General features: G+C 47.6%; 57 protein-coding genes and 2 tRNA genes. 4 read left to right on the forward strand and 55 right to left on the reverse strand.

Translation table 11 applies throughout. The features are described from left to right. Positions 1-370: 370 nt before the first annotated feature. From lysS to spoIIE, 19 genes are all read right to left on the reverse strand, one after another. Positions 371-1,828, reverse strand: a complete 1,458-nt coding sequence (gene lysS, locus ABU165_RS23435; protein ID WP_318061048.1) for a lysine--tRNA ligase — start codon at positions 1,826-1,828, stop codon at positions 371-373. A 235-nt stretch (positions 1,829-2,063) separates the two neighbouring features. Then, positions 2,064-3,056, reverse strand: a complete 993-nt coding sequence (dusB, locus tag ABU165_RS23440) for a tRNA dihydrouridine synthase DusB (protein ID WP_022543213.1) — start codon at positions 3,054-3,056, stop codon at positions 2,064-2,066. 30 nt (positions 3,057-3,086) lie between these two features. After that, positions 3,087-3,302: a helix-turn-helix domain-containing protein gene (locus ABU165_RS23445; protein ID WP_009796137.1), complete on the reverse strand. Its 216-nt coding sequence runs from the start codon at positions 3,300-3,302 to the stop codon at positions 3,087-3,089. Further along, positions 3,254-3,781: a 2-amino-4-hydroxy-6-hydroxymethyldihydropteridine diphosphokinase gene (gene folK, locus ABU165_RS23450; protein WP_318061039.1), complete on the reverse strand. Its 528-nt coding sequence runs from the start codon at positions 3,779-3,781 to the stop codon at positions 3,254-3,256. Before folK ends, ABU165_RS23445 begins: the two co-directional genes overlap by 49 nt. Before the next feature lie 2 nt (positions 3,782-3,783). Next, positions 3,784-4,143: a dihydroneopterin aldolase gene (gene folB / locus ABU165_RS23455; protein WP_009796139.1), complete on the reverse strand. Its 360-nt coding sequence runs from the start codon at positions 4,141-4,143 to the stop codon at positions 3,784-3,786. Further along, positions 4,136-4,972 (reverse strand): dihydropteroate synthase, encoded by an 837-nt coding sequence (gene folP, locus ABU165_RS23460; RefSeq protein ID WP_094769618.1) that lies wholly within the window; start codon positions 4,970-4,972, stop codon positions 4,136-4,138. The genes folB and folP overlap by 8 nt, the downstream gene beginning before the upstream one ends. After that, positions 4,969-5,844 (reverse strand): aminodeoxychorismate lyase, encoded by an 876-nt coding sequence (gene pabC, locus ABU165_RS23465; RefSeq protein ID WP_224952366.1) that lies wholly within the window; start codon positions 5,842-5,844, stop codon positions 4,969-4,971. Before pabC ends, folP begins: the two co-directional genes overlap by 4 nt. Positions 5,845-5,846: 2 nt before the next feature. Then, complete coding sequence (pabA, locus tag ABU165_RS23470; RefSeq protein WP_009796142.1) at positions 5,847-6,437, reverse strand: aminodeoxychorismate/anthranilate synthase component II; 591 nt, start codon at positions 6,435-6,437, stop codon at positions 5,847-5,849. Further along, positions 6,434-7,849 carry an anthranilate synthase component I family protein gene (locus tag ABU165_RS23475; RefSeq protein WP_318061040.1) on the reverse strand — a complete coding sequence of 472 codons (1,416 nt, stop codon included), beginning with the start codon at positions 7,847-7,849 and terminating at the stop codon, positions 6,434-6,436. Before ABU165_RS23475 ends, pabA begins: the two co-directional genes overlap by 4 nt. 126 nt (positions 7,850-7,975) lie before the next feature. Continuing rightward, the gene (gene cysK, locus ABU165_RS23480; RefSeq protein WP_022543210.1) at positions 7,976-8,899 is read right to left on the reverse strand and encodes a cysteine synthase A; all 924 of its coding nucleotides are present in this window, start codon (positions 8,897-8,899) and stop codon (positions 7,976-7,978) included. A 221-nt stretch (positions 8,900-9,120) separates the two neighbouring features. Next, the gene (locus tag ABU165_RS23485; RefSeq protein WP_009796145.1) at positions 9,121-10,011 is read right to left on the reverse strand and encodes a peptidyl-prolyl cis-trans isomerase; all 891 of its coding nucleotides are present in this window, start codon (positions 10,009-10,011) and stop codon (positions 9,121-9,123) included. Positions 10,012-10,035: 24 nt separating this feature from the next. After that, positions 10,036-10,914: an Hsp33 family molecular chaperone HslO gene (gene hslO / locus ABU165_RS23490; protein ID WP_009796146.1), complete on the reverse strand. Its 879-nt coding sequence runs from the start codon at positions 10,912-10,914 to the stop codon at positions 10,036-10,038. Positions 10,915-10,941: 27 nt separating this feature from the next. Continuing rightward, complete coding sequence (locus ABU165_RS23495; RefSeq protein WP_165352714.1) at positions 10,942-11,721, reverse strand: type III pantothenate kinase; 780 nt, start codon at positions 11,719-11,721, stop codon at positions 10,942-10,944. A gap of 247 nt (positions 11,722-11,968) precedes the next feature. Beyond that, complete coding sequence (ftsH, locus tag ABU165_RS23500; RefSeq protein ID WP_009796149.1) at positions 11,969-13,957, reverse strand: ATP-dependent zinc metalloprotease FtsH; 1,989 nt, start codon at positions 13,955-13,957, stop codon at positions 11,969-11,971. 143 nt (positions 13,958-14,100) lie between these two features. After that, the gene (gene hpt / locus ABU165_RS23505; protein ID WP_009796150.1) at positions 14,101-14,646 is read right to left on the reverse strand and encodes a hypoxanthine phosphoribosyltransferase; all 546 of its coding nucleotides are present in this window, start codon (positions 14,644-14,646) and stop codon (positions 14,101-14,103) included. Between the two features lie 22 nt (positions 14,647-14,668). Then, positions 14,669-16,057: a tRNA lysidine(34) synthetase TilS gene (gene tilS, locus ABU165_RS23510; protein ID WP_318061041.1), complete on the reverse strand. Its 1,389-nt coding sequence runs from the start codon at positions 16,055-16,057 to the stop codon at positions 14,669-14,671. 211 nt (positions 16,058-16,268) lie between these two features. Continuing rightward, entirely contained in the window at positions 16,269-17,261 is a 993-nt protein-coding gene (locus ABU165_RS23515) for a serine/threonine protein kinase (protein ID WP_009796153.1), read from the reverse strand. Beyond that, positions 17,230-17,967, reverse strand: a complete 738-nt coding sequence (locus tag ABU165_RS23520; protein ID WP_009796154.1) for a vWA domain-containing protein — start codon at positions 17,965-17,967, stop codon at positions 17,230-17,232. The genes ABU165_RS23515 and ABU165_RS23520 overlap by 32 nt, the downstream gene beginning before the upstream one ends. A gap of 89 nt (positions 17,968-18,056) precedes the next feature. Further along, positions 18,057-20,534: a stage II sporulation protein E gene (spoIIE, locus tag ABU165_RS23525; RefSeq protein WP_009796155.1), complete on the reverse strand. Its 2,478-nt coding sequence runs from the start codon at positions 20,532-20,534 to the stop codon at positions 18,057-18,059. Positions 20,535-20,866: 332 nt separating this feature from the next. On the opposite strand from spoIIE, the gene ABU165_RS23530 reads away from it, so the two are divergent. Then, a tRNA-Met gene (locus ABU165_RS23530) sits at positions 20,867-20,940 on the forward strand. 16 nt (positions 20,941-20,956) lie between these two features. Then, a tRNA-Glu gene (locus tag ABU165_RS23535) sits at positions 20,957-21,028 on the forward strand. A gap of 370 nt (positions 21,029-21,398) precedes the next feature. On the opposite strand, the gene ABU165_RS23540 is transcribed toward ABU165_RS23535, so the two are convergent. From ABU165_RS23540 to metG, 26 genes are all read right to left on the reverse strand, one after another. Continuing rightward, a complete protein-coding gene (locus tag ABU165_RS23540) occupies positions 21,399-21,869 on the reverse strand; it encodes a S1 domain-containing RNA-binding protein (RefSeq protein ID WP_009796156.1) in 471 nt (156 codons plus the stop codon). Between the two features lie 86 nt (positions 21,870-21,955). After that, positions 21,956-22,363 (reverse strand): FtsB family cell division protein, encoded by a 408-nt coding sequence (locus ABU165_RS23545; RefSeq protein ID WP_009796157.1) that lies wholly within the window; start codon positions 22,361-22,363, stop codon positions 21,956-21,958. A gap of 23 nt (positions 22,364-22,386) precedes the next feature. Then, on the reverse strand, positions 22,387-23,013 hold the full coding sequence (yabQ, locus tag ABU165_RS23550; RefSeq protein ID WP_009796158.1) for a spore cortex biosynthesis protein YabQ: 627 nt from the start codon (positions 23,011-23,013) through the stop codon (positions 22,387-22,389). Further along, entirely contained in the window at positions 23,010-23,312 is a 303-nt protein-coding gene (yabP, locus tag ABU165_RS23555) for a sporulation protein YabP (protein ID WP_022543208.1), read from the reverse strand. The genes yabQ and yabP overlap by 4 nt, the downstream gene beginning before the upstream one ends. Positions 23,313-23,440: 128 nt before the next feature. Beyond that, on the reverse strand, positions 23,441-23,710 hold the full coding sequence (locus ABU165_RS23560; RefSeq protein ID WP_009796160.1) for an RNA-binding S4 domain-containing protein: 270 nt from the start codon (positions 23,708-23,710) through the stop codon (positions 23,441-23,443). Between the two features lie 14 nt (positions 23,711-23,724). Then, positions 23,725-25,185, reverse strand: a complete 1,461-nt coding sequence (yabN, locus tag ABU165_RS23565; RefSeq protein ID WP_318061042.1) for a bifunctional methyltransferase/pyrophosphohydrolase YabN — start codon at positions 25,183-25,185, stop codon at positions 23,725-23,727. Between the two features lie 6 nt (positions 25,186-25,191). After that, positions 25,192-26,793 (reverse strand): putative polysaccharide biosynthesis protein, encoded by a 1,602-nt coding sequence (locus ABU165_RS23570; RefSeq protein WP_318061043.1) that lies wholly within the window; start codon positions 26,791-26,793, stop codon positions 25,192-25,194. A gap of 201 nt (positions 26,794-26,994) precedes the next feature. Beyond that, complete coding sequence (spoVT, locus tag ABU165_RS23575; protein ID WP_009796163.1) at positions 26,995-27,531, reverse strand: stage V sporulation protein T; 537 nt, start codon at positions 27,529-27,531, stop codon at positions 26,995-26,997. A 265-nt stretch (positions 27,532-27,796) separates the two neighbouring features. Continuing rightward, positions 27,797-31,336, reverse strand: a complete 3,540-nt coding sequence (mfd, locus tag ABU165_RS23580; protein ID WP_318061044.1) for a transcription-repair coupling factor — start codon at positions 31,334-31,336, stop codon at positions 27,797-27,799. An 81-nt stretch (positions 31,337-31,417) separates the two neighbouring features. Next, positions 31,418-31,648 carry an anti-sigma-F factor Fin gene (fin, locus tag ABU165_RS23585; protein WP_022543206.1) on the reverse strand — a complete coding sequence of 77 codons (231 nt, stop codon included), beginning with the start codon at positions 31,646-31,648 and terminating at the stop codon, positions 31,418-31,420. Between the two features lie 132 nt (positions 31,649-31,780). Continuing rightward, positions 31,781-32,344 (reverse strand): aminoacyl-tRNA hydrolase, encoded by a 564-nt coding sequence (gene pth, locus ABU165_RS23590; RefSeq protein ID WP_009796166.1) that lies wholly within the window; start codon positions 32,342-32,344, stop codon positions 31,781-31,783. A 66-nt stretch (positions 32,345-32,410) separates the two neighbouring features. After that, the gene (locus tag ABU165_RS23595; protein ID WP_009796167.1) at positions 32,411-33,046 is read right to left on the reverse strand and encodes a 50S ribosomal protein L25/general stress protein Ctc; all 636 of its coding nucleotides are present in this window, start codon (positions 33,044-33,046) and stop codon (positions 32,411-32,413) included. Between the two features lie 183 nt (positions 33,047-33,229). Next, on the reverse strand, positions 33,230-34,186 hold the full coding sequence (locus ABU165_RS23600; protein ID WP_009796168.1) for a ribose-phosphate diphosphokinase: 957 nt from the start codon (positions 34,184-34,186) through the stop codon (positions 33,230-33,232). A 28-nt stretch (positions 34,187-34,214) separates the two neighbouring features. Beyond that, positions 34,215-35,588, reverse strand: a complete 1,374-nt coding sequence (glmU, locus tag ABU165_RS23605; protein ID WP_318061045.1) for a bifunctional UDP-N-acetylglucosamine diphosphorylase/glucosamine-1-phosphate N-acetyltransferase GlmU — start codon at positions 35,586-35,588, stop codon at positions 34,215-34,217. Between the two features lie 242 nt (positions 35,589-35,830). Beyond that, a complete protein-coding gene (gene spoVG, locus ABU165_RS23610; protein WP_009336662.1) occupies positions 35,831-36,121 on the reverse strand; it encodes a septation regulator SpoVG in 291 nt (96 codons plus the stop codon). Between the two features lie 227 nt (positions 36,122-36,348). After that, complete coding sequence (ridA, locus tag ABU165_RS23615; RefSeq protein WP_009796173.1) at positions 36,349-36,723, reverse strand: 2-iminobutanoate/2-iminopropanoate deaminase; 375 nt, start codon at positions 36,721-36,723, stop codon at positions 36,349-36,351. A gap of 14 nt (positions 36,724-36,737) precedes the next feature. Further along, the gene (gene purR, locus ABU165_RS23620; RefSeq protein WP_035403610.1) at positions 36,738-37,565 is read right to left on the reverse strand and encodes a pur operon repressor; all 828 of its coding nucleotides are present in this window, start codon (positions 37,563-37,565) and stop codon (positions 36,738-36,740) included. 58 nt (positions 37,566-37,623) lie between these two features. Next, positions 37,624-38,493 carry a 4-(cytidine 5'-diphospho)-2-C-methyl-D-erythritol kinase gene (gene ispE / locus ABU165_RS23625; RefSeq protein ID WP_009796175.1) on the reverse strand — a complete coding sequence of 290 codons (870 nt, stop codon included), beginning with the start codon at positions 38,491-38,493 and terminating at the stop codon, positions 37,624-37,626. Positions 38,494-38,749: 256 nt separating this feature from the next. Then, on the reverse strand, positions 38,750-38,920 hold the full coding sequence (locus tag ABU165_RS23630; RefSeq protein ID WP_009796176.1) for a small, acid-soluble spore protein, alpha/beta type: 171 nt from the start codon (positions 38,918-38,920) through the stop codon (positions 38,750-38,752). 158 nt (positions 38,921-39,078) lie between these two features. Continuing rightward, a complete protein-coding gene (veg, locus tag ABU165_RS23635; RefSeq protein WP_009796178.1) occupies positions 39,079-39,342 on the reverse strand; it encodes a biofilm formation stimulator Veg in 264 nt (87 codons plus the stop codon). Between the two features lie 313 nt (positions 39,343-39,655). After that, positions 39,656-40,516 carry a sporulation peptidase YabG gene (gene yabG / locus ABU165_RS23640; RefSeq protein WP_263625873.1) on the reverse strand — a complete coding sequence of 287 codons (861 nt, stop codon included), beginning with the start codon at positions 40,514-40,516 and terminating at the stop codon, positions 39,656-39,658. A gap of 171 nt (positions 40,517-40,687) precedes the next feature. After that, positions 40,688-41,569, reverse strand: coding sequence for a 16S rRNA (adenine(1518)-N(6)/adenine(1519)-N(6))-dimethyltransferase RsmA (rsmA, locus tag ABU165_RS23645; RefSeq protein ID WP_009796182.1), 882 nt, complete (start codon positions 41,567-41,569; stop codon positions 40,688-40,690). After that, entirely contained in the window at positions 41,562-42,122 is a 561-nt protein-coding gene (gene rnmV, locus ABU165_RS23650) for a ribonuclease M5 (RefSeq protein ID WP_009796183.1), read from the reverse strand. Before rnmV ends, rsmA begins: the two co-directional genes overlap by 8 nt. A gap of 207 nt (positions 42,123-42,329) precedes the next feature. Then, positions 42,330-43,523, reverse strand: coding sequence for a G5 and 3D domain-containing protein (locus ABU165_RS23655; RefSeq protein WP_022543204.1), 1,194 nt, complete (start codon positions 43,521-43,523; stop codon positions 42,330-42,332). A 268-nt stretch (positions 43,524-43,791) separates the two neighbouring features. Then, positions 43,792-44,562 (reverse strand): TatD family hydrolase, encoded by a 771-nt coding sequence (locus ABU165_RS23660; protein WP_009796186.1) that lies wholly within the window; start codon positions 44,560-44,562, stop codon positions 43,792-43,794. A 151-nt stretch (positions 44,563-44,713) separates the two neighbouring features. Continuing rightward, complete coding sequence (metG, locus tag ABU165_RS23665) at positions 44,714-46,675, reverse strand: methionine--tRNA ligase (protein WP_009796187.1); 1,962 nt, start codon at positions 46,673-46,675, stop codon at positions 44,714-44,716. A gap of 1,306 nt (positions 46,676-47,981) precedes the next feature. Between metG and ABU165_RS23670 the strand changes: the two genes are divergently transcribed. Continuing rightward, on the forward strand, positions 47,982-48,266 hold the full coding sequence (locus ABU165_RS23670; RefSeq protein WP_009791698.1) for a transition state genes transcriptional regulator AbrB: 285 nt from the start codon (positions 47,982-47,984) through the stop codon (positions 48,264-48,266). A gap of 91 nt (positions 48,267-48,357) precedes the next feature. Here the strand turns inward: ABU165_RS23670 and rsmI are convergent, their stop codons facing one another. The 10 genes from rsmI to ABU165_RS23720 all read right to left on the reverse strand — a co-directional run bounded on the left by rsmI (position 48,358) and on the right by ABU165_RS23720 (position 55,572). Beyond that, entirely contained in the window at positions 48,358-49,236 is an 879-nt protein-coding gene (gene rsmI / locus ABU165_RS23675; protein WP_318061046.1) for a 16S rRNA (cytidine(1402)-2'-O)-methyltransferase, read from the reverse strand. After that, positions 49,214-49,501, reverse strand: coding sequence for a GIY-YIG nuclease family protein (locus tag ABU165_RS23680; protein WP_009791696.1), 288 nt, complete (start codon positions 49,499-49,501; stop codon positions 49,214-49,216). The genes rsmI and ABU165_RS23680 overlap by 23 nt, the downstream gene beginning before the upstream one ends. Beyond that, entirely contained in the window at positions 49,491-50,231 is a 741-nt protein-coding gene (locus ABU165_RS23685; RefSeq protein WP_101553025.1) for a tRNA1(Val) (adenine(37)-N6)-methyltransferase, read from the reverse strand. The genes ABU165_RS23680 and ABU165_RS23685 overlap by 11 nt, the downstream gene beginning before the upstream one ends. A gap of 58 nt (positions 50,232-50,289) precedes the next feature. Beyond that, positions 50,290-50,658: a DNA replication initiation control protein YabA gene (gene yabA / locus ABU165_RS23690; RefSeq protein WP_009791694.1), complete on the reverse strand. Its 369-nt coding sequence runs from the start codon at positions 50,656-50,658 to the stop codon at positions 50,290-50,292. 13 nt (positions 50,659-50,671) lie between these two features. Next, positions 50,672-51,499 carry a PSP1 domain-containing protein gene (locus tag ABU165_RS23695; RefSeq protein WP_009791693.1) on the reverse strand — a complete coding sequence of 276 codons (828 nt, stop codon included), beginning with the start codon at positions 51,497-51,499 and terminating at the stop codon, positions 50,672-50,674. Beyond that, positions 51,492-52,499, reverse strand: coding sequence for a DNA polymerase III subunit delta' (gene holB, locus ABU165_RS23700; protein ID WP_094769603.1), 1,008 nt, complete (start codon positions 52,497-52,499; stop codon positions 51,492-51,494). The genes ABU165_RS23695 and holB overlap by 8 nt, the downstream gene beginning before the upstream one ends. Before the next feature lie 13 nt (positions 52,500-52,512). Next, entirely contained in the window at positions 52,513-52,953 is a 441-nt protein-coding gene (locus ABU165_RS23705; RefSeq protein ID WP_009791691.1) for a YaaR family protein, read from the reverse strand. A 25-nt stretch (positions 52,954-52,978) separates the two neighbouring features. Further along, complete coding sequence (locus ABU165_RS23710) at positions 52,979-53,308, reverse strand: cyclic-di-AMP receptor (protein ID WP_009791690.1); 330 nt, start codon at positions 53,306-53,308, stop codon at positions 52,979-52,981. A 175-nt stretch (positions 53,309-53,483) separates the two neighbouring features. Then, positions 53,484-54,119 carry a dTMP kinase gene (tmk, locus tag ABU165_RS23715; protein ID WP_022543202.1) on the reverse strand — a complete coding sequence of 212 codons (636 nt, stop codon included), beginning with the start codon at positions 54,117-54,119 and terminating at the stop codon, positions 53,484-53,486. After that, positions 54,112-55,572 carry an aminotransferase class I/II-fold pyridoxal phosphate-dependent enzyme gene (locus tag ABU165_RS23720; RefSeq protein WP_318061047.1) on the reverse strand — a complete coding sequence of 487 codons (1,461 nt, stop codon included), beginning with the start codon at positions 55,570-55,572 and terminating at the stop codon, positions 54,112-54,114. Before ABU165_RS23720 ends, tmk begins: the two co-directional genes overlap by 8 nt. Before the next feature lie 228 nt (positions 55,573-55,800). Here ABU165_RS23720 and ABU165_RS23725 point away from each other — a divergent pair, with 228 nt between their 5' ends. Then, entirely contained in the window at positions 55,801-56,004 is a 204-nt protein-coding gene (locus ABU165_RS23725; RefSeq protein ID WP_022543201.1) for a sigma factor G inhibitor Gin, read from the forward strand. Positions 56,005-57,046 lie beyond the last annotated feature (1,042 nt).

Here is a 57,046-nt window from a genome sequence, read left to right on the forward strand (position 1 = left end):
TTTTTGTTGTCGCTCATTAGGCGACTTAACTATCTTATCACAACCAAGTTAGTGAGTCAATAGTTTTTTTATTTCTTTTTTTTGGCTTGCTTGCTGTCTTGCAGCAACAGATATTAATATACCACCTATATAAGAGGTGCGCAATACATTTTTATTAAAAATATACACCATTATTAAAGAAAAACTATTCTTATTTTTCCGCTTTTGCTTAGCGTGGACACTTGCAGGCCAAGAGCTAATCTTTCTCTCTTAATTGTCCGCTCCCGCTCTTAAAAACCCCATTTCCTTCTATAATAAAAAAGCTGGAGGCAGGCCCGGTTGATCGGGTCTGCCTCCAGCAGGCAAAAAAGCTGCGGCCTTATTTTTTCTATTAACGGTGGCGCATCAGCGGGAACAGCAGTACATCCCTGATGGAAGGGGAATTTGTCAGGAGCATGACAAGGCGGTCAATCCCGATTCCCAGTCCTCCTGTCGGCGGCATACCGTATTCAAGGGCTTCAATAAAGTCATCATCCATCATATGCGCCTCATCATTTCCTTGCTCGCGCTCTTTCAGCTGTGCTTCAAAGCGTTCACGCTGGTCGATAGGATCATTCAGCTCCGTGAAGGCATTAGCGTGCTCACGGGCAACAATGAATAATTCAAAGCGGTCAGTGAATCTCGGATCCTCTTCGTTCTTTTTCGCAAGAGGGGAGATCTCAACAGGATGCCCGTAGATGAATGTAGGCTGAATCAGCTTTTCTTCTACTTTCTGTTCAAAGAATTCATTGACGATATGGCCATATTCCATTGTTTCTTTGATTTCTACATTATGTTCCTTTGCAAGGGCCTGGGCCTCTTCCTTGCTCATCTGTTTCCAGAAGTCTACACCAGTATGCTCCTTAATTGCATCAACCATATGAAGTCTTGTCCATTCCGGCTTTAAATTCACTTCATAGTCACCGTATTGGACAGTCGTAGTTCCAAGGACTTCTTCAGCTATATGCGCAACCAGGTTTTCGGTCAGGCTCATGATATCGCGGTAATCTGCATAAGCTTCATAAAGCTCGATCATTGTAAACTCTGGGTTATGCCTTGTAGAAACACCTTCATTACGGAATACGCGGCCGATTTCATACACTTTCTCCAGCCCGCCCACAATCAGGCGCTTTAAGTGCAGCTCGATTGCGATACGCATATACAGTTCCATATCAAGAGCATTGTGATGGGTAATGAACGGGCGTGCAGATGCTCCTCCTGCGATTGAGTGCATCATTGGCGTTTCCACTTCAAGATAGCCGTGGCTGTCCAGATAGCGGCGCATCGATTGAATGATGCGGCTTCTTGTAATGAACGTCTTTTTGCTTTCCTGGCTCATGATCAGATCCAGGTAGCGCTGGCGGTATCTTTGCTCAACATCCTTTAAGCCGTGGAATTTCTCAGGCAGCGGACGCAGTGACTTGGTCAGAAGCTCGAATGCCTCCACCTTGATGGAAAGTTCGCCAACCTTTGTCTTGAACAGTGTGCCTGTTACGCCGACAAGGTCGCCAAGATCAGCACTGTTAAAGATTTCATAGCTTTCTTCCCCTATAGCGTCCTGTCTTACATAGATCTGGATCTGGCCCTTAAGGTCCTGGATGTGTGCAAAGCCCGCTTTTCCTTTTCCTCGCTTTGTCATGATCCGGCCGGCAAGAGTGACAGAAATATTCTGTTCTTCGATTGCTTCTTTCTCCTGTTCGCCATACTCATCAATCAAATCCTGGGTCTGATGGGAACGCTCAAATCTCTTACCGAATGGATCCATTCCTTTTTCCCGCAGGCTATTCATTTTTTCCCTGCGGACTCTCATTAAGTCATTTAACTCTTCACGGCTTTCGCTCACGGAAAATCATCTCCAATACTGATCTTTTTATGTAAACCCTCATTCAGGAACATCAGGTTTGTTTTGTATACTTCTATTATTTTACACAATTGACGTGAAACAGACATCATAAATGCAGAAATAGCGAAAAACTGCCAGCAAACCACTGGCAGTTTCTAATTATAACAAAAGTGTTTCAGATAGAGAAGAAAATGATAGCATGTTAGCCTGCCTGGATTTCCTTGGCTTCCGCATCAAGAGCAAGCGCATTAAGGAGAGTTACAAGCTCTTCTCTTGTATTGCATTCATTGACTGCATTGCGGGCCTTGCCATTCCCTCTTATTCCCTTTAGATACCAGGCCGCATGCTTTCTCATTTCGCGCACAGCGATATACTCGCTCTTCAGGGCAATCAGGCGGTCAAGGTGAAGGATGCATACATCTATTTTTTCACGCACAGATGGTTCATCCATCAGCTGCCCCGTTTCGAGGTACTTAACGGTACGGTAGATCATCCACGGATTCCCGAGTGCAGCGCGTCCAATCATAACGCCGTCCACCCCTGTTTCTTCCAGCATTCTTTTCGCGTCCTGCGGAGTCTGGACATCGCCGTTTCCAATCAGCGGTATGGAGATATTCTGCTTCACTTCTTTAATAATATCCCAGTTTGCCTGGCCTTCATACATTTGTACACGCGTCCGTCCATGAAGGGCAACTGCCTTTCCTCCGGCACGTTCGACAGCCTGGGCATTGCGCACAGCATATATATGGTCATCGTCCCAGCCCATCCGCATCTTAACGGTTACAGGCTTTGAAACAGCCGCTGTTACAGCCGAAACCATTTCATAAATTTTATCGGGATCCAGCAGCCACTTGGCGCCGGCATCACATTTGGTGATCTTCGGAACCGGACATCCCATATTGATATCAATGATATCAGCGTTTGTATTTTCATCTACAAACTTGGCGGCTTCAACCAGTGTATCTTTTTCTCCGCCAAAAATCTGCAGGCTTAAAGGCTTTTCCCGCTCATCTATATACAGCATGTTCATCGTCTTTTCATTTTTCATGACGATTCCTTTATCGCTGATCATTTCGGCACAGACGAGGCCTGCCCCGAATTCTTTAACGGTCAGACGGAAGGCTGAGTTGCAGATTCCGGCCATCGGCGCCAGGACAACAGGATTCTTCATCTCAATGTTGCCAATCTTAAGCATGTCGGTACCTCCTGTTTCTTTCAATCTCTATTAGTCAATCTCCTGTGTCGGAGTTAATTCTTCAATGCTGATTTTCAATACATGCGCTACCTGGACGATGAAATCATCAGCGGGCATACGATTGCCCCTTTCAATTTCGCCAAGTACAGAGACTGAGACACCCAGCTCCTTCGCAAAGCTTTCCTGTGTAAAACCTTTTAATTTTCGAAAAGCCCGAATACGTCTTCCCCATTTTTCTGCTTCCATATTCGCACTCCTTCTCTATCAGGTATTTCCTCCAGCAATGCTTCAAGAGGCGTGTCCATTACCGGAACATCCGTTCTCTCCCCTATTTCAGCAAGAGGCACAATGACAAATGCCCGTTCCTTCATTCGGGGATGAGGAATGATAAGGTCCTCTGTTATCATATTTTCATGATTATACAGCAGAATGTCAAGGTCTATAGTGCGCGGACCCCACCGGATATCCCTTTTTCTGCCAATCTTCTGCTCGATGGACATGCATGCTTCCAGCAATTCATGCGGCGATCTGTCTGTATCTGCAGCTATGACCATATTTAAGAATTCCCCCTGGTCCTCGTAGCCGACCGGATCTGTTTCATAAATGGAAGAATAACTTGCCAAATCTATTCCAGGATGCTCTGAAAGCATTCGGATGGCTTCCTTGAGATTCGCCGCTCTGTCCCCCATATTGGAGCCCAATGCGATAAATACCCTATTTTCCACGCTTATCGTCCCCTTGTAATTTCAACTGCTACAGAATCATAGTGGCCAGGGATCGGCGGATCCGGCTTGATGACTCTGACGGTTACTGAGCTGATTGCAGGGAACCGCCCCAGCATCTCAGCAGATATTTTTTCAGCCAGCGCTTCTACGAGTTTGAACGGCTTTCCTTCAACAACCTCTTTGCAGACCTGATAGATCTCTCCATAATTGATGGAATCCTCGAGATTGTCGCTTTTACCCGCTTTCTCTAAATCCGTCTCTACAATTACATCAACAGCAAAACGCTGTCCTAGCTTTGTTTCTTCGGGAAAAACACCATGATAGCCATAGAATTTCATATTATTTAAATATATTTTATCCATGCAGCTCCCCCTTCCCCATCAGGGCATCCATCATTTTCGCCAGACGGCTCATCTCCTTTACATCATGGATCCTGATGATCTGGCAGCCTTTTTGGATGCCATAGCAGACGGTTGCCCCTGTTCCTTCCACCCTTTCCTCCACAGGGAGATCAAGGATGGTGCCGATAAAAGATTTCCTTGAGGTACCCAGAAGCACCGGATAACCGAGACTGGTGATTGTGTCAAGATTCCTCATCATCTCAAGATTGTAAGGCAGGTTTTTCGCAAACCCGATTCCCGGGTCAAGAATGATATTTTCCTCTTTAACCCCCGCATTCCTGGCAATATGGATGCTTTCATACAGATCATTGAGCACATCTCGGACAAATACGGAATAATCCCTGTTTTCCCGGTTGTGCATCAGGATGATGGGTACCTCAAGCCTTGATGCCGTTTCTGCCATCTTAGGGTCCTTCTTCGCCCCCCACACATCGTTGATGATGTGGGCGCCCGCGCTGATGGCTTCTTCTGCCACAGCCGCTTTATAGGTATCGATCGAGATTGGCAGAGGCACTTCCTTCGCAACCGCCCTGATCACCGGAATCACCCGCTCAAGCTCTTCTTCTGCAGAAACCTCGTCAAAGCCCGGCCTTGTCGATTCCCCGCCCACGTCAATGATATCAGCTCCGTTAGCAGCCATCTCCAGCGCATGCTTCACCGCCTTGTCAGCATCAAAGTATTTTCCTCCGTCAGAAAAAGAGTCGGGGGTCGCGTTCAGGATCCCCATCACTAATGTTTTTTTTCCATAGTCCAGCTCATATGGCCCGCAATTTATGATTTGTCTGTTCATCTCTGTCCCTCCATTAGAAGTCCTTCTCGTCCCCATAGATGACTGCTGTATTTCCTGTACTCTTTGTGCAGCATTCCGGCAAGAAGGCCGGCGCCCCCTGGAAAAGAAACACCGGCAAAGCTTGCGGCAGGTGCAATCTCCTGAATGGAGTTGGTAACAAACACTTCGTCTGCACGCATCATTTCCTCTGCCTGATAAAAGCCTTCCTGCACCTGCAGGCCATTTTTTTCGGCAAGCAGCAGCACAAATTGCCTGGTGATGCCGTTCAGGATGCCCGTTTCCAAGGATGGGGTATATAAAATATTCCCTTTCGTCCAGAAAAGATTAGAGACAACCCCTTCAGCCAGAAACCCTTCTTTTGTCAGAAAGATCCCTTCCTGTCCAGGTGTATTCCCAAGCTCTCTTTTAGCAAGGATGTTGTTCATATAGTGGTGGGACTTCAGCCGTTCATCCCCCTCTGGCGTATTGCGCCTCATTTTGAGGAGGACCAGCTGTTTTTCCGCCATTTCCCCCGCTGGCGGCAGCGGCCGTGCAAAAAGGATCGTCTGGGGGCTGCTGTAAACATCAGGGGGGAGGCCAAGCTCTTCAATGCCTGCAGATACATTCAGCCTTACATTGGCATTTGTGCAGCCATTCCGTTCCAGCACCATGCTGATTTTCCCCGCTAGTTCCTCTCTTGAAAAAGCAGCTTCGATATTGAGAGTGCTGAGCCCCCGGTTAAGCCTGTCCAGATGATCATCCAGCAGAAACGGATGGCCATCATATACCCTGAATGTTTCGAAAAGCCCCATTCCGTAGAGAAAGCCATGGTCAAAAGGCGAAATCACCGCTTCTTCAGCTGAAACAAGCCGGTCGTTTATTAAAATATGCATACTTAAGCCCCAACCATCTTAGCATTTTTATAATGGGCGATGAAGTTGCTTAATAGTACTTTCCCCGACTGTGTCATGATGGATTCTGGATGGAACTGGACACCTTCTGCACTCAAGGTTTTATGGCGGATGGCCATGATTTCGCCTTCCTCTGTCCATGCAGAAATTTCAAAGCAGTCTGGCAGGGTTTCTTTTTTCACAATCAAAGAGTGATATCTGGTTGCCGGGAAAGGGTTCGGCAAACCGGCAAAAATGGTTTTGCCGTCATGGTAGATTTCCGAGGTTTTCCCATGCATCAGCCTTTCTGCCTGCACAACATCCCCGCCGAATGACTGGGCAAGAGACTGGTGACCAAGGCAGACGCCAAAAATGGGGATCTTTCCTGCAAAATGGGAGATCGCTTCCAGGCTGATTCCTGCTTCATTCGGGCTGCAGGGTCCTGGGGAGATCATCAGAAAAGAAGGGCTGGCTGCTGCAATGTCCTCCAGTGCCGCCTCATCATTTCTTTTTACAACCAGCTCTTCTCCCAGTTCCCCCAAATATTGAACGAGATTATAGGTAAATGAATCAAAGTTATCAATCATATAGATCATATCAGATGCTCCCCGCCATTCTCGGCCAGCTCCTTCGCCTTCCAGAGGGCCATCGCTTTTTTGAGTGATTCTTTATATTCATGCTTCGGATTGGAGTCGATGACAATGCCGGCTCCTGCCTGCACATGGGCCTTGCCGTCTTTTACGAGCATTGTGCGGATGACGATATTCAGCTCCATATCCCCGTTGAAGCCGATCCATCCGATTGATCCTGTATACAAGCCCCTTCTGACAGGCTCCAGCTCTTCAATGATCTCCATCGTCCTGATCTTCGGCGCCCCGGTAATCGTCCCGCCGGGAAAAACAGCATCTATGACATCATAGGGAGATTTGCCTTGTGCGAGAACTCCCCTGACATTGGAAACAATATGCATCACATGGGAGTACTTTTCAATCACCATGAATTCATTCACTTCCACTGATCCGTATTCGGCAACACGGCCGAGGTCATTCCGCTCCAGGTCTACAAGCATGACATGCTCTGCCCGCTCCTTCTCATTCTGGATCAATTCCTCGGCAAGCCTCAGGTCCTCCGCTTCATCGGCCCCTCTCGATCTAGTGCCCGCTATCGGCCGCGTGCTGATCTCCTGCCCGTTCTTCTTGACCAGCAGCTCAGGCGAACCGCTGACAATCTGGTAATCAGGTGTATGGATAAAAGCCATATATGGCGACGGATTGAGCTGGCGGAGCTGGTCGTACACATCAATCGCTTCGACACCGATCGGTCTTGTCTGCCTAACCGACAGATTAACCTGGAATACATCCCCCTTGGAGATGTAATCCTGAATCCTGCTTACCGCTTCCTTGAATTCTTCTTCTTTCATTGATACTTCAAGATCTTCGCCAGCCTGTGTTTTTTCCGGGATATAAAGGGCAGGAACAGTGCCTGTCCAGCGGCTCACCCAGTCATCCGCCCTTTTTTCAATACGGCCGGCATCAACTGAGGAATCATATAAAAACAGAAGCCAGAGTTCCTCCTCTTCATGATCAAAGACAAACCATTCCCTGAACAGAAAAAAATGGACATCAGGAAGCTCTAGGTCGTCTTTTGACCAGACTGGGAGCTTTTCAACATATCTTGCATAATCATAGCTAATATATCCAATTGCCCCTCCCTGGAAGTCCGGCAGCTCTTCCAGCCTGTCAGCTTCATAGCGGCCCATATATTCCTTCAGGCAATGAAGCGGATTACCTTCCAGCAGCTCTGTACCTGCTTGGGTTACAGCCTTAAGCTGCACGCCCCGGCCAGTCAAGATCACTTCCGGGTCAAAGGCTGCCATGCTGTACCTTCCGCCACGTCCGCTCTCCAGGAGGACATGATTCTCTTTGCCTGCAGATAAATGACGGTAATGCTGATAAAACTCTGTATATGTATAAGCAGTTCTCCTGCTGTAGATTGACAGCTTCTCCAAACTGAACACTCCCATCCCAATAACTACTTTTCATCATACATGATTTGGAGCCGCCAGGACAGGTCCTCTGCTCTCTGTAAAAGCAGAAAAAAACAGCAGCCGGGCGGCTGCTGCTCTTTGTATCTTCTATTCTTCGAACTGGTACAGCGGTGTGCTCAAATAGCGCTCCCCGTTGCTCGGGATGATAGCAAGGACTTTCTTGCCTTTTCCGAGCTCTTTGGCAACTTTGAGGGCCGCATAGATGGCTGCACCTGATGAGATTCCACCCAGGATTCCCTCTTCTTTTGCCGCACGGCGGGCATATTCAAAGGCATCATCATTCGTTACCTTGATTACCCCGTCATATACTTCAGTATCAAGGATATCCGGTACAAACCCGGCGCCTATGCCCTGGATTTTGTGAGGGCCCGGCTTCCCGCCGGAGAGGACCGGTGAATCTGCGGGCTCTACCGCATAAATCTTAACTGAGCCAAACTTCTCCTTAAGCACCTCTCCGGCACCTGTGATCGTTCCGCCAGTGCCGATTCCTGAGATGAAAGCGTCGACCTGATCCATCTGTTCAGCAATTTCCTTTCCTGTTGTCCTTCTGTGGACCTCTGGATTGGCTTCGTTCTTGAATTGCTGAGGCATGAAATAGCCATGCTCCTTCGCCAGCTCTTCAGCCTTGCGGATCGCTCCTCCCATTCCCTCAGGCCCTGGAGTGAGCACAAGCTCCGCTCCATAAGCGCGAAGAAGATTGCGGCGCTCCATACTCATCGTTTCCGGCATGACGAGGATGGCCTTATAGCCTTTCGCTGCTGCGACCATCGCCAGTCCGATCCCAGTGTTCCCTGAAGTCGGTTCGATGATTGTATCACCGGCTTTCAGATTCCCATCCTGTTCAGCAGCTTCAATCATGGCAAGCGCAATCCGGTCCTTGACGCTGCTGCCTGGATTCATATATTCCAGCTTCAAGTAAACATCAGCACTATTGTCATCTGTCAGCCGGTTCAATTTGACGATCGGGGTCTGCCCGACCAATTCTGTAATCGAGTTTGCTACACGCACCATTTACATCCGCTCCCTAATCCGAGTATTTTTATTGGTTTTATAAAAAACTTAACAGCGCAACAGAGAATTGTCAATCAATATGCAGTCAAATCGACCCTATTTTTTAGAATTTTCTTTTAATAAAGGAGCCTTGGAATTCACTATGTAGTATTATATACCCTCATGCCTGCCTTTATGTTGCGGATAAACAAAAACGGACAGGCTGCCTGTCCGTTTTCATCCTATTGCTTTTCTTCCTGTTTATCATAGAAAGAGTCGACCTTGATTTCATTCCAGAAAGGTTTGGCCGAAGCTGGGGTGTCCATCTGCTCGAGAGCGACCTGCCGGCGGATTTGGTTTTTCACATCCTTGAAAGCATAATTGCGTCCATCCAGATGCTCATGCAGCAGGATTACTGCATACCCGTCCTCTACTTCAACCGGTTCACTCCATTCCCCTTCTTTCAGCTTTGCCGCTTCATCAATGAAATCCTGTGAAAAGCGCTCATCCTCTTCGCTGATGAAGCCAGTTTCCCCGCCCTGGTTTGCGGTGAATTCATCAATCGACCTCTCCATGGCCAGTACCGGGAAGCTGGAGCCATTTTCAAGCTCTTTTATGGTCTGTTCAGCTTCCTTTTTTGTTTTAACGACAATTTGGGAAATATGATAGGAATCCGGAACCTGAAAAAGACTCTTATTTTGATCATAATAGTCCTTCATTTCCTCTTCAGTCACCACAACATCCCTTGTCAGCAGTTCCTCCAGGAGCAGGCTGTATTTAATCTGCTCCTTCCACTTGCTTTCATCAAGCTGCTGCAGCCGGTTGCCCTGGTACATGGTTTTGACCAGCGTGAGCTCCCTTTCGACCGCATCCTTTGATACCTCAACATCGTATTTCTCCGCCATGGCTCCGATCACTTTCTGGTCAATCAGATCATTCAGCACTTCCTTGCCATAGCGCTGCTCCATTTCGTTCAGCCATTCTTCTCTCGTAATTTTATCTTTTCCGACCTCGGCCACTGTTTCCCCGCTGCCGGCAAACAGCACAGCTGGCCTGATAGTCAATAATAAGATAAAAATGATGTTCAAAACGAACAGGCTGGCAATAATCAGCCAAAGATGCTTTTTTTTCACAGTTTCCTCCCCCAGAAAACAGCTTTATACCGCTTCGCTTTTTAGTGCCTCAAGCTCTTCTTTTGAGTAATGGTATTTTTCGTTGCAGAAATGGCATTGGGCTTCTGCTTCGCCGTCTGTATCGATCATATCCTGGATCTCATCCCTGCCCAGGCTGATGATGCTCGTTGCAAACCGCTCCTTGGAGCATGTGCATTCAAAGGATACTGGCATTTTTTCCAGAATCTTGACATTTCCCTCTCCAAGAATCTCATTCAAGAGCTCTTCCGGTGTAAGGCCTTTTTCAATCAGCTTGGACACAGGAGGAATTTCCTTCAGCCTGTTCTCAATTCTTGTAATTGTCTCTTCATCTGTTCCTGGAAGGAGCTGAAGAATGAACCCTCCAGAGGCAAGAATCGTATTGTCCGGATTTACAAGAACACCGACTCCGACAGAGGAAGGAAGCTGCTCAGACATAGCAAAATAATAAGTGAAATCCTCTCCAAGCTCACCTGAAACGATTGGCACCTGTCCTGTGAAATGCTCTCTCATCCCGATGTCCTTGACGACAGTCAGCATGCCATCAGTACCGACTGCCCTGCGGACATCCAGCTTCCCTTGCTCATTCAAGTCGAAATGGGTCTGCGGATGTGTCACATAGCCGCGGACCTCTCCCTTAGAATTGCTGTCAACCAGGATTGGGCCAAGCGGGCCGCCGCCTTCAATTTTGATGGTCAGCTTTTCCTCGCCTTTCAGCATCGCCCCCATCATCACACCTGCAGTCATTGCCCTGCCAAGAGCAGCAGAAGCCGTCGGCCACGTGTAATGCCTTCTTTGCGCCTCTCCCACCGTATCTGTGCTGCGGGCAGCGTACGCACGCACCTGTCCATTAAAGGCAAGCGCCTTAATCAAATAATCTTCCATCTTGTACTCCTTTCAAAGCTGTATTTCCTATTTCTTTATACTTTCCCTATTTCGTTTATAAATTAACTGTAATCCTTTCAATGTTAAAAACGGGTCGACAATGTCGATCATATTTGATTCCTGGGCAATCAGATTGGCAAGTCCACCGGTGGCAATGACCAATGGATTTTCATCACTCTGGTCCTTCATCCTCTTCACGATGCCCTCTACCTGTCCAACATATCCGTACACAATGCCTGATTGCATGGCGGCTACCGTATTCTTGCCGACAATATGTTCAGGACGGGCAATTTCTATCCTCGGAAGCTTAGCGGCCTTTGAATATAATGCCTCAGTCGAAATGTTGACGCCTGGTGCAATTGCTCCGCCCATATACTGCTTATCAGCATTAATATAGCAGTAAGTTGTCGCAGTCCCAAAATCGACGATGATAAGCGGTCCGCCATACTCATGGATGGCTGCAACTGCATTGACGATCCTGTCAGCGCCCACCTCGCGCGGATTTTCATACTTGATATTAAGACCGGTCTTAATGCCGGGGCCAACGACAAGGGGCTTATGATGAAAGTACTTCTGGCACATTCTTTCAAGCGCAAACATGATCGGCGGCACAACCGAAGAAATAATGATGCCATCTATGTTAGAAAATGAGAGATTCACATGCTCAAAAAGAGATTTCACGATCATCCCATATTCATCTTCTGTTTTATTCCGGTTCGTCTCTATTCTCCAATGGTGCTTCAGCTCTTCGCCATCATATACACCAAGCACAATATTTGTATTTCCCACGTCAAATACAAAGATCAACATTCTCACCACTTTTATAATTTTTCTAACACAAACACACTGCCAACATCATATCACAACTCCTGCCGAATCGTAATAGAAAAAGACCTGCACCCTGTCCTTGCCCGCCAGGAGATCCTGCATGCCTGAAAACAGACGCTGCTGCTGAGCCTGTGCCCATTTAAAGATACCCTTATTGTTTCCCAAAAAGCAAAAAGCTGACTCAGGCGGCCAGATTGTGGCTTTCCTGAGTCAGCTTCTTTGTCGATTATAGGTCGCGCTTTTCGTCAGCGCTGCCGGTTGGGCCGGCATCATCCTTAGGTGCAACCGGATCATTTGAATCTGCCGGATGGATTTCCTTCACAGCATCTTCATCTTTCTTGATGTTGATATTGACCTTCACATCATCTGTGCTTGCGTCGATCACTTTGCGGTCAGGCAGCTTGCCATTGTCCACAAGGCTCTTGATCTGTTCAGCATCAAGAGTTTCAACTTCCAGAAGTGTGTTGGCAATCAAGTCAAGCTTATCGCGGTTTTCTGTAAGGACTTTTCTTGCTTTTTCATAACACTCTTTAATGATGCGCTGGATTTCCAGGTCGATTTCGTAGGCAATCGCATCAGAGTAGTTCTGCTCGTTGTTGAAGTCCCTGCCAAGGAACACTTGGCCCTGGGACTGTCCGAACTGAAGCGGTCCGAGCTTATCGCTCATACCGAATTCAGTCACCATTCTCCTGGCAATGCCGGTTGCGCGCTGGAAGTCATTGTGCGCGCCTGTGCTGACTTCGCCAAAGACAATCTCTTCGGCAACACGTCCGCCCAGGAGGCCGACAATCTTATCCAAAAGCTCCGGCTTCGTCATGAAGTATCGGTCTTCCTTCGGCAGCATGACGGCATATCCGCCAGCCTGGCCGCGTGGAACGATGGTTACCTTATGGACCATTTCAGCCTCATCCAGCATGACACCGATCACAGTATGCCCGGCTTCATGGAATGCCACGATATTTCTTTCTTTCTTGGAAATGACGCGGCTTTTCTTGGCAGGTCCGGCTATAACTCTGTCCGTCGCCTCATCAATATCGGTCATATCGACTTTTTTCTTATTCTGGCGTGCCGCGACAAGGGCAGCCTCATTCAATAAGTTTTCAAGGTCGGCACCTGAGAAGCCTGGCGTCCTTGCTGCAATAGCCTTCAGATTTACAGACTCATCAAGCGGCTTATTGCGGGCATGTACCTTCAGTACTGCTTCACGTCCATTAACGTCCGGACGGTCAACAGTGATCTGGCGGTCAAATCGTCCCGGACGCAGAAGGGCCGGGTCAAGAATATCCGGACGGTTCGTTGCGGCTACGATGATGATTCCTTCGTTAGCCCCGAATCCATCCATTTCAACAAGCAATTGGTTCAGCGTCTGTTCGCGCTCATCATGGCCTCCGCCAAGTCCGGCGCCACGCTGGCGTCCCACTGCATCAATCTCATCAATGAATATAATACACGGTGCATTTTTCTTGGCGTTCTCAAACAGGTCACGCACACGGGATGCACCGACACCAACAAACATTTCAACGAAATCGGAACCGCTGATCGAGAAGAACGGTACGCCTGCTTCACCGGCAACAGCACGCGCCAGCAGGGTTTTACCGGTACCCGGAGGTCCGACCAGAAGCACCCCTTTAGGAATTCGGGCCCCAAGATCCGCGAATTTGCGTGGATCCTTCAGGAACTCGACGACTTCTACAAGTTCTTGCTTTTCTTCATCCGCACCAGCAACATCCTTGAAGCGGACTTTCTTTTTTTCTTCACTATAAAGCTTGGCTTTGCTCTTGCCGAAGTTCATGACCCGGCTGCCGCCGCCCTGTGCTTGATTAAGCAGGAAGAAGAACAGGATGAAAATGATGATGAACGGAATGATGCTAGTGAAGAATGTTACCCAGCCGCTCGTTTCCTTGGCAGGCTGTACATCCACCTTCGCATTGGCTGCCGCCTCATCTATGCGGTCCAGCAGATTGTCGCTGTTCCATACATATGTGATAAAGAATTTATCTTCATCATAGCCTTCAAGCTTGCCCCGCACCTCAAATACCCCGCGCTCAGGCTGCATTGAAAGCTCTGTTACCTCGCCGCTGTCCAGGTAACCGACGAATTCGTCATAAGATATATGGTCTGTCGGCTCATTGTTGCCGTTAAAGAAGCTGACAACGCCTATAATGACTAAAAAGATTAATAAATAAAAGATGGTATTCCGGAAGATCCGATTCATCCCTTACCTCCTCCCACGGTAAACAAACTATATTGTATAGTATCATAGTAAATCATGCCAATTCAAGAAATTACACTTTTGAAAACCGGGCTGGTCCATGCTTTTAGCAAGGCTTGTCATAAACCTCTCACATATAGGATTGCTTAATCATTGTTTGTGTATACTTCAGGCTTCAAAACCCCTATATATGGAAGGTTGCGGTATCTTTCCGCATAGTCAAGGCCATAGCCAACCACGAATTCATCCGGAACGATGAACCCTACATAATCGGCTTTGATATCTGCCTTTCTGCCGGTCGGTTTATCCAGAAGAGTGACAATCTTGATGCTTTTTGCTTTCCTGTAGCGGAACAGTTCAACCAGATAGCTTAGTGTCAGGCCGCTGTCGATGATGTCTTCAATGATCAGGATGTCCCTGCCTTCCACTGAAGTATCCAGGTCTTTCAGGATTTTGACTTCTCCGGAAGAGACTGTTGAATTGCCGTAGCTGGAAACGTCCATAAAGTCCATCTCAAGATACGTATCAATGCGCTTCAAAAGGTCTCCCATGAAAGGCATTGCCCCTTTCAGGACGCCGATTGCCAAAGGATAGCGGTCCATATATTCCTCAGTCAGCTGCTGGGCAAGCTCTTTAGTCTTTGCCTGGAGTTCCTCTTCGGAAATTAGTACTTTTTCGATATCGTTTTTCATGAATAGTGTGCCCCCTAGAAGATCAATGCTTTATATATGTTAAAAAAATATTCCTGGTGTCAGAACCTGCAGGCAGCATATAAGCAGATTTGCTCAATCCGGGAATCCAGAGGATTTCCCCGCTGCTGTCAGTCACGATGGGCCAGCTGTCCCGTTCATGCAAAGGGATTTTCCTGTCGATAAAAATAGATTTCACTTTTTTCGTCCCGTTCATTCCTTTTATCGTCATTCTGTCCCCGGCTTCGCGGGTGCGGACAATAAGCGGAAAACGCACATTATCCCTGCTGACTTCAAAGCAATTCAGATCTGCCGTTCCTCTATGATCTCCGCTCTCTCCTGCCAGTAGGGCACCGGCGCTCGGAAGCTCGATTTTTCCGGGCTGATTTATCTTAAAACGATAGGCTTGCACCTCAGAGTGGCTGTACCTGAAATGGCAAAAGCCGTATGATCGCACAATTTTTAAGCCGTTTGGGAAATCAAGTGAACCGGAAGGATGAGGATTGTTCAATATTGAAAATATCTTCTCAATATGTAAGGCGGATAATGATGCAGGCCTCTCTTGATAGAGATAGTTTAATATTAGTTGAATACCTCTCCTTTGTAAAGGCATTGGCATTAGCATGAAGCGTTCTGCATCAATCGTGATTTCGGCATCTTCCTTCTTCTTCATTACTGTATTCATTTCCCGGGCCGTTAATTCCTGAAGGAGCTGTTCATCGCCGCGCAGCTCTTCGCTGAAGCGCTGAAAATGAACATGGGCCTGCGGGTTTTCCGACTTCAGGAATGGTAGGACGTTTCTCCTGAAACGGTTTCGGCTGTAAACATCCTTTTCATTGCTCGGATCTCTTCGGGGGTCCAGCTCATTGCTTAAACAATACTCTTCAATCTCTCCCCGCTCAAGGCACAGGAAAGGACGGATGATCTCCCCGCCGCCAAACGGACGGGAGAAAGGGATCCCTGATCTTGCTTCCCCTGTGCTGCCTCTTGTCAGCCGCATCAGGATGGTTTCCATCTGATCATCCCCATGATGGCCGAGTGCCAGGTATGATGCCCCTGATGCCTTCATGGCCTCTTCAAAAAAGCGGTACCGGCATTCGCGCGCCGCCGTCTGGGAGCTTTTACCGGATTCCTTCATATATGCCGATACATCCTCCCTCCTCATCTCAAACGGAATGTTCCGCTCTTCACAAAAGGATTGGACAAACCGGGCTTCCTGATAGGATTCCTCACCCCTGAACATATGGTCAAAATGAATCGCCGCGGGTTCAGCTCCCCACACCTTGCGTTTTTTCCACAGCAGGTGGAGAAGTGCAAGGGAATCGGGGCCTCCGGACACGCCTACAAGCACCTTTTTGCCTTCAAGCCGCACACCATGATGCCGAAGGAAAGCTTCGGCTTTTGCATCAAGCATAATAAATTCTTCCTTACCTGAAAAATCTATAGTCCCTTATACCCCTGGTGATGGGTGAATAACCTTATTGAAGGAAACTACTATATTAAGAATAGCATCTTTGCCTGCAATCTCCAAAGCATAACCCTGATGGAATGCATATCGCATCCAGGGGGCTTCTGCCTGCTCCATTATGTACGTATGCACAAGCGAAAAGTTTCATCATTTTTCTTTAGACCAGCTGTCCATAAATATAAACGAAATAAAGGACTGAAATAACAAAGACAATGAGCACCGTTTCCAGGAATCCGCCTTTCTTCTTCTGATCCTTGGCTCCCTGCCTGGTCCGTGAGGGGGCTGGCCGAGGACCGGCAGCCTGGTTCCTGGCTGCACTCCGCCTGGCCGTGCGGCTTTCAGGCTGCCCCGCTGCAGGCAATGCAAGAAGCTCTTTCCTCATTTCAGCAGCGGATGCATACCTTCCCTCCAGTGCCTTCATGAGCATAAGCTCATATTTCATCAGCTCTTTGTTCTGTCTGATCATATCCCTGAGCTGGCCGATGCCACCTGCAGTCTTATTGAACCGCTTAGGATAATATAGATTAATCAGCACCATTGCAGCAGCGAATAAGTCATACTGCGGATCGGCCTTCCTTGTACCAAGCCCCCAATATCCGCGGTCGTAAAACTCAGTAAATTCCTTGATTGCCCTCCCTTTGATGGTTGTACCGCCCACATCGATGCAGCGTATCCTCGGAGGAGGGGAAGTCACTATCAGGTTTTCCGGCTTAAGATCGCCAAACACCCATCCGCTCTGATGAAGCTTTTCCAGATCGCTGAGCAGCTGGGAAAGAAGCACTTCTGTCCAGGAAGGACCTTTTTGCCGGATGAAGCCGAGCAGATCAGGTCCGTGTATGTATTCCATTGCATAAAAGGAAATCCGGGCATCCTTCCTCTCCCAGTCATCGACATCAAGCAAAGAAGGCCCGAGGGCAGAACCCTGGACCTTGGCAAAGGATTTGAGCACATTTACTTCAGAGGTAACGGACATTCCATTATCACTCATCTTTAAGGCAACCTGCTGATTCCGGCACTGGGCAAGATAGACGATCCCATTCGCCCCCCAGCCAAGCTCCCTTATAATCGTATACCGGTTGCGATGCCATTTCCCTTCGATAATCGTCCCAGGGCTTACTTTACATAGACTCTTCAATGTATTGTTCATCATCACGGGAAAGCAGGCTCCTTAGTGAACGTTTTTTCTTGAAATAGCTTAAAGCTTCACGGATTGCCGGCCCGGTAGGGGTGATGCCTCCTGTTGACAGCTTTGAAAAAATGCTTGTCAGTGATTCGAGCCTTGGCGTCCAATCCAGCAGTTTTTCGACATCATTCTTTTTCCCGGGAAATACAAAAACTGCAAAACGGTTATCGCCAGAACGGGCATTCAAGCTCAAAGACAAATCGAGAAGGGCTTCCTTGACCGTCGGGAGTTTATGCTTCATGCTCGCACTTGTATCGACGAGGACCAGCACCTCAAGCTCGACTGTTTCCCCGAGCTCATCTACAACCTCCATGACCTCTCCCCTTTTTTCCGGCGGAAGGTCTTCAACCGTCTGGGAGCCGCCCAATATTTGCTGAAGCTCCTTATTCACCACACCCTGGAGTGTTTGCGTCATTGCCTTTCTCGTTACCATCTGGACCGTCTGGGATAACGCCTGCGAGTATACGACCTGGCTTACCCCGCCCCCGGAGAGGGCAATCCCGTCAATTTCATTCATGCCCCGTTCGTCAATGACATCCTTCTCCATTACTCCGATGACATTTACCGTAATGCCCTGTTCTTTCGCCAAAGCTGACATGGCCACAGGATCTTCGCCCTGATTGGAGCAGCCGTCTGTAATAAGCAGAATCTGTTTCAGTGTTCCGGTCTTCATATAATCTCCCCTCCTGTTCCTTATTGGTACCATTTTCGACGGAACAGGACGGAAATATACATGTTCGGAGGAAGAGAGGGACAAAATAATCAGTTGGCTTTTTGGCGCAGCTTCTGGACCGGGATGGAAGCCCATTTTGGCGTATTATGCTTTATTTTGGATACTACCACAGTCATATCATCCTCGATCAGGCCTGAACGAGACCTGATGACCTCCTCCATGATCAGGTCGGCTATTTCCTGAGGATCCTCTGTTTTCAGCTCATGGATCTTCCGCTTCATCCACAGGTCATAGTTTTCCACATGCTTTGGACCTTCAAAAACACCATCGCTCATCATGATCAGGAGATCGCCTGCCTTCAGCTGCTCACTGACCACATCCACCTCGAATTCCTGCAATATCCCCATCGGCAGATTGCTTGCCTGAACCTTGAGGACCTTGCCGCCTCTCTTAATGAAGCTTGGTGTCGATCCAATCTTCAGGAACTTGGCTGCTGCATTTTGCAGATCGACCATGGCCAGATCAAGAGTGGAAAAGATTTCGTCCGTCGTCCTCAATGACAGTACAGAGTTGACCGACTTAATCGCCACCTTCTCCTCTATCCCTGATTGAAGAATCTTTTGAAGCAGCTGGAGGGTTTCCTTGCTCTCAATATGGGCCCTTTCGCCGTTCCCCATCCCGTCGCTGATGGCAATGGCATATTTACCTCCTCCAAGCTCGATGGTCGAATAGCTGTCGCCGGAAATCAGTCCGCCATCCTTTGCTGCATGGGCCACCCCGGTTTCAACCGCATAGGCTTTAGCCGATCGGAAAGTCACGTAGCAGCTGCCGCTTCCAAATGTGGAACACTCCTCTGAATTGACAAGAATGGTTTCTCCCAATATATCTGACAGCATCGGGGCTATCAGTTTTTCACACTCGCCGTGCCCCCTGCAGTAGGGGATCGTCATATCAATGTCGACATTCCCCTGCTCCAGGCTGTAAATCTCCACCTGTTCGATCTGGATGCCAAACCCCTGGAGTGCGTCGAGGATGGACTCTTCCTGCTTATGATGATTTTCCCTCTCCCGCTGGATTTCTTTCGCAAAATCGCCCATTACCTCTGACACGCCCAGCAGCTGGTCTGCCACAAGCCTTCTGCTCTCCTGAACCTGCTTTTTGAGCTTCAGATTTGCCTGATAAAACGTCAGCTCCTGATGCATCGTTTCCAATACCTTTTTAGAGCGGGTGCAATGTTTTTCCCACTCCCTTGTCAGCCTTCCGGAAACGGTCCCCTGCTGGGCATCCATTTCATGCATAATTTCCTTCATATATTCATAGGTTGTATCAAAGTTCCTTGCCCAGCAATGGTCTTTCTTGAAACAGGTCTGGCATGTTTTCTCCGTGACATTGCTCAGGAAATAATCCATCTCCCTTTCCTCCCCATCCCAATCAATGGGATTATCATGGGAAGAGAAACTTTTGGACAAAGCCTGGAATACAGTCGAGAATTGGGCAACGCGCTGGGCTGTAACGTCCCGCATCTTCCGCATATACTGCTGCTGCTCAGCCGCATACTCTGGGGTCCCCGGTATATGCCTGGCAAGCTTCCCTGTCAGCGCCTGCGGGGTCAGGAAAAATAAGACCGTTGCTGCACCAGTCTCCAGAACTGTTTTCAGCAAGGTACCCGTTCCTTCCCCATACATCCCGATTAATAAGGTGGCAATCAGCAGTCCGCACGCCACGCCAAGCTTTCTCCCTTCCTTCAGCAGGCCGCCCAGGAGGCCGGAGAAAGCAAGAAGGCTCATATGATAGAAACTAGAAACATTCGCCAGGCTGAAAATCAATCCGGTCACCACCCCGACTGTTGACCCGACCGTTGCGCCTGCAACAAATGCAAATAATAGAACCAGATATCTGGATAATATATGTTCAACAGACAGGTCATACACCGACCAGCCGATCGTTCCGGTCATGACTGAGGCTAGCATGATGATCAGGCAGACTATTTCCTCAGTTTTCAAAGACTGCCTTCTTTTTGATATGCTGAGCAATGGCAGGCTCTGCAGGAAAATCAGAGTAAGGATAAAGCCGAGGCTTGCTTCCACGCCGGCCATCATCGCATCATAAAGCGACAGCTGTCCTGAAACAATATAAGCTTCTGCAATCTTCCCGATCGCCAATACGAAAAATGTATAGACCGGCAGGGCCCTTACTTCATTTTTCAGCCACTTTTTAGAAACCCGGAAGGCGAAGAGGAATATAAAGCAGATTCCAAACACTGATGCTGCATTCATCATAGATAAAGTGAATGCACCGGCAGTAAGCCCAATCAGGGCCAGCGGTGCCTTATCCCTCTTGATCAGATAGACCGCTGCAAAGAACGGCAGGCTGAAGGGCGTCAATTTCGCCAGGATGAGCGCCCTTCCCAGGAGAAATCCGATCAATAGAAGGATATAGCCCTTTTTGATAAAAAAGGCCTCCATCTTCATCTGGAACTTGTGAAGGCCTTTTGCCAATTCGAGCTTCGATCCGTTGAAATCAACTTCCCCAGCAGGATCCATTACCGTCTGTTCCGCCTTTTCCATTTATTCCACTCCCCGTATTTGTATCGTTGCTGATTATTATAAAATTGGTTATACATAAAAGTTTGTCAAAAGAGGAGACAAGCCCATGTTTTTCTTTCGACGGCTTTCCTCCTAATAACAAAAAAGCAAACAATATAATGGAAGATAATCCCTAAAATATAATTTATGTTTTGAATATTCACTCAAAAAGAGGTTGATAATGCCTTGAAAGCGCGATTTGCCCGTCAAAAAAAATTGGCGAACCGAAAAAAAGGAGAACCGACATTTTTCTTTTAAAATATTATTGACACCACGGTCAATCCTTTGTATTATATTCCTTGTGCTTATATTATGGCGGTGTAGCTCAGCTGGCTAGAGCGTACGGTTCATACCCGTGAGGTCGGGGGTTCGATCCCCTCCGCCGCTATCCTTATCTTTAATACGGCCCCTTGGTCAAGCGGTTAAGACACCGCCCTTTCACGGCGGTAACACGGGTTCGAATCCCGTAGGGGTCATACATGAAATGCGGAGGGTGCTTGCCCAGCCCCGACAAGCTTAAGACGCCTCAGAAATGAAGGCGTCTTTTGCCTTCAATTCTGAGGTGGCTTAAGACTCGAGGGGCTAGCACCCGCAGCTGGACAATGAAATGCGGAAGCGGCTTGCTCAGAGCCGACAAGCTTAAGACGCCTCAGAAATGAAGGCGTCTTTTTAGTTCTATTTTTGAGACCTAGATTAAGACTCGATGGTTGTCTGATTCTTCCCATACATCCAAAAACACCTGCTCAATTGGGAGCAGGTGTTTTTTCGTTCTGTTAAAGCGCAAAAAAAAGACAAGCCCCTCGGCCTGTCATGGTCATGCAATATATAGAAAAAATCAGCAGCAAGTTATCCTCGTTTAGCGCCTCTTCCTCCGCGTTTGGATTCAGTATTGCGTTTTAGCGAGGCCAATCGATCTTCACTGTCTTTCAGGAACTTGGCCATTTTAGACTCAAAGTTCTCTCTTGGCGGACGGCTGTCATTGGATCTTCCGTGGCGCGGACGCTGGGATCCGGAATATCCGCCCCGTGAATCGCGGCGTTCAGGCCTGTCAGTTCTTTCTGGTCTGGCAGGTCTCTCTGGCCTGTCTATTGCTTTCTTGATGGATAAGCCGATCTTTCCATCCTTCTCCACATTAATGACTTTAACCTCTACCTGGTCACCGACCTTCAGGTGATCATTAATATCCTTAACATAGTTATCTGCGACCTCACTAATGTGGACAAGACCGGTTGAACCTTCCGGCAGTTCTACGAACGCGCCGAAGTTTGTAATGCCGGTAACCTTTCCTTGTAACTTGCTGCCTACTTCGATTGACATAAAAAGATTTTGCCTCCTTAAAGATTAAAAGAATTAAACTTACTTTATATTATACAGAATTTCAAAAAAGAGTGTCAATAAGACTGCTACTCGGATGTTTTTTCCTTTTCCTTCTTTCCGTCCTTGTCCTCAGGCAGATTAAAGATGATTTCATCCTTTTCGGAAAGGAAATAGTTCTTCCTCGCAAGCTTGGCTATATATTCATCATCATTCAGTTTGACGATTTCTTCTTCCAGGAGGACCTCATTCTTTTTAAGGGAGGCGAGCTTCTTTTCAAATTTCTCTTTTTCGAGGGCCTTTTCTTCAAGAGCAGAGGATTGCGTGACGAGTGTAGAGATCATCAATACGGCGATGGCTGCAGCGCCAACGAAAAAGACAGTCAGCCTGCGGATAAGCAGGACTCTCTTCCTGGCTGTGCTGATCTCTGCATTCTCTTGCTGTTTGGCATAGTTTGTCTCGATTTTTGCTACTTTGCGTTTCCTGATGGCACTCACTCTCGCAGCCCCTCCTTGCCCATTTATTTATTTTTCCATCTGGTTATTAAGCTGTTTAAGTTATTCTTGAATGTGTGTAAATTTCCTGCCAATTTATTATATAACTTCTCGACGCTATTTTTAATCTTTTTCGGCAAAATAAACCAAAAAAGTGACCAAATCCATTTGACAGGGCTTAAAATCACTTTTAAAAGGGTCCATATGATCCTAAGTACCAGCTGCATAAGGGCCAGTATGCCTTTTCCGAGCAGCACAATAAGTGAAATAATACCCATGATGATCGATTGGATCGGTTTATAAACCAAAAGGTGTGCCATTCTGACAAAAAAGCGGAATATCGCGGCAATCGCTCCTATCAAAATTTCAAGCAGCCGGAGGAACCCCTGCTTAAGCAGGCTCTGGTAGGCGGCAAATCCGCAGAACAGGGCAATAAAGATGTAGAACCTCAGCTCGCCCTGGTTGATTACGAACAATACATAAAAGACAGCAAGTCCCTGCAGACTCCAAAATAAAAAATCATTGATGAAGACAATCCAGCTTTTTCTTTTGGCGCGGCGCAGGAAGCGGTTATATGTATCGAGCGACGCGCCGAACGCGCTTCCCATGCCAATCATGGCAAGCATGGTAAGAAACTGCGCAGAAAGGGTCATCGGAATATCTTGCTAAAGAACCCTTTAGCTTTTTCCCCTTGCTGTTCATCCATATATACGAGGTCAAATACTTTCCCCTTAATGGATACGATCCCTTTCTCCACGTCCAGATTCTTCATCTGGAGATTCTGGCCGCGGATGGCCAGGAAGCCCATGACTGTCTCCAAAAGGAATTCTTCATTATCAAAGCTTTCGACCTGCTTGACGCCGGTAATATCCAGAAGCTTTCGTCCCCTCATGATGACATCATGATCAGGAGCATTGCTTTTGCCTGTGTTTGATTCATAGTATTGACTCATCCTCATCCCCCACAATCGCATAGTACAACCTTTTGTACATGTTATGAGGGAGGGGGGCCGTTTAGAACAATTCAGTCAGGTCCGGCCATTATACAATACCTGATTCCCCGCTGGTGCTGACTTAAACATTAATTTTCCTGCTGGCCGGTGCGCTCTTCCTTCAGGATGGTGTACATTTCAGCGGCTTCTTCCTTGCGGCTTGTTTCCTGGAGGCGCTCGATCTTCGCTGTTACAATCCGCTGCCCGAGCCTGACCGTCAGCTCATCGCCGACCTTTACGGTTGAGCTGGCCTTCCCCTGCTGTCCGTTGATCAGGATCCTTCCCTGGTCAGCCACTTCCTTTGCGAGCGTTCTTCTTTTAATCAGTCTTGATACCTTCAAAAATTTATCCAGTCTCATTCTTGTCTCCCCCTTTATAGTCCTTGCTGTTTCGCCTCATCCCAGAACCGGTCCAGCTCTTCCAGGCTGTATCCGCTGAAGTCCCGGCCGCTCTCCCTGACTTTATCTTCAATATACTTAAAACGTCTGATGAACTTCTGATTGGTCGTGAAGACCGCCTGCTCCGGATCGATCTTGCAGTATCTCGCAATATTCACAAGTGCAAACAGGATATCGCCGAACTCTTTTGCTGCTTCTTCTGATCGCGGGTCCCGGTTCATTTCCTCTTCAAATTCAGACAGCTCTTCTTTAACCTTCTCCCAAGCCGGCCCGATTTCCTGCCAGTCAAAGCCTGCGCCGGCTGCTTTCTTCTGGATATCCGCCGCCTGGAGCAGCTGCGGCATTGATTTGACGATTCCGCTTAAGAGCGACTCAGGAACTGCTCCTTTTTCTTCAGCCTTGATTTCCTGCCAATTTTTCAGCACCTGCTCTTCTGTATCCGCCGAGGCGTCGCCAAAAACATGGGGATGCCTGCGGATCATTTTTTCGCTGACACCCTGAATGACATCATCTATAGAGAAATAGCCGTCATCTTCCCCGATCTGCGCGTGCAGAACTACCTGCAGGAGGACATCTCCCAGCTCCTCGATCATATGGTCGATATCTTCATTATCAATCGCTTCGATAAGCTCATAAGCTTCCTCGATCAAGTATTTCCTGAGCGATTGGTGCGTCTGCTTGAGATCCCACGGACAGCCGTCCGGCCCCCTCAATGCGGCGATGATTTCCCGGAACTTGCTGAATTCCCTGTAAAGGAGGGTTTCATCCTTTACCGGCGGCACATAGACTGAGGTCAGGTTATTGATTTCCGCTTCCCGGTCAAGCTCAAACAAAGGCACCTTCCTGATGCTTTCCCTGCTGCTCCCTGCTGCCGTGGCAATATAAATTTCATAATCGTACGGAAGCATTTCCATCAGGGTCAGCTTCACATTGCTCGCCACGTAGGTATCATACACCTGCCCGATGATCATATGATGCTTAAGCATCACTTCATCTTTCTTCAGATCAGTGGCATCCAGCAGCTGAAAGCCTTCGATCGGATCTATTTTCAGTGCCTGAAACAGGGCGTCCAGAAAGCTCTGGCCTCCCCCAATCACGATATCAATTCCCAGCACAGGGCCTTTCTCAAGCAGAATCTGAACCGTTTTCTCCGCAACCAGCGGATGGCCCGGTACAGCATAGACAACATCCCTATCTGCTGCTTTCGCCAGGAGAATATCGCAAATTTCCTCATATACCTCTTCAAAGCGGCTGTGCTTTTCGTATATACGATCAAATGATTGAAAAGCCATCCCTTCATCTTGAAGCTCCCGGATCACCGGGTGGTCCTCTGTCCTTAAATATACCGCCCCCTCAGCCTGAAGAGCTTTATAGACGCCAAAGGGCAGCTGTTCAAGGTCTCCCGCCCCAAGGCCGTAAATCGTAATCTTATTCATGTCAAATCATCTCCTGTTCCTGCCGGGCAGCAAATAGCCCAGCTTGCTTCCAAAAGGCAGCATGCTGATTTCTTCTTTTCTAAAAGTCTCTCCTTTTAAAGCTAAAAGCATGAATACAATTCCGCCTGTTGCAGCTGCACTTAAAGCTATAAGGCCGGCCGCAAGGCGCCCTTCCCCTGCCAAAGATCCTGCTGCCAGCAGGTAGGCCTTCAAATACAGCAGCATGACAGCAGCAGCAGTTCCGAGCCCCAGGATGAAGCGGCCCGGCACTAAAGGCTGCCGGAATAAGAAGCGGAGCCTGACGAGCAGGACAAGCAGCACAACGGCGAGTGCTGCACATGCAGCAATAGCTGCTCCCATCGTCCCTGCAGCCGGCACAAGCAGAATGTTAAGGATATATTTTATCCCGAAGCCTCCAATAATCACTGCCGCCGGGAAAAAGGTGTGGCCCAGCCCCTGCAGAATGGCCGCCAGGGTCATGATGATCGAGGCAAAGAAAATGAACAGGCTCAGCACTGAGAGCACTTCTGATCCTTCCGCATTCTCAAACAGCATGATATTGACCGGCTTGATAATGGCCCATAATCCTAAGGCCGCACCTGTCCCAAAGAGCAGGCTGACACGGAGGGCTAGGCCTGCCTTTTCAGCAAGGAACTTCTGATTGTTTTTCAGTTTTTCAGCTGTGATGAGCGGAACAAGGGAAAGCGACATTGAGGTGGCAATAACGGTCCCAAGCTGTATGAGCGGCTGGCCCCTGTCATAAATCCCTTTCAGCTTCTTTGCCTCTTCAGCATCCAGCCCTGCCGATACAAGCAGGGAATACAGATTCAGAGAATCTGCCAGCTGAAGAAGGATGAGCAGCATAGAAGCCGCACTGATGGCCGCACCCTGGAGAGCGATGGTTTTCATCGTCTTCAGGACTGCTTTTCCACTCAGTTCAATACCCGCTGCCCCAGCTGCTTCCTTTTTTATCACACGCCAGAAAAAGGCGGACAGGATGACTGCAGAAGCAATGCCTCCTGTCACTGAACCGAAAATGGCCCCGCTGCCGGCTGTATATAGTGATGCTCCTTCTTTCATGAGGATGAACGCAGCAGCCAAAATGGTCGCCACACGGATGGCCTGCTCTCCCACCTGGGAAACAGCAGTCGGAAGCATGTCGCCCCGGCCCTGGAAATAACCCCTGAGAAGAGCTGTCGCCGGCAGAAGAAGGAAGGCTGGTGAAAGAGTCCTTAAAAGGATGCCCAGCTTTGGATCTCCCATTTGCGAAGCAATCCAATCTGCCCCGGCAAACATTATCAAGAAAGCAGCCAGACCAGTGGCCAAAAGGAAAAGACCGGAGGCAGCCAGCAGCTGAAGAGCTTCTTTCCTGCTCTTTGCCTGTTCAGCATAAAGCTTTGAAATCACGACCGGAAAACCGTATGTAGACAGCACGATGGCAATCCCGTAAAAAGGATATACCTGCTGGTAAATATAAAAGCCGACATCCCCTACGATATTCTGGAAGGGGACTCTGTAAACTGCGCTCAAAACCTTTGTGATCAAAGCTGCAGCTGCAAGGATCAGGGCTCCTTTGAACAGATCTCCTGATTGATTAACGGGCTTCATTGCCCATCTCCTTCCAATAATGAATTCGAAAAGTATTATAGCATAACTATTGGCCGCAGGATGGGATGATAGCGCATTAACCTTGTTTCGTTACCCGTCTGTCATAAAACAAATAGCTTTGAAGCATTCATTTTCATTTTTCCCATAGAAAAAAGGCAGCCAGGCTGCCCCTTCTCATCTCTATAAGATTCAAAATTGGTATTAGGACTCCATCTGCCTTGCCAAGAATCCAGCTGCCGTTTCTACAGCCTTCTGTTCTACATCACCAAGCGAATCTTCCTTCGCATAAATGATGACTGCCCCTATCGGATCGCCATTGGCAATGATCGGACCGATTGTATAAGCAGAAAGGCTTTCCTCATTCCCATCTGCAAGGGCATACTCACCTTGAGTGTTGACGAGGACAGAAGTTCTGTCTTCCATTGTTTTTTCCAGCAGATCACTGATGTTTTTGTTCAGATAATCCTTTTTTGATCCGCCTGCCGTTGCGATAAATGTATCCCTGTCACAGATCAGGACCGGGTTTCCAAGGCTGTCATACAGAGCTTCTGCATATTCTTTTGCAAAATCGCTTAATTCGCTGATTGGCGAGTACTTCTTTAAGATGACTTCACCATCGCGGTCTACAAATATTTCCAGCGGGTCACCTTCACGAATTCGCAGTGTCCTGCGGATTTCCTTCGGGATTACTACACGACCCAAATCATCGATACGACGAACTATACCAGTTGCTTTCATCCTGCGTTGCCTCACTTTCATCTGATGATTTTTAGCAGGAGTAGATTTCTGCTTCCTTTTGTTGAAATCTTCTCCATGTTTGAACTTAGTATCTTTCATATGGAAAGTTCTATACACTTGCAAATATTTTTTCTCTCGGGTGATAACATTTCCTCAATAGGATAAACATTCCAGTATAAAAATCCTTACCATTTGAAATACCCTTGTCTACTCTAATTAAACACTTTTCTCATTTCATTTAGGTGACAGGAACTTTTCCATTACTTTACGATATTGGATTTTGCTGCTTCTTTTTGGCCTTATCTATTCCAAGAATCATATCATAGGCGGTGTTAAGCCATTTGTCTGTACTGTAACCCTTTGTCTGGATGACCATCTTCAGCTTCTTGCCTTCCATGCCGAGGCCAACCATCCGTCCATGTTTGGTGCTTTCCTGGAAGATTTTCTGTCCGTCGATCAGAGAGCTTGCCTCCTCTGACAAGAGAATCAGGACTTCAGCCTTGGACTGTTTGATGAGCTCTACACCGGCCTCCTGGGCATGGACCTTCATCTCGGCGACCCGGAACAGGTAAGCGACCTCATCCGGATAATCTCCGAACCTGTCTGTCATTTCTTCCTTCAGCCCTTCGACCTCATCCATCGAGTCGATGCCGCGGAACCTTTTATACATTTCAATCTTCTGGTTTCCATCCGCCAGATAAGCATCAGGGATGTAGGCATCGATTTCAAGATCGATTTCCACAGAAGGCTTTTTATATGTTTCCGGATTTTCCTTCCGTTCTTCTATCGCCTCTTTAAGCATCTGGGAATACAGGTCAAAGCCGACAGAATCGATGAATCCGTGCTGCTGAGAGCCGAGCAGATTGCCGGCACCCCTGATGGAAAGATCGCGCATCGCAATCTTAAATCCTGACCCCAGCTCCGTGAACTCCTTGATGGCCTGGAGGCGCTTTTCTGCCACTTCAGTCAGCACTTTATCCTTCCGGTAGGTGAAATACGCATAGGCAACTCTGTTTGAGCGGCCAACCCGCCCCCTCAGCTGGTACAGCTGGGAGAGCCCCATCCGGTCTGCATCAAATACGATCAAGGTGTTCACATTCGGGATATCAACTCCCGTTTCAATGATCGTTGTGCTGACAAGGACGTCCGCTTCTCCTCCAAGGAAGCTCAGCATAACTGATTCGAGCTCATTTTCAGTCATTTGGCCATGGGCGGCAACCACCTTGGCATCCGGTACAAGCATGGAGATTTCCTCTGCCTTCCGTTCGATGTCCTCAACCCTGTTATACAGGAAATATACCTGGCCGCCCCGCGCCATCTCCCGTTCGATGGCTTCACGGACAAGTCCGCCATTGTATTCCATTACATAGGTCTGGACCGGGAATCTGTTCTCCGGCGGTGTCTCGATGACAGACAAGTCTCTCACGCCGAGCATCGACATATGCAGGGTCCGGGGAATCGGCGTCGCAGTCAATGTCAGGACATCAACATTTGTTTTGAGCTGTTTGATCTTTTCTTTATGAGTGACGCCGAACCGCTGCTCTTCGTCAATGATGAGCAGCCCGAGGTCTTTATAAATGATTTCCTTTGAGAGCAGGCGATGGGTGCCGACAACAATATCAACGGTGCCGTTTTTAAGGCCCTTGACTGTCTCGGTCTGCTGCTTCTTTGTCCGGAAGCGGCTTAAGAGCCCGATCTCAACAGGGTATTCCTGGAACCTTTCTCTCATTGTCTGGTAGTGCTGCTGGGCAAGGATCGTTGTCGGCACAAGGATGGCCACCTGTTTGCCGTCCGCAATTGCCTTAAAGGCAGCCCTTATCGCCACCTCAGTTTTCCCGTAGCCAACATCGCCGCACAGGAGGCGGTCCATCGGCCGCTCTTTTTCCATATCCAGCTTGATTTCATGGATGGACCTCAGCTGATCCTCTGTTTCCTGGTAAGGGAAGGACAACTCGAATTCGCGCTGCATGTCCCCGTCAGGAGAGAATGCATAACCTTTCGACGCTTCCCTCTCGGCGTACAATTTGATCAGATCGTCCGCTATATCCTGAACAGAGCTTTCAACCTTCTTCTTGACACGCTTCCAGTCATTGCCGCCAAGCTTATAGATCTTCGGCTCTTTGCCTTCAGACCCTACATACTTCTGGACAAGATCAATCTGATCGACCGGAACATACAGCTGGTCGCTGCCTGAATAGCGGATATTCAGATAATCCTTATGAAGGCCATTGATTTCGAGTGTTTCAATGCCAAGATATTTGCCGATCCCGTGGTTCACATGGACAACATAATCGCCGATTTTAAGCTCTGAATAGCTTTTGATTCTTTCAGCATTCGAAAGCTTCTGCCTGCGCGGTGACCGCTTTGCTGTTTTCTTGTTGAAAAGCTCTTCTTCCGTGATGACGGCAATTTTCTGGATCGGCAGTTCAAAGCCTGTCTGCAGGCTTCCTTCCGTGATCTGGAACTTGCCCTTCAGCACTTCTTTATCAGGCTCGATGACAGCAGCCTCAATTTCATAGTCTGCCAAAACGCTTTGAAGCTTTTTGACCCGGGCCATGTCAGGGCCGAGGAACAAAACAGAGAAGCCGCTCTTCCTCCAGCGTTCCAGCTCGCTTTTCAGCACATTCAGCTGGCCGTGGAAGTTCTGCATCTGCCTGCAGGAGACATTGATGATATTCTGCGGATTCGTATTCGGGACATGCCTTAAAAATAGGGACATGTAAACGATCGGCTGATATGACCGGGCGATGAATTCCTTCAGGCTATGGGAAATTTTGACGTCATGGACAATCTTTCCTTCGCCAAGCAGGCTTGTATACCATTCTGCCTCCTCTTTCTCAAGGGACTCATTCATCTCCTGGACCCTGCTGATTTCATCGATAAAAATAAGCCCATCCTGCGGAAGGTAATCTAGCAAACTATTACTGGATTCATAAGCATAGGAGAGGTATTTGAACATCTGCTCAGGCCTTTGCCTGTTCCGGAGCTGCTCCAGTTCATACCCGATATTCTGGGCCAGCAGCTCTTTTGCCTTCTCATCCTTCAGCTTCTTCAGACTGGCTGAAAGGCCTTTTTCCAGCTTCTCATATACCCTGTCATAATGCTCATCCTCAAAAGGATTCTCGGTTGCAGGGCCGATATGGACCTGCTTCAGCTTTTCTTTCGATCGCTGGTCTTCCAGGGAAAAAGAACGGATGCTGTCAATTTCGGTGTCAAACAGCTCAATCCTGATAGGATCTGCTTCGGTCAGCGGATAGATGTCCAGGATGCCGCCCCTGACGCTGAATTCTCCCGGGGATGACACCATATCAGTTCGGCTGTAGCCCATTTTGACAAACTCAAGAAGCTGCTCCTCTATTTCTATATCATCGCCAAGCTTTAATATCAGCTGGCGCTTCTTCCAAAGGGAAGGAGGCGGAAGCACCTTCCTCATCCCGGCCATAGGGATAATGACAATGCCGGTGCCCTTCCCGCTCCAATGGTTGAGCGCGTCGATTCTCTGCGCCCTCAGCTCGGGGCTTGCAATGCTCAGCTCCGATGCGATCAGTTCATTGGCGGGATAAAGATATACATCATCCTCGCCTATCAGATTGACAATATCATCATATAATTTCTGTGCTTGTAAAAGATTGTGAGTTACAACCAGCATAGGCTTTTTTGTCTGCTCATATATAGAGGCAAGGAAAAGCGTCCGTGCCGAGCCGGTCAATCCGGCCACCAGCTGCTCTTTCAGCCCCCCGTTCACTCCGGTGATGACTGTCTTGATATCATCCTGCCGGGTGAAAAGCTGTTTTAATCCTAGCATGGCAACCCCTCCTCTCGTCCTAAGTCGTTATGTGTGCATATGAAAACAGAAAAACGCTTTGGAGTGTCCGTCCAAAGCTTTTTAATGAATAAGGTAATCGTTCTGATGGTAATCAGGATTTCTTTCCAGTGATTCCTGGCAATCCTCGCAGATCGATGTTATGTGTATATCCCCGGATGACCCATAGAGAATCATATCCTGGCGTTCTTCTTCATTCAATTTATGGAACCCAAGGCTTTCTGCATGCATTGACAAGTTATCCAGCGTTCCCATCTTCATGCCGCAATGGCGGCAATGATAATGAAGTGCCATGCCTGTCCCTCCCTGTCTAACAATTGTTATTGCTAGTATTGCCCCGGGAAGGAATCTTATTCACTTACAGAGTGCAGCAGAAAACGCTAACTTAACTTTATCATATGTAAGGCCAAATGAAATAATGAAAAGCTAAGATTGGTTATATTGATTCATGACCTCAAGGAAAGGTTTCCTGATCCAATCTATGCAGGCATCGGCCGAGCGGTCTGCCGCCTCATCCATGACCTTCTGCTCTTCTGCTGTAAAACGGCCGAGCACATAATCAGTTACCTTCATCCCGCCTTCAGGGCGCCCAATCCCGACGCGGATGCGGCTGAATTCCTGTGTGCCTGTGTGCGCAATTGTTGATTTGATGCCATTATGGCCGCCTGCGCTGCCCTTCTGCCTGAGCCGGATTTTCCCCGGCGGCAAATCAAGATCATCATAGATGACAGCCAGATCTTCTGTGTCAATATCATAATAGTCCATCAGCGGTCTGATCGATTCTCCTGACAGATTCATATATGTAAGCGGCTTTAGAAGGAATACCTTTTCTCCATCGACGCGCCCCATGCCGAACACACCCTTGAACTTTGCCTGGTCCAAAGGGATATTCAGCTTCCCGGACAGCCTGTCAATAACATCAAAGCCTATGTTATGCCTTGTTTTCTCATACTCTTTCCCTGGGTTCCCCAGCCCTACAAACAATTTCATGTCTTATTACCTCCGCCTATCAACGTAAGAAAAGGTCTGACCAGAGCGGGCCAGACCCTTTATTGTTTACTCTTCGTTTGCTTCAGTTTCCCGGCCTTCCTGATTCTCAGGGATGCCTGGCTCCTGCTCTTCGCCTGTGCTTATTTCCTCTTCCTGCCTTGGCGCAAGGATGGAAGCAATGACTGTTTCATCATCCGTATTGATCGTGAAGCCGCGGCCCGCTTTAATATCTGCGGCCGTAATGCTTTCTCCGACCTGGAGATCTGCTATGTTTACTTCTACGCTCTGCGGAATGTCATTCGGCTTGGCCGATACAGATAACTCATGGACAGGCTGCTGAAGGACTCCGCCGTCTTTGACGCCTGCCGCATCGCCGACCAGCTCGATCCTCACCTCTGCCGTGATTTCCTGCGACATATCAACCGCCCTGAAGTCCAGGTGGGTGATTTCATTTTTCAAAGGGTCCGCCTGATAGTCGCTCAGCACCACATCATGTTTTGTGCCTTCTACATCAAGAGAAAAAACAGCATTCCTGCCTGTTTCCCGGATTGTTTTGATAAAATCAGGGCCATTCAGGTAAATTGCTTTGCTTTCGATTTTATTCCCATAAACAACACCAGGAATATTCCCCTCATTGCGCAGCTGCGTCAGATTGGAATTGCGGAATTCTTTTCGTTCTTTGGCTTGAAGTACAGTGCTCATAAAAAACGTCCCCTTCCTCAATTTAAGGTGTAATTAAAATGAACCATGCAAATGGACTGCATACTTATCTTTTTAAAAATGCCCTAAATGGAGATGTTTTAAACACATTTGCCTGCAAGCTGTTTTATAACATGAGTATAGCATAAAAGGCTTGCCCTGCGGCAAGCCTCTTGTACTGCTGAATTAATCGAACAGAGTGCTGACAGATTGCTCCTCGTGGACGCGGATGATCGCTTCCCCGATAAGAGGGGCTACAGACAGCTCCCTGACTTTTGCGATTTTCTTTTCTTCAGGCAAAGCAATGGAGTTTGTGACAGCCAGTTCTTTAATATTTGAGTTCTGGATCCGCTCGATCGCCGGCCCTGACAGCACAGGATGTGTGCAGCACGCATAGACTTCCTTCGCGCCATTTTCAATCAGGGCGTTCGCAGCAAGGGTGATCGTGCCGGCCGTATCGATGATGTCATCGATAAGGATAGCAATCTTGCCGTCGATATTTCCGACGATATTCATGACTTCCGCCACATTCGGCTTAGGACGGCGCTTGTCGATGATGGCGATTGGAGCCTTCAGGCGCTCAGCAAGCTTGCGTGCGCGGGTTACTCCCCCATGGTCCGGTGATACGATGACAATATCGCCATCCAGATCTTTGTTTCCGAAATAATCGGCCAAAATCGGCACACCCATCAGATGGTCGATCGGGATATCGAAGAAGCCCTGGATTTGCGGCGCATGAAGATCCAGCGTGATGACACGCGTCGCCCCTGCCGTTTCAAGCAGGTTGGCTGCAAGCTTGGCCGTGATCGGTTCACGGGCTCTCGCCTTGCGGTCCTGGCGTGCATAGCCGTAGTAAGGCATAACAATGTTGATTGTCTTGGCAGAAGCCCTCTTCAGTGCGTCAATCATGATCAGAAGCTCCATCAAGTGCTCGTTTACAGGAGAGCTTGTGGACTGGATCACGAATACATCACAGCCCCTGATGCTTTCCTCGATGTTAATCTGGATCTCTCCATCACTAAAACGCGTAACAGAGCACTTTCCAAGCTCCACTCCGATAACCTTTGCAATTTCCGATGCCAGATCACGATTTGAATTCAGGGAAAACACCTTCAAGTTTGGATCTAAATACTGGTTCGACATGTTAACCTCCATTAGCTTTTTATCACTATTATTTCTTGTTATTAAGCTTGCTCACATAATCTTCTTTATTCGTCTGCCTTGCACGGGCCACTGCCAGCGCTTCTCCAGGCACATCTTCCGTGATGGTAGAGCCGGCCGCTACATACGCGCCTTTTCCGACCGTTACAGGTGCAACCAGATTGGAGTTGCAGCCAATGAATGCACCGTCTTCGATTTTTGTCAGGAATTTATTTTTCCCGTCATAATTGACTGTGATTGAGCCGCAGCCGAGGTTCACATCGCTTCCGACTTCCGCATCCCCAATATAACTGAGGTGGGAGGCCTTGCTTCCTTTGCCGAAAACAGACTTCTTAATTTCAACGAAATTGCCGACCTTCACTTCATCATGGATATCTGACTGAGGACGGATATGGGCAAACGGCCCAATCGCTACACCACTGCCGATGTTGCTGTCGTGGGCGACAGAATGCCTGATAACAGTGGTGTCCCCGATCGTACAGTCCTTGATTTCCGTGTTGGGGCCGATCACGCATTCTGAGCCGATCACCGCAGCCCCCTGGATGACTGTTCCCGGATAGATGACTGTATCCTGGCCGATCACCGCTTCAGGGCTGATATACGTCTGTTCAGGATCGATGAGCGACACACCGTTTCTCATATGCTTCTCATTTATGCGCCTTTTCATGATGCGTTCTGCCTGAGAAAGAGCAACACGGTCATTGACGCCCAGTGACTCATCGAAATCGCCTGTTGCGAAGGCTGATACCGTCTCACCTTCAGTTTTCAGGATTTCAATGACATCAGGCAGGTAATACTCTCCTTGGACATTGTCATTGCTGACATTGTTCAGGGCACGGAAAAGCGATGCGTTATCAAAGCAGTATGTACCTGTGTTGATTTCAGTGATGCTTCTCTCCTGCTCTGTCGCATCCTTATGCTCGACGATTTTCTCGACATGCCCCTCTTCATTCCGTACAATTCTTCCATATCCTGCAGGATCAGGAGCAATGGCAGTAAGGATGGTTGCTTTTGCACCAGTTTCCTCATGATGGCGGAAGAGCGACTCCATTGTTTCTGCCTTGATGAGTGGTGTATCCCCGCACACAACGATGGTCACACCCTCTTTTCCTTCAAGGGCATCCTTAGCCTGCATGACAGCATGGGCTGTGCCGAGCTGTTCCTCCTGAAGCGCATAGCTGCTTGCATCACCCAGCTGGGATTTGACAAGCTCGGCGCCATGCCCGATGATGGTGACGATTTTTTCTATATGAAGATTCGATACTTGATCCACAACATGCTGAACCATTGGTTTGCCGCAAACGGGATGAAGCACTTTATAAAGCTTTGACTTCATGCGTGTCCCTTGGCCTGCGGCTAAAATTACCGCGAAACGTGTAGACATTTACAGGCCTCCAATTTACCTTTTTATCCATTAAGAATATATCTCAAAAAGCCTTTCATTTCAAGGAATGTTGCCAAAGTACATATTTTTGTCATAAGGAAGATTTTCTGGGAAGGAAATTATTTAAGAAGGATGGTTTATACAGTGGTCTTACAGGGGAAAGGCAATAATAAGGAGCAGGCAGTGAAAATGGCCATAAAAAAGAGCCTGACTAATGAAGTAGGCCCTCGTTGCAATTATACTTAAGAAGCTCCGGCTTCTTCAAATTCAACTTCTAATTCGCCTAAGCGGTGATATTCTGCCAAAACAGCTTCTTGGATCTTGCCGCGCGTTCCGGAATTGATCGGGTGAGCGATATCACGGAACTCTCCATCAGGTGTACGTTTGCTTGGCATTGCGACAAATAGGCCATTATTGCCGTCAATGACACGGATATCATGAACAACAAACTCATGGTCTAAAGTAATTGAAGCAATTGCTCTCATCCGTCCATCTGTATTTACACGGCGCAATCTTACGTCAGTTACCTCCATTTGGTTCACCACCTTTACTAGTAAATAAATTCTAATTTTATTAATTCAACAAATTTTCCAATTCTCCTTCTTAAATGGGAATTTTTTTTTGGGTTTTTTCCCGTGCTCTGGGGAAAAGGAAGCAAAAGGAGGCGCTTACAGAAAGTGCGGACCTTCCACAGCAGTACAAACCGCCTAAATTTACAGGTAATTCAGAAAATATTTTGAGGTAAAAAAAAGCCCCCGTTTTATTTAACGAGCGCTATTACTTCAATTTCAACCAGTGCATCTTTTGGCAGCCTTGCTACTTCCACACAGGAACGGGCCGGCTTGTGCTCTCCGAAATATTCTCCATACACTTCATTGATCTCCGCGAAGTCATTCATATCTTTGATGAAGACCGTCGCCTTTACGACCGTTTCCAGCGAAGCACCCGCTTCCTTCAGTACAGCCTGGAGGTTCTTGAACACTTGGTGCGTCTGCTCCTTGACATTGCCATCCACCATGATGCCTCCGGCAGTCAATGGAATCTGGCCTGAGCTGTAAAACATATTGTTTACGACAATTCCCTGTGAGTATGGTCCGATTGCAGCCGGAGCCATCTCTGTATGAACTTTTTTCATGGCTTCTCCCACCTTTATCCGTTCTTATGCCTGAAATAGTTTCCCTCTGTCACATTGATTTTCTTCTCTTTGACATCCACATCTGCAAGCTGGACAAGAGACAAATATTCATCAACAAGGCGTTCTTCAGCTTTTTCTGCTTCCACCAGGACCGCAATCCCGGCAACATGTGCCTTGAATTCCTCCAGCATGCTGATCATGCCGTTGACCGTACCGCCTGCTTTCATAAAATCATCGACAATCAGCACCTTCGATCCTTCTTCCAGGCTTCTTTTCGAAAGCACCATCGTCTGGATGCGCTTGGCTGACCCTGAAACATAGTTGATGCTCACTGTCGATCCTTCTGTCACTCTGCTGTCTCTCCTGACGATCACGACCGGCACATTTAAGTATGCCCCGACAGCGTAGGCAAGCGGGATCCCTTTTGTTGCCACAGTCATGACTACATCGATATCAGCATCGGCAAAAGCGGAGGCAAAGACTCTTCCCGCCTTCTGGACAATCGCCGGATCGCCGAGGATATCAGTCATATACAGGTAGCCTCCCGGCAGGAGCCTTTCCGGGCTGGCAATGACCTCACAAAGCCCGCTTATAAAAGGGCGTGCCTCATCATCGCTTACCTTTACAGAGTATTTCACTCCACCGGCTGCACCCGGCACTGTCTGAAGGGTGCCGATCCCCCGCTGTTCGAATGTCTCTTTTATAATGGCCAGGTCTTCGCTGATCGAAGATTTGGCAGAGCCGTAACGGTCGGCAAAAAAAGTGAGGGACACCAGCTGCCGGGGATGCTCCAGCAGATAATTCGTCATATCTATTAAGCGCTCGCTGCGGCGAAACTTCATCATTACGAAACCTCCGGAATCCGAATAATTAACGATAATATACCACTAATATACGGATTTAATCAAGCTTATGCTGATCACCCAGCATTCGTACCGCGAAGACCTGATCACAGAAGCCTTTCAGGCCGTTATAAATCCGGTGCATTCTTGAATCATGATGAACAAGGCCGAACACCGTAGGCCCCGATCCGCTCATCAGCACAGCATCCGCTCCGAACCTTTTCATCTGATCTTTGATTTGTGCGACTTCAGGATAAAGATTGAGCGTCACATCTTCCAGTACATTCCCGACATTTTCGCATACGCTGCTGTAATCGCCATCCTTGATCGCCTCTACCATGCCCGCGGTATTCGGATGATGGATCCCTTTCAGATCGAGGCGCCTGTATACATCTGCAGTCGATACCCCGATGAATGGCTTCGCGAGGATCACCCAGCATGTCGGCGGTGCCGGCAGATGCTTAATCATTTCTCCCCGCCCCGTCGCCAGCGCAGTACCGCCATAGACACAGAAAGATACATCTGATCCTATTTCCGCTCCGATCTCTGCAAGCTCATCCAGTGAAAGGCCGAGCCCCCACAGCTTATTCAAGCCTCTCAGGGCTGCTGCTGCGTCGCTGCTGCCGCCGGCAAGCCCTGCCGCGACCGGAATGGTCTTTTCTATCGTAATGGCCACTCCCTGTTTTACCTTGAACCGCTCCTTCAGCAGGGATGCCGCCTGGTATGCGAGATTCCGCTGGTCATCAGGCACAAACCGGTTATGGGAAATGATCCTGATTTCGTCTTTTTTCAATTCAGTCAATTCAAGGCGGTCGGCGAGATCGATCGTCGTCATGATCATCTCCACCTCATGGTAGCCATCCGGCCGTTTATATAATACATCCAGCGATAAATTGATCTTAGCCGGCGCCTTTACTAAAAGCTTCAAAATACCCACCTACTTCTGCTCATTTCAACGTCTCAGTTTTTGTCCTATTTTACCACAAAACAGGGCTTGTAAGACGTTCGAATCGGACATTCTTCAACAAATAAGTAATTTTACCATGCGAATGGGAAAGAGAAAAGGCAGAATGAGCTGTCTGGAAGGGCCTTGGAGCCCATTAGACGCAAAAAACCCGGGGGTTGCCCCCGGGCCCGCAAATGCAGCTGTTTGGTTTCAAGCTTGAAGCAGTGAACATCATTTTTTACTGAAGGAGGCTCTGCTGTGCTTTTTCTACCGCCAGTTTCACCATATTGCCGGCATCCTTCGCCCGGATGCCTCCCCAGCCTTCCTTCTGGACAACATCATAGAAGCCGAGCTCTTTCGCCAGTTCTTCCTTGAATCCTTCTGACATGACGCCTTTTCTCCTGCTCAATGCAACATCCCCTTTTTAAGCATTGCGGTATTTTTATTGTAGGCGGCATCAAGCCTGCCCATGCAAACCTATATTTGACTGTTTCTGCGGGAGCAAATTAAAAAGCAGGGGCGGCAAAAATTGTTTTGCCGCCCCTGCTTTTTAGAAAAGGATATATATCAGCTTAAAGCCATATGTCCTGATGCGTCTTCGTAGAAGGTAATTTGAACCGTTTCTGTTAAAACATCTGCATAACTGTAAGATACGCGTTCGAATGCATTTTCATCCTGATCAAGTTCAATCACAAATACAGAGGGATATGTTTCTGCCAGCACGCCTGAACGTTCAATCGTTTTCCTGCGCCCGCCATTGGCTTTAAGCAAAAGCCTTTTCCCCAAATTTGAATCAAGAGCCTTTTTTATGTCCGTTAATGTTTTTGCCATTCGGTCCACCTCACTATGTAAAGTATATCACACTGACACAGTAGAGTCAAATAAAAACATAAATTATAACAGTCTTTAAAAAAGATTGTCAATATATTTTCGTCTACTTTTTATCCTATTTTTCAACATTTTTATCATTCCCTAAAATAAGCGAATTATGTGCCAAATATGAATAAGACAGGAAAACCTTGCTGCTTATCATTTGGGCAGCCTGAAAACAGAGCTGGCGAAAGCCTGTCCTGCCTGACTTAAGCAAATGCCAGACAGTGCCTGAACAAAAAAATAAGCCCGCTCTTATGCCGGCTTATTCCCCTTATTCCGCTCCTTTATTAAACGGCATGCCCGTCCGGAGCACACCTTTTGTCTCTATCCCGCCAAGCCCCTTTTCGCCTGTCAGCGTATTTCGGAGGACGTCCCATACATTAATCCGCTCCATAAAAGGCGTGAAACTGATTTTAGCCACAATATAGACGGGATCAAGGGCATGGATATTGACACGTGATGGCGAGCTTGCAAAATTGGCCCCTGCGTGGATCAGGGATTCGAAATGCGACTGGCAGGCCCCTGCAAATATGACCAGCTGATCCAGATGGGGAATCTTTCTCCGCGCTTCCCTGACCGTCTGGACAAAATGCTTGGAATGGCGGTAAGCATTGATATCGGTCACCTTGCCTTTGGCCTTTGAGTAGGCATCATGCCCTGTGATGACCAGGATATCCGGCCTGTAATAGTCGATGAGCTGGCCTATTTTACTCGGCATCTCTTTTTCATTGCAGTGAATCCCGGTTACCGGGACACCGATCTTCTCATATAGGGAAAGGCATTTCTTTAAATAGGACGGATCACCGTCCAGATGAAGCACCCTGCCCGGGATCTGAAAATAATTGAACGGCTTGCTGTATGCGCCGGTTGCTTCGTATTCCTGCTTCTGCTTCAGGAGGCTCACATCCTGCCTGAACAGATTATAAGACTGTTCCTCAAGGGACTGATACTGCCTTGACATCTTCATCCGCTCTGACTGGTTGATCACAATCAGATCTTCATAAGGCGCATCCGCTATCAGCCTGATATCCTCTCCATACAGAACCGCGAGCTTCCGGCCTTCTTCTTCACGTATATCGATCACCCGAAACATGATGTCACAGTTATATGAAACCCTTCCTACAATATCCATAAGGTTAATGCTCACTGGCGTCACTCCATTAAGCTCCTGTGCCGAGCTGGTCTAATCGCTTCTGGTTCTTTCATAAACTATGCAAATGCCCCTGCACATGTGCCTTCCGGGTGAATGGGCGGCAGCAGGCAAATAAAAAAAGAAGCCCGGCGATTTCCGGGCTCCTGCTCGTTAATTTTTAAAATGGGGATAAAGTTCATCGCTCAGGCGGCCAAACTCCCCGATTGAAAGGGTCTCCCCGCGTCTGGAAGGCTCAATGCCTGCTGTCTCCAATGCAGCAAGGATGGCCTCTTTTTTCTGCTTTCCTTCATGCAGCTGGCTTGTCAGGTTGTTGAGGATGGTCTTCCTTCTTTGAGCAAAGCTTGCCTTTGTCACCTGGAAAAAGAATGCCTCATCCTTCACCAGCACTGGAGGCTGCTCCCTCCTCGTCAGCCTGATCACGGCCGAGTCGACATTCGGCTGCGGAACAAATACAGTCTTGGGAACGATCATGACCGTTTCTGCTTCTGTATAATACTGGACGGCAATTGAAAGCGATCCATAGTCCTTTGAGCCCGGCTTGGCCGAAATGCGGTCAGCCACTTCCTTCTGGAGCATGCAGACGATCCCGCGGATCGGCAGTTTTTCCTCCAGGAGCTTCATGATGATCGGAGTGGTCACATAATACGGGAGATTGGCAACCACCATCAGATCCTGGCCCGGTGCAAACCTTTCCTCGATTGTGGTTTTAACATCAGCCTTCAGGACATCCTGATGGATCACTTCAGCATTCGGATAAGGTGCGAGCGTTTCCTTCAGGATCGGAAGGAGCCTCTGGTCAATTTCAAAGGCGACCACTTTTTCGCTCCGCTTGGCCAGCTGCTCTGTGAGTGCCCCAATGCCGGGCCCGATCTCAATTGCTCCTGAACCTTCCCGGAGCTCGGCATGGTCGACGATCCGGTTCAGTATATTGGTGTCTATCAGGAAGTTCTGCCCCAGGCTCTTTTTAAAGCTGAAGCCGTATTTTTCAAGTATGGCACGTGTTCTAAGTGGTGTTGCGATATCTTTATGCATGGCGCTCCTCCTGGTCGATTGCTTCAATGGCAGATGCAAAGTCTTCTTTCGGGACCTGGAACATCATCAGTCTCTTATGAAGCTGTTTTCCGTTAGTATACCCAATCTTAAGAAGCCTTCCCAGCTTCTCCCTGCGCTCCCTCGCGCTGCTCCCGCCGATGAGGCCGGCCAGGATCAAATCTTCCTGGGTAATTTCCTCCCGGGCTGTTTCCTGCATAGTCTGGGCCTCCCGGAGTGCTTTCCTGATCGTCTCAGGGGAAGCGTGCTCGACCCCCAGGCCTCTCCCCGACTTCGGCAGTGCATCCGTCTTATCTATGAAAGCATGCTTGCAGCCAGGCACATGGCGGGTGATGCTATCACGGATCTTCTGGCCCGGGAAGTCCGGATCCGTCAGAACGATGACACCCCTCTTGCTTTGAGCATGCTTGATTCTTTCCAGAGTTGCCGCATTGATGGCTGAACCGTTCGTTTCAATCGTGTCAGCATTGACCGCCCTCTTTATAGCCGTCGTATCATCCTTGCCTTCCACTACAATGATTTCTTTAATCTTCATTGGTCCTCCAAAATTAAAATGAAAAATTTGATAAAAACTTGAAACATTTTTGTAATCTGAATCGTCTAATAGTATGAGTAACAATAAAAACAATCCGTCTGTGTTTTATTATATATTACCGAATCGCCGGGAAAAAATCATTCCGCATTGCCAGACTCCGCTAAACCAACAAAAAAACAGGAGAAATTCTTCCCCTGCATAAATCGTTTAGTCTAATATTTTGATTTTAACCGTCTTTCTTCCCCACCGGTATGCATCCGACTTGGAAGCAAAGAATACATCGATTTTATTGCCCTTAATGGCAGAGCCGGTATCGGCTGCCACTGCATAGCCATATCCTTCGACATAGACTTTCGTGCCTAGCGGGATTACCCGCGGATCAACGGCGATGACTTTTATGCCTGGGTTTGATTTAAGATTGATCCCTGTAGCGGTTATGCCCGAGCATCCGCTGCAGCTTGGAGTATATGCAGTAGAGGAAACATACATCTCCCTGCCGGACTCGCTTGAGCCCGCTCCGCGGGAAACAGCAACCCTCTGCGCCATAACCTTCGTGCCGACAGCAACAATCTTATCCTTTTTCTCTTTTACTTTCTTTTCACTGAGCAATTTTCTGGATGTTTCTTTTCCGTTTTCCAAAACAACTTCATACTGCCTTGATAAAAGGCCTTCCTGCCCGTGGGAGACAACCTGTTCCTTCCCCTTGGCAAGGCTGGCGTCCTTCTTTGTAACCACGGCATAACTGATTGGTTCTTCCACTACATCGGTGACTTTTTCAACTCGAATGACATTGACAATGGCATTTTCCTTGACTGTCTCTTCTAGCTTTGGTTCAACACGGTCCATATTGTTTAGTGTAATTCCCTGCTGCGATAAAAAGTCAGCGACCGTAGTCGAAGTTGACCACATTTGTTGTTTCTTGCCGCCCTCAATGAGCGTCAACGCAAAAGCTTTTTCCACTTCTATCTTTAAATCGTCCTTAATTCCCTCATCCGGCTTCGGATTGACTTTATCGTGCTCTGAAAGTGCAATATTCTGCTCCTTTAAAAGCCCGCCAACCGTATCAGCCGTTGTCCAAATCGTTTTCTTCCCGCTGCTGTCTGTCAGTTGAACCTGTTTTGCCGGCTCCCATACTACCTCTAAGCCGTCCTTTACCTTTGTGCTTCCCGAGGGAAACAGATAGTCTTCTGAGCGAAGGGATATTTCCAGATCATCGAATATATCTTGAACTGTATCTGCATGTGTTTTGATGACTTTGTCCTGGCCATTCATGGAAACTGCTACTGTTTTTTTCGTGGTTTCAAAAATCATGAACCCGGCAGCTGCCGAAAAAACTATTAAACTAGCAACCATGACGGTCAGTTTTTTCTTACTCAAAGACTTGGAAAACAGGTTTTTCATGTTCTCAATCGCGATGAAAAACGCCTCCTTTTCTCTTCGGAGTGATTATATAGAGTATCTTGCCGGCTGTCAACTCAAACACTTTTCTCTCATTTTGCTGCTTTCCTGGGCGGGAGGGGGAAAACGTATTTCCTATTATGCAAAAAAAACAAGAGAAAGGAAAGAGAGACTTATCGACACGGTTATCCTATGACGAAAAGGAGGTGTGTAGAACTTTTAAGAATTGGACTTAATAGGGACAAGCTCCCCCATGAATCGACAAAAACGCTTAGCGGTTGATGCCGAATAATCTTTTTGCATTTTCCGTTGTCGCTTCTGCCACTTCTTTGAATGCCAGCCCTTTCAGTTCGGCAATCTGCTCAGCCACCAGCTTAACATAGGCAGGCTCATTCCTTTTTCCCCGGTAGGGATGCGGAGCAAGATAAGGGCAGTCGGTTTCAATCAATAGCTTTTCAAGAGGAACTGCCTCTGCGACTTCCTTCGGTTTTTTCGCATTTTTGAAGGTTACCGGGCCACCGAGAGAAATATAGAAATTCATATCAAGGCATTCCTTAGCCACTTCGACACTCCCGCTGTAGCAATGCATGATGCCGCCGACCTCTCCCGCTCCCTCTTCCCTCAGGATTTCCACAACATCAGCCGTTGCGTCCCGATTATGGATGACGATCGGCAGCTTAACTTTCTTCGCCAGCCTGATCTGCCTTCTGAATACATCCTTCTGGACATCCTTCGGCGATTTATCCCAATGATAGTCAAGCCCCATCTCCCCGATTGCCACTACTTTTGGATGGGCAGCCAGCTCCTCGATCCAGGCCAGGTCCTCATCAGTCATATCAATAGCATCGACAGGATGCCAGCCGACACATGCAAAAATAAAATCATAGGCTTCTGCCAGCTCCATGGCTTTGGTGATTGTCGGGCGGTCAAAGCCGACAACCACCATATGGGAGACACCTTCTGCCTGCGCCCTCCCGATCACTTCTTCCAGATCTTCCTCAAACTGTTCGGCATTCAAATGTACATGCGTGTCGAATAACATAGAAAAACTCCTTACTAGAGAAAATATTATATTTACATCTCTATTATTTCATTTATGTTACAAAATATCTTTCCTGTCCTTAAATGAAAGAAAACATAGGGCTGTCCGACGCTTATGAAACGCAAAACATCCCTATGTCCATTCTACTGGCTTATTTTACACGCGCTCCGTTTGGCAGTGACTCGGCAATAGTCGCAAGTGACAGCGCTCCGTCCTCGCTTCCGGCCAGGATCATACCTTCTGAAAGCTCGCCCCGCAGCTTAACCGGCTTAAGGTTGGTCACACAGATAACCTTGCGGCCGACAAGCTCTTCCGGCTTATAGAATTTTGCAATCCCGGAAACTACCTGCCTCTTTTCATACCCAAGATCAAGCTGAAGCTTTAGAAGCTTATCCGCTTTCTTGACCGGCTCAGCCGAAATGACTTCAGCTACCCGCAGGTCCAGCTTCATAAAATCATCAATTGTGATTTCCTCGCTGTCCGGCTTCTCAGGCACCTTCTTCTCTTCTGCTGCAGGAGCTGGTGCGCTTCCCTGCATTTTTTCTTTAATGTATTCCACTTCTTCTTTCATATCAAGCCTTGGGAAGATCGGGTCTCCTTTGACTACCTTCGTATTCTCCGGAATCAGGCCGAACGTCTCGAGGCTTTCCCATGATGTCAGCTCTTCTGTATTCACATTCAGCTGATTGAAGATTCCATCCGGCGTGCGTGTCAGGAAAGGCTTCAGCAATACGCCGGTCCTTCTCAGAGACTCAGCCAGGTGGAACATCACATTGCCCAGCTCTTCCTTGCGTGCTTCGTCCTTCGCAAGCACCCATGGCTGTGTTTCATCGATGTACTTGTTCGTCCTGCTCACAAGCTGCCACACAGATGAAAGGGCTACAGAGAATTCCATCTTTTCCATCGCTTCTTCATACTTGGCGACTGTTTCTTTGTTCATATCAAGCAGCTGCTTGTCAAACTCGCCTTCAGATCCTTGATAGGCAGGTATCGTTCCGTCAAAATACTTCTCGATCATTGCCACCGTACGGTTAAGCAGATTGCCCAGGTCATTTGCCAGGTCGAAATTGACCCTCTCAACAAATCCTTCCGGTGTAAAAACACCATCAGCGCCGAACGGCACTTCGCGAAGGAGGTAATAGCGGAGGGAATCCAGTCCGTAGCGGTCAATCAATGTAACAGGATCAACGACATTCCCTTTGGATTTGGACATTTTCCCATCCTTCATCAAAAGCCAGCCATGGGCAAATACCTTCTTTGGCAGCGGCAGATCCAGCGCCATCAGCATGATTGGCCAGTAGATCGTATGGAAACGGACAATTTCCTTGCCGACCAGATGGACATCCGCAGGCCAATAGTTCAGATATTTGGAGTCGTCTTCTGTTCCGTAGCCAAGGGCCGTAATATAGTTGGAAAGCGCATCGATCCATACATATACCACATGCTTTGGATTGTCCGGCACTTTTACGCCCCAGTCAAAGGTTGTCCTTGAAACAGCCAGGTCCTCAAGTCCAGGCTTGATGAAATTGTTGATCATTTCATTCTTGCGTGATTCTGGCTGGATGAAATGCGGATTTTCTTCATAATACTTAAGCAGCCTGTCTGCGTATTTGCTCACCTTGAAGAAATAGGATTCTTCCTTCACTTTATTGACAGGGCGTCCGCAGTCAGGGCAGTTGCCGTCAACCAGCTGGCGTTCTGTGAAGTATGATTCACAAGGCGTACAATACCAGCCTTCATATTCTCCCAAATAAATATCGCCCTGCTCAAGCAGGCGGGCGAAAATCTTTTCAACCACCTGTTTGTGGCGATCCTGGGTCGTGCGGATGAAATCATCATAGGAGATGTCCAGCTTGCTCCACAGGTCCTTGATGCCATCGACGATCTCATCAACATACTCCTGCGGCGTTACGCCTTTTTCTTCAGCTTTCTGCTGAATTTTCTGTCCATGTTCATCCGTACCGGTCAAATACATTACATCATAGCCGCGCAGGCGCTTATAGCGGGCCATCGCATCTCCGGCCACTGTTGTGTAGGCATGGCCGATATGCAGATTTCCGCTCGGATAATAGATCGGGGTTGTAAGATAAAAGGTCTTCAATTTTCCTTCCATTGGTTTCCCTCCTGTTAATGTTCAGCAAAGTAAGAGCAAGCAAAAGAAACAAGCTCGTCCATCTATTTGACATGGCATCTCAGGCCCTGAATGCAAAAAATCCCGCCCTTTCCAGGACGAGAGCGAAAATCAGCCTAGCATGCCCGCAATCAAGCAAATTCACTATGTTTTCTATACTCGTCAGCATAGCCTCTTATACCCTCAAAATATACCTAAAAATATCAAATAGTGCAACTAAGAAAGGCGGAGGGCGCTTGCTCAGCCCCGACAAGCTTAAGACGAGCAGAGCGGAAGGTTGTTCTTTAACCTTCTGATCTGATTGGCTTAAGACTCGAGGGGCTAGCGCCCGGAGCTGGACAAATAGAAAGGCGGAAGCGGCTTGCCCAGAGCCGACAAGCATAAGACGCGGCAGAATAAAAGGCGTTCTTTGTCTTTAATTCTGCCGTGGCTTATGACTCGAGGCTCTAGCCGCTGGAGCTGGACATAAGAAAGGCGGAGGCGACTTGCAATTTAAGGAACGGAGGCTAAATACGCCACGTCCTGTGGCAACGCCTGCATGACCCACATCCTGTGAGCCCAGCATAAGACGCTTTGGAATTGAAGGCGTTCTTTGCCTTCGGTTCCAAAGTGGCTTATGACTCGAGCACCTAGGAGCCGGAGCTGGACAAGAAGAAAGGCGGAGGGCGCTTGCTCAGCCCCGACAAGCTTAACACGAGCAGAGCGGAAGGTTGTTCTTTAACCTTCTGATCTGATTGGCTTAGGACTCGAGGGGCTAGCGCCCGGAGCTGGACATGAAGAAAGGCGGAGGGCGCTTGCTCAGCCCCGACAAGCTTAAGACGGGCAGAGCGGAAGGTTGTTCTTTAACCTCCTGATCTGATTGGCTTAAGACTCGAGGGGCTAGCGCCCGGAGCTGGACATGAAGAAAAGCGGAGGCGGCTTGCCCAGGTCTGAAGCTCCCCCTTCCATCCCCAAAAATCCGGAACCAAGCACGAAGTATATATTATGAAGCGTTTCGACATTACTGTAGAATTTTGTCGAATGATGTTATCATAGTATAAATTTATACTCTTAATTCAAAATAATCTTCAGAACAGCTCTATGCCAAAAATGTGTCTCTCCAGCCACAAAACCCTGATATAGCAACTTTCTTCATCACCTAAAAATTTCTAAAAAAATTTGATTTAAAAGTAATTGACGGATTTGGGAATGGCTGGTATTATGTAATCTATAAGAATTTTGTCGAATAATGACGAATCTATAGATAGAGAAAAAGAAAATAGTGGAGATATGAGAGGAGATTTTTAATATGAAATCTACAGGTATTGTTCGTAAAGTTGATGAGCTGGGACGCGTAGTTATTCCGATTGAGTTAAGACGTACACTTGGCATCGCCGAAAAGGACGCTCTTGAAATCTATGTTGATGATGAGCGCATCATTTTGAAAAAATATAAGCCAAACATGACTTGCCAGGTTACCGGCGAAGTCTCTGATGATAACATCACACTTGCAGGCGGCAAGCTGATCCTGAGCCGTGACGGTGCAGAGCAGCTGCTGAAAGAAATCCAAAGCACATTTGAAACTGCAAAATAATAAAAGTATAGTCACTTGCGCTCTGTGTAAGTGTAATACTTTTTGATACTATATGAAAAGAAAAAAGCTTCCATATACCGGAAGCTTTTTTCTATTGCTCAATATGATAGGCGCTGTAAACTTCTCTTTTATTCAGGCTCCTATCCTTCGCTGTCTGCTTAATGGCATCCTTGGAGCTCATTTCCTTCACAGATATATAGTGCTTCACATGCTCTTCAATGGAAAGCTGCTCCCACCACATATCTTCTTCCGCTGATTCTCCCTCCGGGTTCCCCTCCAGGATAATACAGAATTCTCCTCTGACTTCATCAGATTCTGCCCATTCCGCCAGCTCTGAAAGGCTGCCCCGGATGAATTCTTCATATCTCTTTGTAAGCTCCCGGCATAGAACGGCCTGGCGTTCGCCCAACTGCCCGCTCATCAGCTGCAGTGTTTCCTTCAGGCGATGCGGGGATTCATACAGGATAATGGTTGCATCCATTTTAGCGAGCTTTTCCAGCTCCTGCTTTTTTTCTTTTTTCTGTCTGTTCAGGAAGCCATAGAAATAAAAAGGCTGCGAGGCAATGCCTGAAGCAATGAGAGCCGTCAGTGCAGCATTTGCCCCTGGAAGCGGAACAACAGTCAGCTGGTGTTCAAGCGCCTTTACGACCAGGTCATAGCCTGGATCCGAGATAGTCGGCATCCCGGCATCACTCACCACGGCAACCGCTGATCCCTCTTCAAGCATCTGAATGATCTTTTCACCGCTATGGCCTTTATTATGCTCGTGATAGCTGATGACAGGCGTTTCTATTTCAAAATAATTGCAAAGCTTCTTTGTATTACGTGTATCCTCAGCTGCAATATAATCAGCCTCTTTCAGCATCCGCACGGCCCGGAAGCTCATATCCTCCAGGTTTCCAATCGGCGTCGGCACCAAATAAAGCGTACCCTTCTTATAATCATCGCTAAAGCTCTTTTGCTGCCACATCCAAATCACCTGTTTCCTTCATTAGAAAGTCTTCTTTCTTTTTTCTGCTTAACTGCTTGAATTGATATTCTGCCCTCATCGCTTCAGTTTTTCCTGAAAAGACCTGATGGTAGACTAGCACAACCGGTCCCCGCCCCCTTGTATATTTAGCCGCCTTCCCTTCATTATGAAGCCTGACCCGCCTGTCGAGATCATTGGTGTAGCCGGCATAGAGGCTGCCATCTCTGCATTTTAAAACATAGAAGTAATGTGCATCATTTTCCATATAACATCTCACTGATTTCCGGTGTATATTCATGATCTTTATTATAGATATAAAGCGGCGGCAGCACCTTCAAATCCGGGCTCCCCTGCTTGACCCCTTCAACAAGGAGCATATTGGCTTCTTTGCCCTGTTTCGGATAAACAAACTGGAGACGCTTCGGCTCAAGCTTATACTGCCTCATCAGAGTGACCATATCAAGGAGTCTTCCTGGCCTGTGGACAAAAGCCGCCTTTCCTCCCTGCTTCAGCAGCTGGCTTGAGACGCGCACCACATCCTCCAGTGTGCACAGAATCTCATGCCTGGCAATGGCAAGATGTTCATTGGCATTAATCTGATCTTTGGCTGGGGTAAGGAAATAAGGCGGATTGCATGTTACAATATCATACTTCCCGTGCCCAAGCAGGGCCGGCATCTCCTTTATATCCCCATGAATCATTTTAATCCTGTCTTCAAGCCCATTGTACTCTATGCTTCTCACAGCCATATCATGGAGCCTCTCCTGGATTTCCACACCGGTGATCGACCCTTTTGTCCGGCTGCTCAAAAACAGCGGGATTACACCATTCCCGCTGCACAGATCAATCAGGTTCCCTTTCTGGATCGGCACATAAGAAAACCTCGCCAGCAGGACTGCATCCAGGGAAAAAGAAAACACAGACGGGCTCTGGATGATGCGCAGCTTTTCAGCAAGCAGATAATCCAGCCGCTCATCCCCTTTTAAATTCAGCATACAATTTCCTCCGATAAACATTGTAAAAAGAGCCTTCCCGGCAAAAGGAAGGCTTACATTATTTCTTATTAAGGAAGGAAAGGCAGAAAAGGCAATCCCCTTCTTTGCGCGGGCTCCCAAAATGCAGATTGCAAATATGGAAACCTTCCTGGTAAAGCCTTGCAAGATTGTCATAGCCTTCACCAATATCGATGACTTTATCATCCTGCTGAGGCTTGCTTTTCCCTTTCTTGTCTTTCTTCCTGTTGGACTGTTGCTCTGCCGTTGTTTCCAGCCGGCGCCTTAAATGGTCATTCTCCAGCTTCAGGGAATTATTCTCCTCAAGTATCTCTGCCAGATGCTGTTTAAGCTCGCCAAGCTGTGTATACAGTTGTCCGATTTGGGTTTCCATATTGATCACGGAGTCAAAAATTTCTTTTTTATCCACGCGTTCCACCTCATTAATCTGTGGATTGTACCGAAACAGCACCTTCTGTCAGCACTTCGTCCAGCGTATATTCAAGGACACGCTCCTGGTCTCTCACTTCCACTTGCAGAACGCGTTCTAAAATATTGAGCCCAACCACTTTGCCGCGGCCCTGTGGAGTATTGATGACCGCTCCTATATCCGGCAGCTGCTCTTTCGCAGACTCATACTCATCATTCTCGTACTTCAGGCAGCACATGAGACGTCCGCACAGTCCGGAGATTTTAGTTGGGTTAAGGGAAAGGTTCTGGTCCTTTGCCATCTTGATCGACACCGGATCAAAATCCCCCAGGAAGGTAGAACAGCAAAGCATCCTACCGCATGGTCCTATGCCACCGAGCATCTTAGCTTCGTCCCGAACACCAATTTGGCGCAATTCGATCCTTGTCCGAAAGATCGCTGCCAAGTCCTTTACAAGCTCCCGGAAATCTACTCTTCCGTCTGCTGTAAAGTAAAAAATCACTTTATTTCGATCAAATGTATATTCAACATCAACAAGCTTCATATCAAGCTGATGAGTGCTGACTTTTTCACAGCACACCTCATAGGCTTCATGTGCAGCTTCCTTGTTTTCCTCAACAATCATCCGATCCTTTTGATCTGCAATTCTCAGAACTTTTTTCAATGGAAGGACAACATCGTTCTCATCCACTTGCTTCCGGGCAATTACTACTTTTCCGTACTCTACGCCCCGGACTGTTTCCACGATTACAAAGTCGTCCTTTTGAATTGAGAGATCTCCGGGATCGAAGTAATAAATCTTCCCGGCTTTCTTAAACCGTACTCCCACTACATCATACAAATGAAGATCCCTCCTGCAATTTTAACACAAGCTGTTCCATCAACAGCTGCGGATTCATATTTGCGTGCAGCTTTCTTTTTGCCTCCAAAATGGCTGTCATCTGCTCGGTCAGACGACGTCCGGACGTTTGTAATGCATATTGCTCTAAACGGTTCATCTCGTTTAGATAAACAGCCTGTCCCTTTTTCCCAAGCTGTATATATAGTAAATCCTTAAAGATAAGTATCAGCAAATCCAAACCGCGATCAAACTGCTCTTTCTCTTTAAAGTGCAAAAACCATTCTTCCTGCAGTGCAACCATCGCCTCTAAAGGATTCTTTTTCAGCACTTCATATAATTTTAACACTATTTTTTGTGCTTGTGCAAACCAATCATCACTGGAGAGAGCGATTGCTTCATCCAAATTATTGGTTAATTGGGCCAATAATGGCGCCATTTGCGGGCTTACACCGTTTTCCGCAAGCTGCGCTTCCATATTTTGGGGCGTGAGCGGAATGAATGAAATGGTCTGGCAGCGGGACAAAATGGTCGGCAGCATCCTTTGTCCCTGTTCGGTCATCAGGATGGCGACAGAGTCAGAGTTCGGCTCCTCCAGAAACTTGAGAAGGCTGTTCGCCGCATTTACCGTCATTTTATCGGCATGATTGATCATATAAAGCTTGCGCTTCGACTCCACTCCTGTTTTCGAGAACTCCTCCTGAAGCGCCTGTATCTGATGCTTTTTAATTGAAAGCCCATCAGGCTCCAGCAGATGTATGTCCGGATGGTTGCCGCTGTTGATCCTCCTGCAGTTCGTGCAGTCTTCACAGGGGATATAGCCGCCCTCCGGCCTTTCGCAGAACAGGCTTTTTGCCAAAAGAAGCCCGGCATCCTTCTTGCCGGTCCCCCTCATCCCTTCAAATAAATAAGCGTGGGCAAGCCGGTCCTTCTGTATGCTGTTTTTGAATAATTTCAATACGGCAGGCTGAAGCCTCTCCAGCTGCTCCCACGTTTTTGCCAAACTGATCACTCACCTACATATATATATTAATGAGCAGTCCTTTGATTTCCCCGATTTTCCCGAGAATACCGATGGACTGCTTTTCCTTCTTCATGACTTCCTCCGTCAGATCGGCCAGCTTCTGATCAATGGTCTCCACAATCTTTAAAGACCGGCCCTGTCCATACTGGTTCCAGCTGTGGGACTGGTTCAGCTCCATCCCATAATCCACTGTTTCCTTCACAAAACGTTTGACAAGTGTTTTAAACTTGGCAAGATCCTTGAAATTGCGCGATCTCCCCAGGCGTTCCCCGGCAGAGTCGATATCCTTCAAAAGCCCCTGAAGCTGGGCCATCTGCATTTTTTGGTCCTGCTTCTGGACAAGCTGCTGGAACTTTGCCCCATCGCCTGGCTGAAGCTTTTGATCCTGCTTAACCTTATCAAGGTTAAGGCGCAAATCCTGATTTATTTTCAAAGCGATCGTCTCCTGTTATCCCTTATTAAAACTGATGGAAGCTTTCAACCGGCAGAACAAATACTGTCGCACCGCCCACTTCGACCTCAACCGGATACGGCACATAAGAATCGGCATTCCCGCCCATCGGCGATACTGGCGCCACCAGCTGGTCGCGCGCACTGCAGCTGTCCTTTATGACCTGCAGGGCCTTGTCCACCCGGATATCATCTGTACCAATCATAAAGGTCGTGTTGCCCGCTTTTAAAAAACCGCCGGTGCTCGCCATCTTTGTTGCCCTGAAATTATGCTCCACTAACGCACTCATCAGCTTATTGCTGTCCTGATCCTGAATAACGGCTAATATTAGCTTCATCTATTGTCACGTCCTTTAAAAAGTGTTTTTCCGCGTGTATCTATCTATATTATAGCAAGAATTCTGTCTATAAACAGCGTCTATTCAGGAGCAATGAAATAAATCCGTTCTCTAAAGAACAAAAAAATTTTCCTGAAAAGGAGAAAAGGCCCCATGAGGCCCTTTCGTTCAGAATCTATTTATCTGCAAACAGCGATTTCAGCCTGGCAGATGCGAGCTGGTAAACCTCTTCCACAGGAAGAGAAGCATCTATGCGGCTAATCCTATCCGGGAATTTTGCAAGCAGGATCTCATAGCCTTCCCGTACCTTCGTATGAAATTCCAGGCTCTCCAAATCCAGCCGGTTCACTTCCCGGCCTTGATTCCGGCCGATCCTCTGGAGGCCGGAAGCCGGATCGATATCAAAATATAAGGTCAGCTCAGGCATCATGCCTTCAATGGCAAAATGATTGATCGAATAGACCTCATCAATCCCAAGCCCCCGGGCATATCCCTGATAGGCAAGCGAGCTGTCAATAAAACGGTCGCACAGGACGATATAGCCTTCATCAAGAGCAGGCTGCACCTTCTCTGCCAAGTGCTGCCTTCTCGCTGCTGCATAAAGAAGCGCCTCTGTCCGAGGATCCATTGCCGTATTCTTTGTATCCAGGATAACAGCCCTGATCTGCTCAGCGATTTCAATGCCGCCCGGCTCCCTCGTCTGCATCACTTTATATCCTTCATCAGCGAGCCCGCTCGCCAGCATATTGATAATAGTCGTCTTGCCGGCTCCCTCAGGACCTTCCGCTGTTATAAATAAACCTTTATCCATCATGTTCCTCCTGCTTACATTCTGCTTGTAAAGCATATATGCTGATTTGATTTTTATCTAAATGGCTGCCGCCCTGGAACCTTGCACCGCTTGCCTGTAAAAGCCGGATGCTCTTCACATCCTCTTCTGATATCACTTCACCGGGAAAAAGGAGCGGAATACCTGGAGGATACGGAATGATCAGCTCTGCGCATATCTTTCCTGCCGCCTCCTCCATGGATACTGCTTTTCTGCTCATCCCCATCAGGTCCTGGGCATTCACGGCAAGGGTCGAAACAGATGGCTTTTGAAAATAATTCACTTTTGCAGTCTGGCCCTTCCTTTTTCCGGACATGGCCTTCTCCGTTTTAAAAATAATCTCTTTAAAAGGAAAATCCATATCCTTCTTTAAGAGCGGGAGGACAAACACGACATTATAGGGATCCGCCATTTCAGGATAAATCCCCTCATCCTCCAGCAGGCTCTGCAGCTCAAAGCCGGACAACCCTTCAGGCTGGATCACAACTTTCAGCGGGTCTCCTGCACCTTCTTCATATTCCAGCACCAGCAGGCCGCTTATGCCGGCCAGCCCGCGCCTGAATGATTCTATACGCTCAAGGAGGATTTTATCATCCTCTTCTGTAAATGTTTCTAAATAATGCCTGGCACCATCCAATGATGCCATGATCGGATAAGAAGGGCTGCTGGACTGCAGCATCTTCAAATATTCCCTTGCTCCCTCATAACCGATGAGCCGGCTATTATAATGGAGATAAGCACCCATCGTCATGGCAGGGAGCGTCTTATGGGCTGACTGCACTACGAAATCAGCCCCCAGCTCCACTGCTGACTTCAGCCGGGACATTTTAATCAGATGAGCCCCATGCGCCTCATCCACCAATACAGGTATCCCATGCTGATGGGCTTTATGGATGATTGCCTGCAAATCAAATACCATGCCATAATAGTTCGGATAAGTCAGGATGATTGCTTTGGCATCAGGGTGAAGGCTGATAGCTTTTTCCACCGTCTCTGGAGCAATGCCGCCGGCCACCCCCCAGTCACCATTATACTCCGGCCCCAGGAAAACAGGAGATGCCTTGGCAAGACGTATCCCATTCAAAACGGACTTATGGCAATTCCGCTGCACAAGGACCGTCTCGCCTTCCTTCACAGTCCCAAGGATCATGGCAAGGTTTCCAACAGTCGACCCATTTATTAAAAAAGAGCTCTCTTTAGCTCCATACAGCTTGCTTGCTAAAAGTTCTGCTTCTTTGATGACACCTGAAGCAGCATGGAGATCATCCAGACCGGACAATTCCGTCACATCCAGCTTCAGTGCCTCTGCGTAGGCCTCTTGGCTGCCTTTATATAAAAGGCCATTCTTATGTCCCGGGACATGCAGGGAAATGCTGTCCTTACCTATATGATCCAGCAGCCTGCCGTAAAGGGGAATATTATTATAGTCATTCATTGTTATCACCAGATTGTTAGATTCTTCACCTATTTTATCAGACCACATCTTAAAAAGATAATACGTCCCCTAAATAAAAATAAGCTGTTGCCAAAAGAATTGCCTATAGACATACACCCGGAAGCGAAGCAGAACATACAATAGAAAACATGTAAATACCCTCGAGACTTTTCAAAAAATTGTATTATTTTTTGCACAATGGACAGAATAAGAGGTGGAGGTGGAGATATGGATTCTTTATTGGCAAACAATCAGATGAAGAAAACCTGTGTCATTTGCGAAGAGGATAAAACAAGGGGCATACATTTATATACTTCTTTCATCTGCACAGATTGTGAATCTGATCTGATTAACACCGACACGGACAATCCAAAATATAAATATTATCTAAAGAAACTGCGGAAAGTAAATACACCGGAAATATTCTCGTAGAAGCTGATGCTTCTTTTTTTTGTGGTTTTTTGAACGAAAGCAGCCATTTTGACATTGTGTCCATGGCGGCCGCAGCAGGCAATCACATTTGAAGGCAGAGTGTGGGGTTGGACAGCAGGGTTATATTTGTTAGTCTAGTTGGGGTGTTGGTGGATTATCTTGCGAATTGATTTTTCATGGTTAAAGCTGCTGTATTTCAACGATATGTTAAGCAAGGACGCAGAGCAATTCGCCCGTCCGGCATGCATTTAAGAAAGCAGCTGCCGGCTTATAGTTAGATTTAAGGCAAATGGTAAATTAATTGGGGATTTCGGTAAATTAATTGGCCATTTGATTAAATAAATTGCTGAGTCGGTAGATTACCGAGCCAAATGATTAAATTCACAGTTTAAGCAGCTGCTCACCTGGTTATTCTGATCAAATACTCAGCTTTAATGCCCATCAATAATGCTTTTTCCAGCAATATTTATGAAAGCAGCTGCCGGCTGTAGTTGGATTTAAGGCAAATGGTAAATTAAATGGAGATTTCGGTAAATTAATTGGCCATTTGATTAAATAAATCGCTGAGTCGGTAGATTATCGAGCCAAATGATTAAATTCACAGTTTAAGCAGCTGCTCACCTGGTTATTCTGATCAAATACTCAGCTCTAATGCCCATCAATAATGCTTTTTCCAGCAATATTTATGAAAACAGCTGCCGGCTATAGTTGGATTTAAGGCCAAATGGTAAATTAGTTGGGGATTTCGGTAAATTAATTGGCCATTTGATTAAATAAATTGCTGAGTCGGTAGATTATCGAGCCAAATGATTAAATTCAAAAACAAAGCAGCTGCTCTCCCCAATATTCTCGACGAAAACCTGCTCATTTCCCCCACGCCGTCACTAATTTCCGCCCAAGAACGCTTTTCTTATTAAAACCTTCTCCATTTCACTAAAAACAGCACAAAAAAAGAACAGTCCCACAGACTGTTCTTCGTTTCGCCCGGCGGCGTCCTACTCTCACAGGGGGAGAGCCCCCAACTACCATCGGCGCTGAGAAG

The sequence above is a fragment of the Cytobacillus sp. T106 genome (genome assembly GCF_040492155.1).
Taxonomy (GTDB): Bacteria; Bacillota; Bacilli; order Bacillales; family Cytobacillaceae; genus Bacillus_AB; species Bacillus_AB infantis.

Excerpts from the sequence above, each read along its gene's own strand:
- dusB (WP_022543213.1), bottom strand. The coding sequence starts at position 3,056 with ATGCTTAAGATTGGCAACATTGAGATGAAGAATCCTGTTGTCCTGGCG.
- ftsH (WP_009796149.1), bottom strand. The coding sequence starts at position 13,957 with ATGAATCGGATCTTCCGGAATACCATCTTTTATTTATTAATCTTTTTA.
- metG (WP_009796187.1), bottom strand. The coding sequence starts at position 46,675 with ATGGAAGGAAAATTGAAGACCTTTTATCTTACAACCCCGATCTATTAT.
- spoIIE (WP_009796155.1), bottom strand. The coding sequence starts at position 20,534 with ATGGAAAAGGCGGAACAGACGGTAATGGATCCTGCTGGGGAAGTTGAT.
- ABU165_RS23445 (WP_009796137.1), bottom strand. The coding sequence starts at position 3,302 with ATGGAAGCAGAAAAATGGGGAAGACGTATTCGGGCTTTTCGAAAATTA.
- ABU165_RS23655 (WP_022543204.1), bottom strand. The coding sequence starts at position 43,523 with ATGAAAAACCTGTTTTCCAAGTCTTTGAGTAAGAAAAAACTGACCGTC.
- hslO (WP_009796146.1), bottom strand. The coding sequence starts at position 10,914 with ATGGAAGATTATTTGATTAAGGCGCTTGCCTTTAATGGACAGGTGCGT.
- ABU165_RS23720 (WP_318061047.1), bottom strand. The coding sequence starts at position 55,572 with ATGAATGACTATAATAATATTCCCCTTTACGGCAGGCTGCTGGATCAT.
- spoVT (WP_009796163.1), bottom strand. The coding sequence starts at position 27,531 with ATGAAAGCAACTGGTATAGTTCGTCGTATCGATGATTTGGGTCGTGTA.
- ABU165_RS23570 (WP_318061043.1), bottom strand. The coding sequence starts at position 26,793 with ATGAAGCCCGTTAATCAATCAGGAGATCTGTTCAAAGGAGCCCTGATC.
- ABU165_RS23595 (WP_009796167.1), bottom strand. The coding sequence starts at position 33,046 with ATGAGCACTGTACTTCAAGCCAAAGAACGAAAAGAATTCCGCAATTCC.
- tilS (WP_318061041.1), bottom strand. The coding sequence starts at position 16,057 with ATGCTTGATGCAAAAGCCGAAGCTTTCCTTCGGCATCATGGTGTGCGG.
- ABU165_RS23520 (WP_009796154.1), bottom strand. The coding sequence starts at position 17,967 with ATGAAGACCGGAACACTGAAACAGATTCTGCTTATTACAGACGGCTGC.
- ABU165_RS23660 (WP_009796186.1), bottom strand. The coding sequence starts at position 44,562 with ATGTTATTCGACACGCATGTACATTTGAATGCCGAACAGTTTGAGGAA.
- folB (WP_009796139.1), bottom strand. The coding sequence starts at position 4,143 with ATGGATAAAATATATTTAAATAATATGAAATTCTATGGCTATCATGGT.
- ABU165_RS23685 (WP_101553025.1), bottom strand. The coding sequence starts at position 50,231 with ATGCTGAATTTAAAAGGGGATGAGCGGCTGGATTATCTGCTTGCTGAA.
- mfd (WP_318061044.1), bottom strand. The coding sequence starts at position 31,336 with ATGCTAGGATTAAAACAGCTTTTCACCCGGCAGGATGATATCAAGACA.
- hpt (WP_009796150.1), bottom strand. The coding sequence starts at position 14,646 with ATGAAAAACGATATCGAAAAAGTACTAATTTCCGAAGAGGAACTCCAG.
- lysS (WP_318061048.1), bottom strand. The coding sequence starts at position 1,828 with ATGAGAGTCCGCAGGGAAAAAATGAATAGCCTGCGGGAAAAAGGAATG.
- ABU165_RS23540 (WP_009796156.1), bottom strand. The coding sequence starts at position 21,869 with ATGTCAATCGAAGTAGGCAGCAAGTTACAAGGAAAGGTTACCGGCATT.
- pabC (WP_224952366.1), bottom strand. The coding sequence starts at position 5,844 with ATGCATATTTTAATAAACGACCGGCTTGTTTCAGCTGAAGAAGCGGTG.
- glmU (WP_318061045.1), bottom strand. The coding sequence starts at position 35,588 with ATGTCTACACGTTTCGCGGTAATTTTAGCCGCAGGCCAAGGGACACGC.
- rnmV (WP_009796183.1), bottom strand. The coding sequence starts at position 42,122 with ATGAAGATTAAAGAAATCATTGTAGTGGAAGGCAAGGATGATACGACG.
- rsmI (WP_318061046.1), bottom strand. The coding sequence starts at position 49,236 with ATGTGGCAGCAAAAGAGCTTTAGCGATGATTATAAGAAGGGTACGCTT.
- pth (WP_009796166.1), bottom strand. The coding sequence starts at position 32,344 with ATGAAATTGTTTGTAGGGCTGGGGAACCCAGGGAAAGAGTATGAGAAA.
- ABU165_RS23560 (WP_009796160.1), bottom strand. The coding sequence starts at position 23,710 with ATGAGACTGGATAAATTTTTGAAGGTATCAAGACTGATTAAAAGAAGA.
- purR (WP_035403610.1), bottom strand. The coding sequence starts at position 37,565 with ATGAAGTTTCGCCGCAGCGAGCGCTTAATAGATATGACGAATTATCTG.
- veg (WP_009796178.1), bottom strand. The coding sequence starts at position 39,342 with ATGGCAAAAACATTAACGGACATAAAAAAGGCTCTTGATTCAAATTTG.
- yabQ (WP_009796158.1), bottom strand. The coding sequence starts at position 23,013 with ATGACCCTTTCTGCGCAGTTTCTTACCATGCTTGCCATGATTGGCATG.
- spoVG (WP_009336662.1), bottom strand. The coding sequence starts at position 36,121 with ATGGAGGTAACTGACGTAAGATTGCGCCGTGTAAATACAGATGGACGG.
- fin (WP_022543206.1), bottom strand. The coding sequence starts at position 31,648 with ATGGCACTTCATTATCATTGCCGCCATTGCGGCATGAAGATGGGAACG.
- ABU165_RS23600 (WP_009796168.1), bottom strand. The coding sequence starts at position 34,186 with ATGTCGAACCAGTATTTAGATCCAAACTTGAAGGTGTTTTCCCTGAAT.
- rsmA (WP_009796182.1), bottom strand. The coding sequence starts at position 41,569 with ATGCATAAAGATATCGCAACACCACTTAGAACACGTGCCATACTTGAA.
- ABU165_RS23725 (WP_022543201.1), top strand. The coding sequence starts at position 55,801 with ATGGATTCTTTATTGGCAAACAATCAGATGAAGAAAACCTGTGTCATT.
- cysK (WP_022543210.1), bottom strand. The coding sequence starts at position 8,899 with ATGGTGCGTGTAGCAAACTCGATTACAGAATTGGTCGGGCAGACCCCG.
- ABU165_RS23710 (WP_009791690.1), bottom strand. The coding sequence starts at position 53,308 with ATGAAGCTAATATTAGCCGTTATTCAGGATCAGGACAGCAATAAGCTG.
- pabA (WP_009796142.1), bottom strand. The coding sequence starts at position 6,437 with ATGATCTATATGATTGATAACTTTGATTCATTTACCTATAATCTCGTT.
- ridA (WP_009796173.1), bottom strand. The coding sequence starts at position 36,723 with ATGAAAAAAGTTCATACAGAGATGGCTCCGGCTGCAATCGGACCATAC.
- tmk (WP_022543202.1), bottom strand. The coding sequence starts at position 54,119 with ATGGATAAAGGTTTATTTATAACAGCGGAAGGTCCTGAGGGAGCCGGC.
- ABU165_RS23670 (WP_009791698.1), top strand. The coding sequence starts at position 47,982 with ATGAAATCTACAGGTATTGTTCGTAAAGTTGATGAGCTGGGACGCGTA.
- ABU165_RS23515 (WP_009796153.1), bottom strand. The coding sequence starts at position 17,261 with ATGATGAACAATACATTGAAGAGTCTATGTAAAGTAAGCCCTGGGACG.
- ABU165_RS23680 (WP_009791696.1), bottom strand. The coding sequence starts at position 49,501 with ATGGAAAATGATGCACATTACTTCTATGTTTTAAAATGCAGAGATGGC.
- yabG (WP_263625873.1), bottom strand. The coding sequence starts at position 40,516 with ATGGATATTGTAGGAAGGGTTTCATATAACTGTGACATCATGTTTCGG.
- yabP (WP_022543208.1), bottom strand. The coding sequence starts at position 23,312 with ATGAGTCAATACTATGAATCAAACACAGGCAAAAGCAATGCTCCTGAT.
- folP (WP_094769618.1), bottom strand. The coding sequence starts at position 4,972 with ATGAACAGACAAATCATAAATTGCGGGCCATATGAGCTGGACTATGGA.
- yabN (WP_318061042.1), bottom strand. The coding sequence starts at position 25,185 with ATGAATAAGATTACGATTTACGGCCTTGGGGCGGGAGACCTTGAACAG.